The organism is Paraburkholderia aromaticivorans (genome assembly GCF_002278075.1).
GTDB classification, from domain to species: Bacteria; Pseudomonadota; Gammaproteobacteria; order Burkholderiales; family Burkholderiaceae; genus Paraburkholderia; species Paraburkholderia aromaticivorans.
This window is the reverse complement of the sequence record NZ_CP022989.1, coordinates 1,768,852-1,824,128: the sequence shown is the minus strand read 5'-3', so window position 1 is coordinate 1,824,128 and position 55,277 is coordinate 1,768,852. Positions and strand designations below refer to the sequence as shown.

Genomic DNA, 55,277 nt, shown 5'->3' with positions numbered 1-55,277 from the left:
CGACATATAGATGGTGCCGCCCGCCTTCGGCATGCCGAAGGCGAATTGCGTGGCGCGCTTATGATCGATCAGTCTGGCGCGAGAGGTCAGGTACGCGTCGTCGAGCATCTGCGCGGGCGTGACTTCCATTGAACGCGGATCGGCGACGTAGCGGTAGACGTCGGCGAACGCCAGCTTCATCGCTTCGATCTGCAAGTGCTGCGACTCGACGGTGTCGACCGCCAGCTCCTTCACGTCGAATTTTTCGAGGATGCCCAGCGCGATCAGCGCCGCAATGCCCTGCCCGTTCGGCGGAATCTCGTGCACCGTGTAGCCGCGATAGTCCTTGCCGATCGGCTCGACCCAATCCGCGCGGTAGCTGCGCAGGTCGTCAATCGTGAGCGCGCCGCCGCATTCGCGCGAAAAGGCGGCGATCTGTTCGGCGATCTCGCCCTCGTAGTACGCGCGCGGGCCCTGCTCGGCCAGCTTGCGCAGCGTCTTCGCGTGGCCCGGAAAGCGCACCAGCTCACTCACTTCCGGCGCGCGGCCGCGCGGCATGAAGGTTTGCGCGAAGCCCGGCAGGTCCTTCAGTTCAGGCACGGCCGCCGCCCATTTATGGGCGACGATGCTCGCCACCGCATGACCGCGCTCGGCAATCTCGATGGCCGGCTCCATCAGGTCGGCGAACGGCAGCGTGCCGAATTTCTGGTGCAGCGCCTCCCAGCCGGCGATCACGCCCGGCACCGTCACCGCGTCCCAGCCACGCGTGGGCTGCCTGGCGAGACCGTTTTCTTCGCCGTATTTGCGCTTGAAGTAATCGACACTCCATGCGGCGGGCGCGACACCGGACGCGTTCAGTCCATGCAACTTCTTGCCGTCCCACACCAGCGCGAACGCATCGCCACCCAGCCCGCACGAGACCGGCTCGACCACCGTGATGGCGGCCGCCGCCGCGATGGCCGCATCGACGGCATTGCCGCCCTTCCACAGCATGCGCAGCCCGGCTTGCGCCGCGAGAGGATGCGACGTGGAAACGATGTTGCGCGCGAATACGGGCAGGCGCGGCGTCGGATAAGGGTTTTGCCAGTTGAAGCCAGTCATGTCGAACACTCTTGGAAACGCGGCCCGGCGTGGGGAGCGCGGAGCCAGTGGAAACAGGGCGAATACGGTGAACGCCGGTCAAGCGCGAGTCAAACGCCGAGCCTCGGATTGCATCGTGATTCGACCCAAAAAACAAATTCATTTATCAAATGAATAAATGCGCAGACAGCCTGAATGATCCCGAATAGAGCGCGGCACGGTCGTCTCATATCTTATGCATGTCGCACGAGTCGGCGGACAACACCCGCGATGGTCTTACAATACGCTCACCCCACATTCACGCATCACCCGCTTACCGGCCGTGCCTCGCGCGCCCGCGGCGGGCAACGCGGACAAAAATCCCACGAACCGAGACACATGACCCGAGACCCCCGCCTGACTCTCAACGCCCGGCAACAGGAACTGCTGGAGTGGGTGCAACGCGACGGCTTCGTGACCGTGGATGACCTCGCGGCCCACTTCGACGTGACGCCGCAGACGATCCGCCGCGACGTCAACTGGCTCGCCGACATGAATCTGCTACGCCGCTATCACGGCGGCGCGAGTCTGCCGACCAGTTCCGAAAACGTCTCCTACACGGCGCGTCAGCGCATGTTCCATGAAGAGAAACGGCGCATTGCGGCGCTAGTGGCCACTCACATTCCCGACCAGGCTTCGCTCTTCATCAACCTCGGCACCACCACCGAAGAAGTGGCTCGCGCGCTCAATCGACATCGCGGCCTGCGCGTGATCACCAACAACCTGAACGTCGCCAGCATGATGAGCGGCTATCCGGATTGCGAGGTGCTGGTGACGGGCGGCATCGTGAGACCGTGGGACAAAGGGATCGTCGGCGAACTGGCGATCGACTTCATCCGGCAGTTCAAGGTGGACTTCGCGATCATCGGCACCTCGAGCATCGAAACGGACGGCACGCTGCGCGATTTCGACACGCGCGAAGTGCGCGTGGCCGAGGCGATCATCCAGCACGCGCGCACCGTTTTCCTCGCTGCCGACAACTCGAAATTCGGCCGGCCCGCGCTGGTCCGCCAGGGGCATCTCGATCAGATCGACGCGCTGTTTACCGATATGGCGCCGCCCGCCGGGATGATCGAGACGCTCACCGCCGCCAACTGCCAGGTGTATGTCGCCGGGTAGAGCCAGGCGTTCTCCGCCATGTTGCAGCGCACGCAAAACTTCGAGTGAAATCAAGGAACTGACCGCCGCTCCCAACCGCCGCTAAGGCGCGCAATTGTCAAAGGAAAAATTTACTGGGGTCGCTTTGGTGTTTAACGTGCGGTTGACTACACTCCAGTTCCCCGGCGTGCATTGCGCGTTGCGCGTCGCCCGGTTGCGTGAAACTGTCGTATTAGCCGAACCTCCCGCCTGAACCTTTGCGGACTTCACTGGCTTGAGCCAGTCGCCGGCAAGGCCGTCCGCGTTTGCTTGACATGGAGAGAACGATGCTGAGTCCGCATGAATTCGCCACGTTGTTGCTCGTCAAGGACGCTCCCAATCAAGTCGACATGGAGCGAGAAGAACTCGACGCCTTGCTGGAACGCCAGCTCGTGCAACTCGAACGGCTCGCGTCGGGCAACGAACAATGGCGCGTAACCGAAACTGGCGACAGCGCATTGCGGGCCATCAAGCGATTTTCCTAGTTTTGCGGGTCTCACCGGGTTTTACCGCTTCTAACCGTGTGTTCGCCGCCGGGCAGTCGATGTCCGTCGCGGTGATGCACGGATGCGCCGCGCTTCGGTGAGACTGCCTCGATATTCTTCGTGTGAAAAAAGCAGGACGCCGCCCGGCGTCCGCTTTGTTGTGCCCGAATCATTTACGCAGTAAATTGACGCGACGGACTTTCTGCCTTCGCGCATGCCCAAAACGCTCTCCCCCGACGACATCCAGCAATTCCGCGAGGCCATGCGGCGCGTGGCCGAGAATGCGTTCGCCACACGCGGCGCAGAGGGCGTGACGATGCGCGAATTGGCCAGGGAATTGGGGTGTAGCGCGATGACGCCCTATCGCTACTTCCGCGACAAGGACGAGATCCTTGCGATGGTGCGTGCGGCTGCGTTCAACCGCTTCGCCGCGCGCCTCGAAGCGGCAGCCCAAGTCGCGCCGCAAACGGATCACTCGAAGGTGAGCGAAGCCTACGTCGCTTTCGCACTCGACGAACCGCACGCCTACCGCTTGATGTTCGATCTCACCCAGCGCGACAGCGTCTACCCGGAACTCGCCGCCGCGTCACAGCGCGCGTGGCGCATGCTCGGCTCGCATTTCGAGCGGCTCGTCGCCGCCGGCGTTCTGGAAGGCGACCCACAGCTGATCGGCTACGCGTATTGGGCGAGTCTTCATGGCTTTACGATGCTGGCGCTGGCCAACCAGCTGCCGTTGCCGCAGGCGCAACAGCCCGCCGGCCACAATACGCCGACGCGCGAAGCCGTGTTCGCGCAGATTCGCCGCATGTTATGGCGCGGCGCGCAGCCGCAGCGCGGCTAGCGCTTACCACTCGCCACTCCGTTCAGTCACCGGCGATAAACGTCACCGGCACGAAGCCGCGCGTGTCAGGCTCAGCCGTTGCGCAAGGTCGGATCGACGGCCGCGCGCCAACTCAACGCCCTGGCTCGCTGATCGGTGAAGAACGTCACCCACTGATTACGCATTTGCGGATCGGTGCTCGCGCCCTCGCTCGCGTAACGCTGCGCGATCGCCGTCTGGAACGCGCAGAAATCTTCCTTCGACAACTTGCCATGCCGGTTCGCCACGTACGCGTCGAACATGGCCGCGTAGACGCCTTGCGCGTCGTTGCCGTAGTCGACCGTCTGGGCACTGCACATCTGCTGCAACGAAACGAACGACGGGGCGCCCATCGTTCCAGTCAGGCTCGGCGAGCTGACGCACCCTGCGAGAACCGCAGCGGCGCCGATCATCAAAAGTCCACGCATGAATTCACCTCGAAATGGCTGCTGCCGAGAGTATCGTCCGTGGCCGCGCGTTACGCCACTACCCGAACAACCGTTAGACGGACGGCCCAATGATCCGAACTTTACTTTTTCGAATATGTTCATTAAAGTTCGAAAACGAACACTATCGATTCGATAGATTTTCCAAACGACTTTTCAGATCGATTCAGGGGACACAGCAGGTGACGCAAGGCTCAAGATACGATTTGCTCGTCGTGGGCGGCGGGATCAATGGCGCCGGCATCGCTCGCGATGCGGCGGGCCGCGGCCTGTCGGTGCTGCTGTGCGAACAGGACGATCTGGCGGCACATACGTCGTCGGCCAGCACCAAGCTGATTCATGGCGGCCTGCGCTACCTGGAATATCGCGAGTTCGGGCTGGTGCGCAAAGCGCTGCAGGAGCGCGAGACGCTGCTGCGCGCCGCGCCGCACATCATGTGGCCGCTGCGCTTCGTGATGCCGCACATGCCCGATCTGCGCCCGGCCTGGCTGATCCGCGCCGGTCTCTTCCTGTACGACCATCTCGCCAAACGCGAACTGCTGCCCGGCTCGCGCGGCATTGTGATGCGCAACCACCCGGCGGGCGCACCGCTGGTCGATTCGATCAAACGCGGCTTTGTGTACTCGGATGGCTGGGTCAACGACGCGCGTCTGGTCGTACTCAACGCACTGGATGCCAGGGAGCGCGGCGCAAACATCCTCACGCGCACGAAACTGCTGAGCGCCGTGCGCGCGGGCGGCGAATGGCGCGCGCAACTCAAGCGCGACGACGGCACGATTCTCGACGTGCGCGCCGCATCGATTGCGAACGCGGCGGGCCCGTGGGTCGGCGAACTGTTGCAAGGCGCGCTGGGCCGCGCGGCGTCGCACAGCGTGCGGCTCGTCAAAGGCAGCCACATCGTCACACGGCGACTGTTCGAACACGACCACGCGTATATCTTCCAGAATCCGGACAAGCGCATCATCTTCGCGATTCCGTACGAACACGATTACACGCTGATCGGCACGACGGATCTCGAATATCGCGGCGACCCGTCGCAAGTGGCGATCAACGCGGAAGAAACGCAGTACCTGTGCGATTCCATCAATCGCTATTTCAAGCAGAAGATCTCGCCGGCCGACGTGCGTTGGACCTATTCCGGCGTACGTCCGCTGCTCGAGGAAGAAGGCGCGGACAATCCGTCGGCGGTCACGCGCGACTACTCCCTCGAACTCGACGCGCCTGCCGGTGAAGCGCCGTTGCTGTCGGTGTTCGGCGGCAAGATCACCACGTTCCGCAAACTGGCGGAAGAAGCCGTGGACAAACTCGCGCTCGCCCTCCACCACGGCGCGTCTTCATGGACGGCCGGTGCGCCGTTGCCTGGCGGCGATATTCCGGACGCCAACTTCGCGCGCTTTCTGAGCGAATTCAAGCAGCAGCATGCCTGGCTGCCGGCCGATCTGGCGCACCGCCTTGCCCGCGCCTACGGCACACGCGTCAGGCATGTCATCGGCAACGCGCGTTCGGTGGCCGATCTCGGCCGCGCCTTCGCGCCCGGTCTGTACGAAGCGGAACTGACTTACCTGCGCGACACCGAATGGGCGCGCAGCGCGCAAGACGTACTGTGGCGCCGTTCGAAACTCGGCTTGCACGTCGAACCGGGCACGCTCGATTCGATCACGCACGATATCGACACATGGTTTGCCCGCGAACCCGCGCGACAGGGCGCATAGTCAGACCTCGCCACGCAGCGCGCCCACGGCATCTGAACGAAGCGAATCGATTCACCCCTCGGCTGGACCAAGCCGGGACGCACTGTGACTCACTGTTGCAGCCCGCTTAAAACAACAAGCCGTTCCCGTCGCCGGTTACCCGTCCGGCGATTCATAAAACGCATGGAGAAGAGACAATGCAGGATCAGTACATCCTCGCGCTTGACCAAGGCACCACCAGCTCGCGCGCGATGCTGTTCGACCGGCTCGGCAATATCGTGTCGACCGCGCAGAAGGAATTCCAGCAAATCTACCCGCGTCCGGGCTGGGTCGAGCACGACCCGCAGGAAATCTGGTCGACCCAGGCCGGCGTCGCCGCCGAAGCCGTGACGCGCGCCGGCATGAACGGCACCTCGATCGCCGCGATCGGCATCACCAATCAACGCGAGACCACCATCGTGTGGGATCGCGAAACCGGCCACCCGATCTATAACGCGATCGTCTGGCAGGACCGCCGCACCGCCGACTTCTGCGACCAGCTCAAGGAGCAGGGCCTCGAAGAAAAAGTCCGCGCGAAAACCGGCTTGCCGATCGACTCGTACTTCTCGGCCACCAAGATCCGCTGGATTCTCGACAACGTCGAAGGCGCGCGCGAAAAAGCCAGACAGGGACGCCTGGCGTTCGGCACCGTCGACAGCTGGCTGGTGTGGAATTTCACCAAGGGCGGCCTGCACGTCACCGACGTGACCAATGCGTCGCGCACCATGCTGTTCAACATCCACTCGCTGAAGTGGGACGACGAGCTGCTCGAAGCGCTCGACATTCCGCGCAACATGCTGCCGGAAGTGCGGGCTTCGTCGGAAGTGTACGGACCGACCAAGACCACCGTGTTCGCTTCGAAAATTCCGCTCGCGGGCATCGCCGGCGATCAGCATGCCGCGCTCTTCGGCCAGATGTGCACGGAGTCGGGCATGGTGAAGAACACCTACGGCACGGGCTGCTTCCTCGTGATGAACACCGGCGACAAGCCGATCGAATCGAAGAACAATCTCGTCACCACGATTGCCTGGCAGATCGGCGACCAGATCAATTACGCGCTGGAAGGCAGCATCTTCATTGGCGGCGCCGTGGTGCAATGGCTGCGCGACGGCCTCGGCATCATCAAGAACGCCGCTGAAATCGAAACGCTGGCGCGCAGCGTGCCGCATTGCGACGGCGTCTATCTGGTGCCCGCCTTCGCCGGCCTCGGCGCCCCGCACTGGAATGCGCGCGCTCGCGGCACGCTGTTCGGCGTGACACGCGGCACGACTTCGGCGCACATCGCGCGCGCCGCGCTCGATTCGATCGCCTATCAATCGCTCGACGTGTTGAAAGCGATGGAAGCCGACTCCGGCATTCGCATCGGCGAATTGCGGGTGGACGGCGGCGCCTGCGCGAACAATCTGCTGATGCAATTCCAGGCGGACATTCTCGGCGTCGACGCCGTGCGTCCCAAGGTGTCGGAAACGACCGCATTGGGCGCGGCTTATCTGGCCGGTCTCGCGGTGGGTTACTGGAAAGATGTCGACGAGCTGCAAAGCCAGTGGAAGCTGGACCGCCGCTTCACGCCTGCCCTGCCGCACGCCGACGTCAAGGCATGCCTCGACGGCTGGAAGCGCGCGATCCGCGCCGCGAAAGCCTGGGCCGATACGCCCTGAGCGCTTTTCTCGACTCACCGCTATCGACATAAAGAAGCCGCTCATCCCGCGGCTTCCCCGACAACTATATTTCGGATAACCAACGATGCATCCTTACATCGCGGAATTCATCGGCACGGCGCTCGTGGTGCTGCTCGGCGACGGCGCCGTCGCCAACGTGCTGCTCGCGCGCACCAAAGGCAAAGGCGCGGACCTGATCGTGATCGTGATGGGCTGGGCAATGGCCGTGTTCATTGCCGTCTACGTCACCGCGTCGTTCAGCGGCGCTCACCTGAATCCGGTCGTGACCATCAGCCTCGCGTTGGCCGGCAAGTTCGCGTGGGCCAAAGTGCCGGGCTATGTGGCCGCGCAAATGCTCGGCGGCATGGCCGGCGCGCTGCTCGTGTGGATCGCTTATCGCCAGCACTTCGCGAAAGAAGGCGACGCCGACGTGAAGCTCGGCGTGTTCTGCACCGCGCCGGCGATTCGCAGCGTGCCGCATAACCTGCTCACCGAAATGATCGCCACGTTCGTGCTGATTCTCGGCGTGCTGTACCTGGCCTCGCCGCAAGTCGGCCTCGGCGCGCTCGACGCGCTGCCGGTCGGCCTGCTGGTGCTCGGCATTGGCATCTCGCTCGGTGGCCCGACCGGCTATGCGATGAGCCCCGCGCGCGACCTGTCGCCGCGTCTGATGCACGCGCTGCTGCCGATTCCGGGCAAGCGCGATAGCGACTGGCACTATGCGTGGATTCCGGTTTGCGGTCCGCTGTTGGGCGGCGCGGCGGCGGCGTGTCTGTATCTGTATCTGCACGCGCACTGATCTCGCAGCCGATGCGGGATTCATCTCGGCAACACTCACCGCAAGTGAACGTCGAGGACGCGCCCGAGGCTTGACGGAAAGCGGCGGCGCCGCGCAGGCGGCGCCAAAGCACGTATCATGACGCTTTCACTCTCCGCGCATGAGCTTGCGATCGGCTCGCCCATGCGCTCTGCTTTCCGTTTTCAGGCATGATCGACCACCTCATCTGTGACTGCGACGGCGTGCTCGTCGACAGCGAAATCATCGCTGACCGGGTATTGCTCGAAACGCTGAGCGCCGCGTTTCCCGGCCTCGACTTCGAACCCATCGTCAAAACGGCCTTTGGCCAGCAAACGTCTCGCTTTCTCGAAAGCATCGAAAAGTCGTTCGACATCGCGCTTCCCGCGAATTTCTTCGACACCGTCGAACACAACGTCGAACTCGCGCTCGCGGCCTCGCTCAGCCCGATCAACGGCGTGCGCGATGCCTTGCAACGCGTCGCCCTGCCGGCCGCCGTGGTCTCGAACAGCCGCATGACGCGCGTGAATGCGTCGGTGCGGCGCGCGGGTTTGCAGCAGATTTTCGGCGAACGCATTTTCAGCGCGGAACAGGTGGCCCGCCCGAAGCCTTATCCCGACGTATATCTGTTTGCCGCGAACACACTGGGCGTGGACCCGTCACGATGCGTCGTGGTGGAAGACAGCGTGGCGGGTTTGAATGCCGCGCGCGCGGCGGGTATGAAAACGATCGCTTTCGTCGGCGCGAGCCACATTCCCGATGGCTATGCGGACGCGCTGCGCAAGATGGGCATGACACGCATCATGCAGCACATGGATGAATTGCCCGCGCTGGTCGAAGCCGGCGTACGCGGCGAGTTTGGCGACGTGCAGTCGTAACGGTTCGCGGCAATAGGAAAGCCGGCTGTTCAGCCGGCTTTTTTCGTGTCAACGCCAAATGCGAGAGCGCGCCTCATCTTGCGCGCGCACGCCTCGCGCATCAAGCCTCGTCAGCCACGCATTCGCGCGCCTGCGCCAGCGCCTGACGAAACTCCACCAGCTCGGCGATGGTCAGCATCGGCAGATTGTGTTGCGCGGCGAAGCGCTCGACGTCCGCGCCGCGCGTCATCGTACCGTCCGGATTCATCAGTTCGCACAGCACGCCGGCCGGCTTCAGACCCGCGAGAATCGCCAGATCCACCGTGCCTTCGGTGTGGCCGCGCCGCGCGAGCACGCCGCCGGGCTGCGCGCGCAGCGGGAACACATGGCCCGGGCGCACGATGTCGGCGGGCCTCGCCGTGTCGGCAATCGCGGCGCGAATCGTGGTCACGCGATCGAGCGCGGACACGCCGGTGGTCACGCCCTCGCGCGCTTCGATCGAAACCGTGAACGCGGTGCCGTGACGGCTTTCGTTATTGACCGCCATGGGCGGCAGTTCGAGCGCGCGGATTTTTTCGTCGGGCAGGCACAGGCACACGATGCCGCTGCATTCGCGAATCAGCAACGCCATGGTTTCGACGGACAGACGCTCGGCGGAAACGATCAGATCGGCTTCGTTCTCGCGGTCGTGGTCGTCCTGCAGCACGACCGCGCGGCCATCGCGCATGGCTTGCAAGGCGGCGGCGATACGCGGCGGAACGGCTTCGGTGTCGAGCAGGGGAAGATCGAGGAATGCGCTGTCCGCAATCGTCGACGGAGCAGGAAAAGTAGCAAAAGACATAGTTGAAACGCTCATCGCAAAAGTTGGGCGAAAAACGTTTCAGGGCATTGCAAACAGACAAAGACGCGCCGTTGAGCGCTGCGCGGGGCAGCGTTCGCGCAACGCCCGGAAATTGCAGGCGGCGCCACGGAAACGAACATGACTATCTGCACATCTTCTTCCATCCGGACTCTAACCGTCGGCTCTGGCTTCTCACCAGATCTGCTGACCCCGTGTCGGTTTTTCCGGTTCGGAAGACCGCACTATACGGGCGCTCGCGGGCTCACCGGCTCACGCTCTCGCGTTGCCGGCATACCGCCGGTGGGGAATTTCACCCCGCCCTGAAGACGCACTGATTGCCGGATCGACCGGCTGGCAAAGCATACAACAGTCGCGCCGCCCATGCAGCGCAACCCTACTGGTCAGACGGACATCGCGGATTCCGGGCTCACGCGTCGGTGAAGTCCGCGAACATCGCTCAAACCGGCGCGGCCTCGCGGGCCGTTTCGGTGTGCGCGGGCACGTCCCAGCGCGGCGGGGTCTCCGCCTTCAGCGTCACGCGAAACGCGCGCGCTTCCGTATCGCCGGGATTGCGCAGGCTATGCGGCTGGTCGGCATCGAACACGATCGCGTCGCCGGTGGCCAGCAACTGGCGTTGATCGTGCACGCTGACTTCCAGCGTGCCTTCGCTCACCACCAGATTCACCGTTGTGCCCGGCGCGCGGCGTGTGCCGGCTTCGGTGTGCAACGGCGCGATACGCAATTCGTGAAACTCGGCGGCGGTCGGCTCGGCGTCCGGATAAAGCGGCCGGGCCGAATAGCGCCCGTTCGAACTGACGACACGCGAGGAGCGCTCCGCCGGCAAATGCTCGAAGCCGTTGGTGGCGTGACGGCGCAGGAAAGCCGCCACCGACACCTTCAACGCGGCGGCCACCTTGCACAGCACCTTGATGGACGGCACGCTGCGCGCCGACTCGATCTGTGCGAGCATTGCGCGCGAGACGCCGGACGCGCGGGCCAGCGCGTCGAGCGACAGTTGCCGTTCGGCGCGCAAACGGGCGAGATTCACGCCGACCAGATGTTCCAGTGCATCGAAGGGTTCTGCGGCACGCGGCGACGCATCGGTGTCAGCCGTGGGATCGCGAACCAGCGCAAGCGGGGAATGCATGATTGCCTCCAGAAGCGCCGCCGGACGGCGGGCAAGCGGTTAGTGCAAGCACGATAGCATTGCGTCCCGCCGCGCCCAACGAAGTTATCTTCACACTGTTATCAGCATTGCGGAGGACGTTTTCCGCAATGCTTGTGCGAAATATTCATAAGGGCGTCCGCACGGCCGGCTCGCCGGCCAGCCCATCTTCACGCGCTCTGAGCCACGCTCGATGCCGGCGCATCCATACGTGCCGCGAACCATGTGAGCAGCAACGCCGCCACGCTGACCGCGGCCGCGACCCACGGCAGGGTATCGAGCGCATGGCCGTGATTGATCACGAGACCGCCGAGCCACGCGCCGCCCGCATTGCCGACGTTGAACGCGCCGATGTTCAAGGTCGAAGCCAGATTCGGCGCGGCCGCCGCCTTTTCGACCACGCGCATCTGCAAAGGCGGCACCGTCGCGAAGGCCGCGATGCCCCACACGAAAATGGTGATCGCCGCCGCCACTTGCGAGTGACTGGTGCGCGCGAAGATCGCCATCACCACCGCGAGCGCGACCAGAATGCCCATCAGCGACGGCATCAATGCGCGGTCCGCCAGCTTGCCGCCCACCGTATTGCCGATCGTCAGGCCCACGCCGAACAGCACCAGGATCAGCGTGACGCCGCGCGGCGAGAAGCCGCTCACCTGTTCGAGAATCGGCGCGATATAGGTGAACACGACGAACACGCCGCCGAAGCCGAGCACCGTCATCGCGAGCGCGGTCCAGACTTGCGGGTCCTTCAACACGCGCACTTCATGTCCGAGACCGACCGGGCCGGCGTCGTGACGATTCGGCAGCAGCGCCGTTATGCCCGCGAGCGACAGCGCACCGAACCCGCTGACGATCCAGAACGCCGCGCGCCAGCCGAACTCCTGGCCGATGAACGTGCCGAACGGCACGCCCAGCACGTTCGCCAGCGTGAGGCCGGTGAACATCAGCGCAATCGCGCTCGCACGCTTTTCCGCGGGCACGAGCGAGGCCGCAACCACCGCGCCGATGCCGAAGAACGAACCATGCGCGAACGAGGTCACCACCCGGGCGATCATGAGCACCGAATAGCTCGACGCGATCGCGCACAGCGTATTGCCGACGACGAACACGCCCATGAGCAACTGCAACGCCAGCTTGCGCGGCATCTTGCTGGTCACCACAGCGAGCAGCGGCGCGCCGACCGCGACGCCGAGCGCGTAGCCGCTCACCAGCAAGCCGGCCGACGGAATCGACACGGCCAGATCGTGCGCGACCTCGGGCAGCAAGCCCATGATGACGAACTCGGTCGTGCCGATCGCGAATGCGCTGATTGCCAGCGCGAGTAATGGAAGGGGCATTTCGCTTCTACTCCAGCATTGAGGGTTGAACGAGGTGCAGCGCCGTCACGAATTCGACGACGACGCCCGGCGCGAGCGCGACGAACAGTTGCGCCTGAGCCTCCTGCGGGCCCATCGCCGGCACGCGCGCGGCCTGATAGTCGGCACCGTGCGCGTGCAGGCGGCCAAGCAGCGCCTGCCACTCGGCGGCGCTCTCCATCCGGAACGCGATGTGATCGATGCGCGGCGCCGTCCTGCCGGCCGCCGCGGGCGCCGTCGCGTCGATCAGATGAATCAGCGGGCGGCCGTTCGCGTACAGCCGATTCTGTTGAAAAAGTCGGCGGCGATGCGGAATGTTGGGTATCCTGGAAGACATCAAACGACGGGAGCGAATCGTCATGATGGGTCGACTGGATAGCGGACAGGACAAGCTCTTCTACTCGTTCAACCTCGATAACCACGTCCCGCAATCGCACCTGTTGAGAGGCATCGATCGCTTCCTTGATCTGCGAGATCTGCGCCGACACCTCGCGCCGTTCTACAGCCCGATGGGTCGGCCATCGATTGACCCGGAGCTCATGATTCGCATGTTGATCGTGGGTTACTGCTTTGGCATCCGGTCCGAGCGACGTCTATGCGAAGAGGTGCATCTGAACCTCGCATACCGGTGGTTCTGCCGCCTGGGTCTGGAAGACGCCGTACCGGAACACTCGACGTTCTCAAAGAACCGTCACGGTCGCTTTCGCGATAGCGACCTGTTGCGCCACGTATTCGAATCTGTGCTGAGTCGTTGCATGGCCGAGGGCCTCGTCAAGGGCGAGGGATTCGCCATTGACGCAAGCATCATCAAGGCGGACGCGAGTCCTGCTCGCGGAGTGCCGGGAACCGAGCCTATCGACTGGGGACGTGCCGACGGCCAGAGCCGCGCTGTGCGGGAATATCTTGAGGCACTGGAGCAAGCCAATCCGGTGGCCGCAGATACGTCCGAGCCAGCATCGTCTTCGGCACCTCCAAAGAAGATATCCCTGACTGATCCTGCTGCACGATGGACGGCCGCTCCGGGCGGTCCTGCGTTCTTTGCCTACTCGACGAATTACCTGATCGATCTGCAGGCAGGGATCATTGTGGATGTTGAAGCGACGCCGGCGAACCGGTCACAAGAGGTCGAATCAACCAGGACAATGATCGATCGTGTTCAACACCAACGGGACCTGAAGCCTCGCCGACTGGTAGGTGACACCGCATACGGCACAGCAGCACTGCTTGGCTGGATGGTTGAAGAGAAACAAATTGAGCCGCACGTTTCAGTCTGGGATAAAACAGAGCGCAAGGACAATACATTCTCTCGTAGCGAATTCATCTGGGATGAAGAGGCCAACGAGTATCGATGTCCTGCAGGGAACGCGCTGCGCTGCGACTGGCGTCCACTGAAGAATCCACGCACGCACATCACGAAAGCCGACACTATCGTGTATCGATCGAGCGAAAAGAACTGCAACCGATGTTCGATTAAGAATCAATGCTGCCCGAATATGTCGTTTCGCAAAATCACGCGCAGCATCCATGAAGCCGCCCGCGATGAGGCTCGACGCATCGCGGCAACCCCCGAATACAAACAGTCGCGCCGGCAGCGAAAGAAGGTGGAAATGCTCTTCGCTCACCTCAAGCGCATTCTCAAACTTGATCGCTTGCGACTGCGTGGTCCAAGCGGTGCCCATGATGAGTTTCTGATGGCAGCAACTGCGCAAAATCTGCGAAGAATGGCCAAGTGGCTCACGCCTGAAGGTAAGCAGGCAAACCAGGCAGCTACATGACGAGAAACGGGGGGCGTCGCACGTTGCAAGACCGCCGCCTCGCTGAACTCCCCAACTCGAAACTTACTGCCGAAGCCCGGGACCCAAACCAAAACACGACTTTTTCAACAGAATCAGCCAATAGCCGTTAATCGAGAACCGCGGACGCGCGCCCTCGGTCAGTCCGGCGACATCGACGAAAAAACGTCGGGCGGAATCGAGGTCGGCGGTGACGATCGTCGCGTGATCGAGTTGCATGGCGTGGGCGGCATCAGGAATTCGATGCTGGCATTGTCGAGGACACGCGTCGATTTGATAATTGGCGTAGCATTTGAAGCATTATCAAATCTGCTTTGAAAGACTCGGCCATGGACAACCTCGGTGACATCCGCCTGTTCGTTGAAGCGGCGCAGCAAGGCAGCCTCTCGGCGGCGGGCCGCAAAATGGGCCTGACGCCGGCCGCCGCCAGCGCGCGCCTCGCCAAGCTGGAAGCCGGCCTCAAAGCGCGGCTGTTCGAGCGCACCACCCGTCAGCTCAGGCTCACCGACGAGGGCCGCCTGTACCTGAATTGTTGCCGTCAGGCGCTGCAATCGCTCGACGACGCCGAAGCCGCCCTGCAAGCCGGCCAGGGCGTCGTGCGCGGCAAGGTGCGGGTGTCGGCGACCTCGGACTTCGGCCGCAATCTGCTGATGCACTGGCTCGACGAATTCAACGCGCTCTATCCTGAGGTGACCTTCGCGCTGACGCTCTCGGACTCGCTGTCGAATCTGGTGCAGGAGGATATCGATCTGGCAATCCGCTTCGGCGTGCCGCAGGACAGCTCGCTGGTGGCCCGCAAGCTGGCGCCGAACCGGCGCGTGCTGTGCGCGTCGCCGGATTACATCGCGCGTAAGGGCGAGCCGAAGGATCCGCACGACCTGGCGAATTTCGACTGCATCGTGCTCGGCACCGCCTCCGGGCCGGTGAACGAGTGGCGCTTCACGCGCGGCGACGAGGTGCAGCACTACACCGTGCCGTTCGAAACCGCCCGCGAGACCAACGACGGCGCGGTCGCCCGCGAATGGGCGCTGCGCGGTTACGGCATCGTGATCAAGTCGATGTGGGACGTGGAAGCGGACCTGCGCGCCGACGGCCTGAAAATCCTGCTGCCGCAATGGCGTTATCCGGATGCGCCACTGCACGCGCTCTACCATCGCAACCGCTTCATGGCGCCGCGCGTGCGCGTATTGCTGGATTTCCTGAGTGAGCGTTTCGCGCGCGTGTCGGACGAACTGGAAGGGCTGCTGGGCCTGCCGCCGCAGCCGCCGGGCGGCAAGGCGGCGGCGGAAAGCGCATCGCGCGAAGGGCTATAATATTGAGCTACGCTGCAAACGTGCCCGAAACCCGCCCGGTAATGGCCAAAAGCGCGGCCAAAAGCGTGGCCAAACCGTCGCCACACGGCCCGCTCGCACGTTTCGCCCCTCTTCACCTTTAAACGACGCCCCCAGGTTAACCACTGCGACCGGCGAAATTCGATGACCAAGAAAGTTTATGTAAAGACCTTTGGCTGCCAGATGAACGAGTACGACTCCGACAAGATGGTCGACGTACTCGGCGCGGCTGAAGGACTCGTCAAGACCGACACGCCGGAAGACGCGGACGTCATTCTGTTCAATACGTGCTCGGTGCGCGAAAAGGCCCAGGAAAAAGTTTTCTCCGACCTCGGCCGCGTGCGCGAACTGAAAGAAGCGAATCCGAATCTGATTATCGGCGTGGGCGGCTGCGTGGCGAGCCAGGAAGGCGCGACGATCGTTGCGCGCGCACCCTATGTCGATCTGGTGTTCGGCCCGCAAACGCTGCACCGTCTGCCGCAAATGATCGACAAGCGCCGCGAAAGCGGCCGCGCGCAAGTGGACATCTCGTTCCCGGAAATCGAAAAATTCGATCACCTGCCGCCTGCGCGTGTGGACGGACCGAGCGCGTTCGTGTCGATCATGGAAGGCTGCAGCAAGTACTGCAGCTACTGCGTCGTGCCGTACACGCGCGGCGAAGAAGTGTCGCGCCCGCTCGACGACGTGCTGACCGAAATCGCCGGTCTCGCCGATCAGGGCGTGCGTGAAGTCACGCTGCTCGGCCAGAACGTGAACGCTTACCGCGCCGGTCTCACGCTCGATTCGTCGGAAATCGCCGACTTCGCCACGCTGATCGAATACGTCGCGGATATTCCCGGTATTGAACGGATTCGCTACACCACGTCGCATCCGAAAGAATTCACGCAGCGCCTGATCGACACCTACGCGAAGGTGCCGAAGCTCGTCAGCCACCTGCATCTGCCGGTGCAGCACGGCTCGGACCGCATTCTGATGGCCATGAAGCGCGGCTACACGGTGCTCGAATACAAGTCGGTGATCCGCAAGCTGCGCGCGATCCGCCCCGACCTGTCGCTCTCCACCGATATGATCGTCGGCTTCCCCGGTGAGACGGAAGAAGACTTCGACAAGATGATGGCGCTCGTGCACGAGATGAAGTACGACACCAGCTTCTCGTTCATCTACAGCCCGCGCCCCGGCACGCCGGCCGCGAATCTGCACGACGACACGCCGCGTGAGGTGAAGCTCAAGCGTCTGCAGCATTTGCAGGCCACCATCGAGGAAAACGTGCAGCGCATTAGCGATTCGATGGTCGGCAAGATCGAGCGCATTCTGGTCGAGCGCCCGGCGCGCAAGGACCCGAACGAACTCGCGGGCCGCACCGAGAACAACCGGGTGGTGAATTTCCCGGCGCCGGTCGCGTCGCACGCACGGCTGATCGGCCAGATGGTGGACGTGAAAATCGTCAAAGCGTACCCACATTCGCTACGTGGCGAGCTCGTGCTGGTGCATGACGACGCACCGGCCACGACCCACTGAGCGACGCCAACCCGCGACGCAAATCCGCGAAGCAACCCGCGTATCGAAACCGACAGGATCGAACCACCGCCTTGAAGACCACTCAGCAGCATCTGGAATTCACCGCACCGCGTGAAGACAACGCGCGGCTCGCCAACCTCTGCGGCCCGCTCGACGAAAATCTGCGCCAGATCGAGCAGGCGCTCGACGTGACGCTGCAACGCCGTGGCCACCGCATTACGATTCGTGGACGCGGCGCGAAACTCGCGCTCACCGCGCTCGAAAAGTTCTACGACAACTCACAGAAGCCGCTGTCGGTCGACGACATCCAGCTTGCGCTCGTTGAAGTCCGTCAGCCCGCGCGGCATCGCGCGAACGGCAACGGACACGGCACGGAAGCGATAGACCCGCGTTTCCCGGGCAATCCGGATCATCCGTTCGACCAGCCCGCCGACGCCGTGGACGACGACGTCGAAGAACTCGGCCCGAAGCTGTACACGCGGCGCGCGGATCTGCGCGGCCGCACGCCGGCGCAGCGCGAGTATCTGAAGCAGATCATCTCGCACGACGTGACCTTCGGCATCGGCCCGGCCGGCACCGGCAAGACCTATCTGGCGGTGGCCTGCGCGGTGGACGCGCTGGAGCGCGATCAGGTCAAACGCATCGTGCTGACGCGTCCGGCTGTGGAAGCGGGCGAGCGCCTCGGCTTCCTGCCGGGCGATCTGGCGCAAAAGGTCGATCCGTATCTGCGTCCTTTGTACGACGCGCTGTACGATCTGCTCGGCTTCGACAAGACCGCCAAGATGTTCGAGCGGCAGATGATCGAAATCGCGCCGCTCGCGTACATGCGCGGCCGCACGCTGAACCACGCGTTCATCATCCTCGACGAGGCGCAGAACACCACGCCCGAACAGATGAAGATGTTCCTCACGCGGATCGGCTTCGGCTCGAAGGCGGTGGTCACCGGCGACACGACCCAGGTCGACTTGCCGCGCGGCCACAAGAGCGGGCTGATCGAAGCGCAGCAGGTGCTGGCCGACGTGCGCGGCATCGCGCTCACGCGCTTTACGAGCGCTGACGTGGTGCGGCATCCGCTGGTCGCGCGAATTGTGGAGGCGTACGATGCGCATTCGCAGAAAACCGCCAGTCCGGCGGATTCACGCTAAGCGCCCGCAGCCGCAACCAACGTAAAAGACGCAACACGACGAAACCGCATGAGCCGCGCCCCGAAACTGACGTTGAATCTGCAATTCCCCGCCGCCAAGGCCTGGCCGGAACACAAGGCGCTGCTTTCGCGCGCCACCGTGGCCGGCTGGATCAAGGCGGCGCTCTTCGCGGACGGTGAATTGACGGTGCGGTTCGTCGATGCCGAAGAAGGCCGCACGCTGAACCGCACCTATCGCGGCAAGGATTATTCGACCAACGTGCTGACCTTTGCCTACGCCGAATCCGAAGACGATCCGGTGACGGGCGACCTGATCCTGTGCTGCCCGGTGGTCGAAAAAGAAGCCGCCGAGCAGGGCAAGCCGCTCGTCGCGCACTACGCGCATCTGCTCGTGCACGGCACACTCCACGCCCAGGGCTACGACCACGAAGTCGAGGAAGAAGCCGAGGAAATGGAAGCGATCGAAACGGAAATCCTCGCCAAGCTCGGGTTTCCCGATCCGTACCAGTAGGCGGCGATCGCAGCCGAGCCGCTAACGTCCACCCCGTTCAAAACCCATCGTGAGCACCTCATCCCCTGAAGCAGACACCCGAACGCCCTGCCCGGACTACCCACCGGTGCTCGGCGAATCGCGGCTGCTGACGGACGAGGAATTGCGCGCATCGCTCGACTGCACGCTGCGCGACTGGGACCGCCAGAGCGATCTCTGGCTGTTCGGCTATGGGTCGCTGATCTGGAACCCCGGCCTGCCCACCGTCGAAGCAACCCGATCGCGAGTTCACGGCTACCATCGTGGCCTCTATCTATGGTCGCGCGTGAATCGCGGCACGCCCGAGCAGCCCGGCCTCGTGCTCGCGCTCGATCGCGGCGGTTCGTGCACCGGCATCGCGTTCCGGCTCGCGGCCGAAGGCTCGATGCCGCATCTCGAAGCGCTCTGGCGCCGCGAAATGGCCATGGGCTCGTACCGGCCGGCGTGGCTGCCGTGCGTGCTCGCCGACGGCCGCCGCGTCGACGCGCTGGCGTTCGTGATGCGCCGCGACGTGCCGAGCTACACCGGCAAGTTGCACGACGATGTCGTCAAAACCGTGTTCGGCTGTGCCAGCGGGCGCTACGGCACCACGCTCGATTACGTCAGCCGCACCGTGCATGCGCTGCGTGAAAGCGGCATGCCGGACCGCGCGCTCGAAGCGCTGCTCGAACGGTGCCGCGAGGAAAGCCGCGAAGCGGGCCTGAAGGCGGGCCGGAAAGTGGGCGCGAAGGAGAACGTCAAAGCGGACGTCAAAACGGACCTCAAGAGCGGCCAGGAATAATCGTCACGAACGGCGCTTTTTTTCCTGGAAACGCTTTTCCGCGCGTTATCAGTTAGGATTGACCCACGCCCGCCTCTCACGGCGACGCCGTTTCACCCCAGCTTCACTCATCGCCCAGCCCGGCAGGACACGGTCCTGCCATGTGCCTGGTGTATCCTTAATGCTCTGCAACAGCGCGCCCAGTCTTGCCGGGCGCACTACCATGAACGACACGTATCCCAGTCGACGCCATACCGACAAACCGCAGGAAAAGCGCTCGCTGCTCGAGCGTCTGACCGACTTCATCTCGCCCGAGCCCGACTCGCGCGCCGAACTTCTGGAAATTCTGCAGGACGCGCACGAGCGCAACCTGATCGACGCCGACTCGCTGTCGATGATCGAAGGCGTATTCCAGGTGTCCGAACTCAGCGCGCGCGACATCATGGTGCCGCGTGCGCAAATGGACGCGATCAACATCGCGGACAATCCCGCCGAATTCATTCCTTACGTGCTGGAAAAAGCGCACTCGCGCTATCCGGTCTTCGAGGGCAACCGCGACAACATCATCGGCGTGCTGCTCGCCAAAGACCTGCTGCGCTACTACGCCGAAGAAGAGTTCGACGTGCGCGGCATGCTGCGCCCCGCCGTGTTCATTCCCGAGTCGAAGCGTCTGAACGTGCTGCTGCACGACTTCCGCGTGAATCGCAACCACCTCGCGGTGGTGGTCGACGAATACGGCGGCGTGGCCGGCCTGATCACGATCGAAGACGTGCTGGAACAGATCGTCGGCGATATTGAAGACGAATACGATTTCGACGAGGAAAGCGGCAATATCATCGCCTCGCCGGACGGACGCTTCCGCGTGCGCGCGCTGACCGAAATCGAACAGTTCAACGAGGCCTTCGGCACCCACTACCCGGACGACGAAGTCGACACGATCGGCGGACTCGTCACGCATCACTTCGGACGGGTGCCGCATCGCGGCGAAAAAGTCCGCCTCGACGATCTGATCTTCGAGATTCTGCGCGGCGACGCCCGCCAGATTCATATGCTGCTGGTGCGCCGCGATCCGCTCGCCGGCCAGCGCGAGCGCGAAGCGCAGCACGTGCAGACCTGATCCGGCTCCGGCCGGTTCTCGCTGCACTTCTCCGACTCGCTGTTCAAGCCGCTCTTCAACCCGCTGTTCAACCTTTCACGCCGACCGCGCAACAATGGCCGACCCGATCACTTCCCGTTCGCGCCGAGGCGTGAGCGCTTCTGCCGCCGAGCCAGTTCGCGGCCGCACGCTGCCCCGCTGGCATTACCTCGTCGCGCTCGCCGCGGGCGCGGCCAATACGCTTTCGTTCGCGCCGACGCCGCACGGCGGCTGGCTCGAACTCGCGATCTTCGCGCTGTTCTTCGCCTGGCTCACGCGCACCACCGGCTGGAAAAGCGCGGCGCTGACGGGCGGCGCGTTCGGCTTCGGCAATTTCCTGACCGGCGTGTGGTGGCTCTACGTCAGCATGCATTTCTACGGCGGCATGGCGGCGCCTCTCGCCGGCGCGGCCGTGGTGCTGTTCTCGCTCTATCTGGCGGTTTATCCGGCGCTGGCGGCCGGTGTCTGGTCGTTCTGCGCCGGTCACGCGCGCAATGGCGCGGCCGCCGACGACACGCCGTTCTCGCCGACCTGGCATGGCGCGCTGGCGTTCGCGAGCGCGTGGGCGATCGGCGAATGGTTGCGCGGCACGGTGTTTACGGGCTTTCCGTGGCTCGCGAGCGGTTACGCCCAGGTGGACGGTCCGTTCGCCGGCTTCGCGCCGGTGGCGGGCGTGTACGGCGTCGGCTGGATGCTCGCGCTGGTGGCCGCGCTGATCGTGCAGGCGCTGCTGCCGCTTCTGCCTTCGCGCAAGCCGGGCGGAACCGGCGACGCCAGCCGCAATGCCGCGAAACCGGGCGCCGCGCGCGTCGCCGTGCCGGCCGCAATCGCTGTGGCGCTGATCGCAGCCGGTCTGCTGCTGCCGCTCGTCCAATGGACCGTGCCGGCCAACGCGCCGCTGACCGTGCGCCTGCTGCAAGGCAACGTCAAACAGGAAATGAAGTTCGAGGAATCCGGCATGCGCGCCGCGATCGACCAGTATCAGCAAATGATCACCTCGAAGCCGGCCGATCTGATCGTCACGCCGGAAACCGCCATTCCGGTGCTCGCGCAGCAATTGCCGGCGCCCTTCGCCTCGGCGGTGCGCAATTTTGCGGACACCACGGGCAGCGCGATTCTGTTCGGCGCGATCGGCGGCACGATCACGCCGGAAGGCCAGGTGATCGACTACACGAACAGCCTGTTCGGCGTCACCCCCGGCACGCGCGACGTGTACCGCTACGACAAGCACCACCTCGTGCCGTTCGGCGAATTCGTGCCGTGGGGATTCCGCTGGTTCGTCAACCTGATGAGCATTCCGCTCGGCGACTTCTTCCGTGGCGCGCCGGTGCAGAAGCCGTTCATGGTCCACAACCAGCCGGTCGCGGTCGACATCTGTTACGAGGACATTTTCGGCGAAGAGATTGCGCGGACCATTCGCGATAGCGATACGCCCGCCGGCGTGCTGGTCAATTCGACCAACCTGGCCTGGTTCGGCGACACGATCGCGCTCGACCAGCATCTGCAGATCGCGCGCATGCGTTCGCTGGAAACCGGCCGCCCGATGCTGCGCGCCACCAACACCGGCATGACCGCCGCGATCGATGCCGACGGCAAGGTGCTCGGCCGCCTGCAGCCTTACACGATCGGTTCGCTCGACCTGACGGTGCAAGGCACTGCGGGCAGCACGCCCTATGTCACGAGCGGCAACAACACCGTGCTGGCGGTTTCATTGCTGTTACTGGCGTTCGGCTTTGCGTTCGGGCCGGGTATCACGCGGCGGCGGAACGATAAACAAAACGGCGGTCAGCCAAACGCCAGGCAATAAGGCGCCCGCTCAGTTGACGGGCACCGTGTCGATGAACGACTGGCGCAGCGAGAGCTTCTGGAAGTGTTTATCCAGATTCGGATACGGTTCGCGCCAGTTCAGCTCGGGCATGCGGAAATCCAGATAACCCAGCGCGCAGCCCACCGCGATGTCGGCGAGCGTGTAGTGATTGCCCGCGCACCACGTCTTGCTGCCCAATCCCTGCGCCATCGCGATCAGCGCTTCGTCGATCTTGCGCTGCTGGCGTGCGACCCACGCGTCCACACGCTGCTCCGGCGCGCGCTGCGTGCCTTCGAGGCGAATCAGCACCGCCGCGTCGAGCAAGCCGTCGGCGAGCGCTTCCCAGCAGCGCACCTCGACACGCTCACGCCCCGACTGGGGGATCAGCTTGCCGACCGGGGAGAGCGTATCCACGTATTCGCAGATGACCCGCGAGTCGAACACGGCTTCGCCGTCTTCCATCACGAGGCACGGCACCTTGCCGAGCGGATTGAACGTGTGAATCCTGGTGTCCGGCGCCCAGACATTCTCGGGCACTAGTTCGTAGTCGATTTTCTTGTCGGCCAGCACAATGCGCGCTTTACGCACAAAGGGGCTGGCGAGCGAACCGATGAGTTTCATCATTACCATCTGCCTTTTCCTGAATCCGGCGAAAGTATAAGTGGTTGCTGGCTTTAGCGAGCATTCACGCGCGTCGCAGCGGCGCTTGGCGAGCCGCATGCAGACTCGCTGTGGGCGGATTGCAACAGCGCCGCCAACGCCTTCGCGTCCACTTGCGCCAGTATCCCGCGCAAAATAACTCCGTGCATGGGCGCTACAATCGCACGATGAACCAGCCGACCGAACCCTCCATCGCCATCGACGTCTACCGCACGCGCCGTGAGCGCGTACTCGCCGCGCTTCGGGCGGCGGGCGGCGGCGTCGCCATTGTCCCCACCGCGCCCGAGGCGCTGCGCAACCGCGACGCCGATTATCCCTATCGGCACGACAGCTACTTCTACTACCTGACCGGCTTCACCGAACCCGAGGCGTTACTGGTGCTCGACGCCAGCGCCGCGCCCGGCGGGCCGGCCTCCGTGCTGTTCTGCCGCGAGAAGAATGTCGAGCGCGAGACGTGGGAAGGTTTCCGCTTCGGCCCGGACGGCGCGCGCGCGGCTTTCGGTGTCGACGCGGCGTTCGCCATCGGCGAAGTGGATGCGCAACTGCCGCGTCTGCTCGCCGACAAGCCAGCGCTGCATTACGCGCTCGGCACCTCGCCGCAACTGGATGAACAGGTGCGCGGCTGGCTCGACGCCGTGCGGGCGCAAGCTCGCGGCGGCGTCGCCGCGCCGGCTGCCGCGCACGATCTAATCCCGCTGCTCGACGACATGCGGCTCGTCAAGGACGACCACGAACTCGCCATCATGCGCCGCGCCGGACAGATTTCGGCCGCCGCGCATCGTCGCGCGATGGCCGCGTGCCATCCCGGCGTGCGCGAGTATGAACTCGAAGCCGAACTGCTCTATACGTTCCGCAAATTCGGCGCGCAGGCGCCGGCTTACACGTCGATCGTCGCGGCGGGCGCGAACGCCTGCGTGCTGCATTACCCGGCGGGCAACGCGATTGCCCAGGACGGCGACCTGATCCTGATCGACGCGGCCTGCGAACTCGACGGCTACGCGTCCGACATCACCCGCACCTTTCCCGCCAGCGGCCGCTTCACGCCGGCGCAGCGCGAGCTGTACGACATCGTGCTGGCCGCGCAGCAGGCCGCCGTCGACGCCACCCGCGCCGGCGCCACCTTCGACGATCCGCACCAGGCGGCCGTGCGCGTACTGTCGCAGGGCTTGCTCGACACCGGCATCATCGCGCGCGCAAAATTCGCCTCGGTCGACGACGTGATCGCCGAACGCGCCTACGCGCCGTTCTATATGCACCGCACCGGGCACTGGCTCGGCATGGACGTGCACGATGTCGGCGACTATCGCGAACGCCGCGCGCCGCGCGACGAGGCAGGCGCGCTGCCGTGGCGCACGCTGCAGGCTTCGATGACGCTCACCATCGAGCCGGGCCTCTACATCCGGCCGGCCGAAGGCGTGCCCGAGCGCTACTGGAACATCGGCATCCGCATCGAGGACGACGCCATCGTCACGCCGAGCGGCTGCGAGCTGATCACGCGCGACGTGCCCGTCGCCGCCGACGAGATCGAGGCGCTGATGCAGGAAGCCCGCGCGGCTCACGAAACAAGGAAGTCATAAGGAAGTAACCCGGAATGAACGACGTTTCCCAGTCGACGGTGATCCTGAAGCCCGCCGCGGCCGGCCACCCCTTCGATTTCGACGTGACGATCGTCGGCGCCGGTCCGGTCGGGCTGGCGCTGGCCGGCTGGCTGGCGCGCCGCAGCGCGACGCGCTCGCTGAAGATCGCGCTCGTCGACGCCCGCGAGCCGGAAGATTCGATCGCCGACCCGCGCGCCATCGCCGTGTCGCACGGCAGCCGGATGATCCTGGAGCCGCTGCGCTGGCCCGCGGACGCCACCGCGATCCAGCGTATCCACGTCTCGCAGCGCGGCCATTTCGGCCGCACGCTGATCGACCACAGCGAGCACGGTTTGCCGGCGCTCGGCTACGTGCTGCGCTACGGCTCGATCGTCCACGGTCTCGCCGAGGCGGTGCACGCCACCTCCGTACACTGGTTCCGCTCCACCTCGGCCGGCGCGCCGACGCAGGAACTCGACGGCGTCACGCTGCCGATCGAAACCGCGGGCGTCACGCGTCAGTTGCACACGCGCATTCTGGTGAATGCGGAAGGCGGCCTGTTCGGCGACCAGACGCCGGGTAAAGGCGCGGCTAAACGCGCCAGCAAGGGGGCCAGCGTGAATGTGGCCGAGCGACAGCCCAGCCGCCACGCGGACGACGGCACTCGCGACAATCGAGCCGCCACACGGCGCGCTGGCCGAGCCGCGGTCGAACCTGGCTCGCGGGACTACGGCCAGACTGCACTCGTCGGCACGGTGACCGTGTCCGCGCCGCAGCCGCACGTCGCGTGGGAACGCTTCACCTCGCAAGGTCCGATCGCGTTGCTGCCGATGGGCGGCGTGCGCGGCGCCGACTACGCTCTGGTCTGGTGCTGCGCGCCCGAGGAAGCCGCGCGCCGCGCGCAGCTCTCCGACGAAGCCATCCTCAGTGAACTCGGCGCCGCCTTCGGCGACCGCATGGGCCGCTTCACGCACATCAAGGGGCGCGCGTCGTTCCCGCTGGGGCTGAACGCGGTGGAAACGCTCGTCGACGGTCACATCGTGGCGATCGGTAATGCGGCGCAGACGCTGCACCCGGTGGCGGGCCAAGGCCTAAACTTGGGCCTGCGCGACGCGCACTCGCTCGCCGACGCCCTCTCCGCGGAAGGCCCGACGCCGCTCGCGCTAGCCACTTTCGCGCAACGCCGCGCGCTCGACCGGCGCATGACGATCGGTGCCACCGACACGCTCGCGCGCCTCTTCACCGTCGACTTCGCGCCGCTCGCGATCATGCGCGGCCTCGCCCTCACCGCGCTCGAATTCCTGCCGCCTGTGAAAACCGCGCTGGCACGGCAAATGATGTTCGGACAACGCCGCTAGGCGCGCCGCACGGCCTCCAAGCTTCGCTTGCAAGAGGCCGCGCGGGCGGCGCCGGTTCTATGAATCGGCGTACTTTCATAGAAGATTTAATGAGTTACGAGAGACACATGTCGGGTGCCGGCTATCCGTTAACGCTAAAATAGCGGTTTTCCCTCGCATTTCGCGAGTGCTCCGATTGACAGAAACTGAGCAATCGGCCGCGCGCGCGTTCACCGCGTTCCACGTTATGCCCACTCTCGGCTCCCACAATCTGCGTAATAACCTGTTCGTCGCGCCTATGGCAGGCGTGACCGACCGGCCGTTCCGGCAGCTGTGCAAGCGGCTGGGCGCGGGCTACGCAGTGTCGGAAATGGTCGCCTCGAACGCGCAGTTGTGGAAAAGCGAGAAGACCATGCGCCGCGCCAATCACGCAGGCGAGGTCGAGCCGATCGCCGTGCAGATCGCCGGCGCCGATCCGGCCATGATGGCCGAAGCGGCCCGCTACAACGTAGCGAACGGCGCGCAGATCATCGACATCAACATGGGCTGCCCGGCCAAGAAGGTGTGCAACGTGGCGGCGGGCTCGGCCCTGTTGCAGAACGAGCCGCTGGTACAGCGCATTGTCGAGGCGGTGGTCGGCGCGGTGGGCGTCGGGCCCGACGCGGTGCCCGTCACGCTCAAGATCCGCACGGGCTGGGATCGCGCGAACAAGAATGCGCTGAATGTCGCGCGTCTGGCCGAAGCGGCCGGTATTTCGATGCTGACCGTGCATGGCCGCACACGCGCCGACCTGTATCACGGCGAGGCCGAATACGAAACCATCGCCGCGGTGAAGGCGGCGGTGCGCATTCCGGTGGTCGCCAACGGCGACATTACGTCGCCGCAAAAAGCACGCGAGGTGTTGGCCGCCACCGGCGCCGACGCCATCATGATCGGCCGCGCCGCGCAGGGGCGCCCGTGGCTGTTTCGCGAGATCGAGCATTTCCTGCAAACGGGCGAATTGCTGCCGCCGCCGCGCATCGACGAAATCCAGCAGGTGATGAACGAGCATCTCGAAGATCACTACGCTTTCTACGGCGAATTTACGGGTGTGCGCACTGCGCGCAAGCACATCGGCTGGTACACTCGCGGCCTTTCTGGCGCCAACGTGTTCCGGCATCGCATGAATACGCTGGATACCACGCGCGAACAACTCCTCGCCGTCAACGAGTTCTTCGACGCACAAAAGGCGATCTCCGACCGCCTCGTCTACGTCGACGAAACGCTCAACACGGGCGAGGACCCAACCGACCGACTAGCAGCATGAGCAAGAACAATATCGAACAATCAGTCCGCGACAGCCTGGGGATGTATTTCCAGGATCTCGACGGCTCCAATCCGCACGACGTCTACGATATGGTGATTTCCTGCGTAGAAAAACCCCTGCTCGAAGTGGTGCTCGAGCAGGCCGGCGGCAATCAGTCGCTGGCCGCCGAGTATCTCGGCATCAACCGCAATACGCTGCGCAAGAAGCTGCAACAACACGGTTTGTTGTAGCGCGTTGTAGTTTCTCGCGCCCTGCCACGTTTCCCTTCGGCTTTTCGTCTTCATCATGATCAAGCAAGCGCTCATCTCCGTTTCCGACAAGTCCGGCATCGTCGACTTCGCCAAATCGCTGTCGGACCTCGGCGTCAAGATCCTGTCGACTGGCGGCACCGCGAAACTGCTCGCGGACGCGGGTCTCTCCGTCACCGAAGTCGCCGATTACACCGGCTTCCCGGAAATGCTGGACGGGCGCGTGAAAACGCTGCATCCGAAGGTGCACGGCGGCATTCTGGCGCGCCGCGACCTGCCGGAACACATGGCGGCGCTTGAAAAGCACGAGATTCCGACCATCGACCTGCTGGTCGTGAATCTGTACCCGTTCGTGCAGACCGTGTCGAAAGAGGAATGCTCGCTGGAAGACGCGATCGAGAACATCGACATTGGCGGCCCGACCATGCTGCGTTCGGCCGCGAAGAACCATCGCGACGTGACGGTGGTGGTCGATCCGGCCGACTACGCGGTCGTGCTCGACGAGATGCGCGCGAACAGCAACGCCGTGTCGTACAAGACGAACTTCCGCCTCGCCACCAAGGTGTTCGCGCACACCGCGCAATACGACGGCGCGATCACGAACTACCTGACGAGCCTGACCGACGAGTTGCAACATTCGTCGCGCAACGCTTACCCGGCCACGTTCAACCTCGCGTTCAACAAGGTGCAGGACCTGCGCTACGGCGAAAACCCGCACCAGAGCGCGGCGTTCTACCGCGACCTGTCGGTGCCGGCCGGCGCCCTGGCGAACTACAACCAGTTGCAGGGCAAGGAACTGTCGTACAACAACATTGCGGATTCCGACGCAGCGTGGGAATGCGTGAAGACCTTCGACGTGCCGGCGTGCGTGATCGTCAAGCATGCGAATCCGTGCGGCGTGGCAGTCGGCGCAAACGCCAACGAGGCTTACGCGAAGGCGTTCCAGACCGATCCGACCTCCGCGTTCGGCGGCATCATCGCCTTTAACCGCGAAGTGGATGAGGCGGCGGCGCAAGCCGTGGCCAAGCAGTTCGTCGAAGTGCTGATTGCCCCGTCGTTCAGCGCCGAAGCGCGCCAGGTGTTCGCGGCAAAGCAGAACGTGCGTCTGCTCGAAATCGCGCTGGGCGAAGGCCATAACGCGTTCGATCTGAAGCGCGTGGGCGGCGGCCTGCTGGTGCAGTCGCTCGATTCGAAGAACGTGCAGCCGCGCGAATTGCGCGTGGTCACGAAGCGTCATCCGACGCCGAAGGAAATGGACGATCTGCTGTTTGCATGGCGCGTGGCGAAGTACGTGAAGTCGAACGCCATCGTGTTCTGCGGCAATGGCATGACGCTCGGCGTTGGCGCGGGCCAGATGAGCCGCGTGGACTCGGCGCGCATCGCCAGCATCAAGGCGCAGAACGCCGGTTTGACGCTGGCCGGTTCGGCCGTGGCGTCGGACGCGTTCTTCCCGTTCCGCGACGGCCTCGACGTGGTGGTGGCGGCAGGCGCGACCTGCGTGATCCAACCGGGCGGCTCGATGCGCGACGACGAAGTGGTCAGCGCGGCGGATGAGCACAACATCGCGATGGTGCTGACGGGTGTGCGTCACTTCCGGCATTGATTCGGCTTTCGCCGGCGGCGCGTGTTTTCTCGTGAAACCGGGTAGCTGGTGAGGTTCAAGCTTTAGAGAAACGGCCCGGCGGGATTTTCCGTCGGGCCGTTTTCTTTCGTGCCGCGCTTGTGGCGTGCCTGGATGTGCTTGTGCCACGTTTGTCACCGGCTCGTGCCGCGTTTGCGGCGCATTTGTGCCGCGCTTCTACCGCCCCTCACGCGCCGCTCAGTCGTCCGTTTCCTTTCTCGCGTAACCTCCGCTCACCTCCGCGTGCCGGCTGATGTAAGTGCTGAGCCCTTGCCCGCGCCGCGCCAGACGCTTGAGCGCGGCAAGGTGCCATTCACCGACGCTGGCCTCGGTGTACCAATACACCACCCCATGCCTGAAGCGGACCGCGACAAAGTCGTCGCCAAGTTCATACGCCTCGACGCCCGAGTCGCCGCTGAGATTCCGATAGCGCTCCATGTGCGAATGCCTCCCTGCATGCCGGCTTACACCACACCCAGCAGTTTTTATTCCGCTGACAACGTCCTGCGCCGACCGCCGCGTGGCACGTGTGTTGTAGTATCGCAAGCACCTGGTTTTTACCGCATGCGCGGCACCTCATGAGAATTCTCGGCATCGACCCCGGCCTGCGCGTGACCGGCTTCGGCGTGATCGACCAAAGCGGCCACACGCTCAGCTATGTCGCGAGCGGCGTCATCAAAACCGCCGACGCCGATCTGCCGTCGCGTCTCGGCACCATCTTCGAAGGCATTTCCACGTTGATCCGCCAGCATGCGCCGGACCAGTCGGCAATCGAAAAAGTGTTCGTCAACGTCAACCCGCAATCCACCTTGCTGCTCGGCCAGGCGCGCGGCGCGGCTATCTGCGGACTGGTCGCGGGCGGCGTGCCGGTGGCCGAATACACCGCTCTGCAGTTGAAGCAGGCCGTGGTAGGTTACGGCCGCGCAACCAAGGAACAGATGCAGCAGATGGTGGTGCGCCTGCTCAATCTGTCCGGCGTGCCCGGCACCGACGCCGCCGACGCGCTCGGCATGGCGATCTGCCACGCGCACGGCGGCACGACGCTGAGCACGTTGGGCGGCATCGCGCCTTCGCTGGCGAAGAAGGGGTTGCGCGTGAGGCGTGGACGTCTGGTCGGATAAAGGCCGACGCAACGCCGCGCGAATCAACCGCCATTTCGCATGACTCGCGGACCACTCGCCGCTCACCCGCTGCGCTACACTCGCCCTTTCTCTCGAGATTGAATCCGCCATGATCGGTCGCATTGCCGGCGTTCTGCTGGAAAAAAACCCGCCGCATCTGCTCGTCGACTGCAACGGCGTCGGTTACGAAGTCGACGTGCCGATGAGCACGTTCTACAACCTGCCTTCGGCCGGCGAACGCATCGTGTTGCTCACGCAGATGATCGTGCGCGAAGACGCCCACCTGCTGTACGGCTTCGGCACCGCCGAGGAACGTTCGACCTTCCGCGAACTGCTGAAAATCTCCGGCATAGGCGCGCGCATGGCGTTGGCGGTGCTGTCGGGCATGAGCGTTCACGAACTCGCGCAGACCGTCACGATGCAGGATGCGGCGCGCCTGACGCGTGTGCCGGGCATCGGCAAGAAAACGGCGGAGCGGCTGCTCCTCGAACTGAAGGGCAAGATCGGCGCGGACCTGGGCGCGATGGCGGGCGCGGCGTCGGCATCCGACCACGCCTCCGATATCCTGAACGCACTGCTCGCATTGGGTTACTCCGAAAAAGAAGCGCTGGCCGCCGTCAAAAACGTGCCGGCCGGCACCGGTGTTTCCGAAGGCATCAAGCTGGCGTTGAAGGCGCTGTCCAAGGGTTGACGCTCGTCCCTCGTGTTCGACATGCAGCCGATGGGTGAAGCTTCGCACGCGGCTGCGAGCCGCGCACCCTGGCCATTCGGCCGAGTTTCGCGGCGGGCGGCTCGCGGTACAATGACCGCATGATCGAAACCGACAAACTCGCCGCCGAGCGCATCATCGCGGCCACGCCCGTCTCGCCGAACGAAGAAGCGTTCGAGCGCGCGTTGCGCCCGCGCCAGCTCGAAGAATATGTCGGGCAGGAAAAAGTCCGCGGCCAGCTGGAAATCTTTATCGAGGCCGCCAAACGCCGCTCCGAATCGCTCGACCACGTCTTGCTGTTCGGGCCGCCGGGCCTCGGCAAAACCACGCTCGCGCACATCATCGCGCGGGAAATGGGCGTCAATCTGCGGCAAACGTCAGGGCCGGTGCTCGAACGCGCCGGCGACCTCGCCGCGTTGCTCACCAATCTCGAAGCCAACGACGTGCTGTTTATCGACGAAATCCACCGGCTCTCGCCGGTCGTCGAAGAAATTCTGTATCCGGCGTTGGAGGATTATCAGATCGACATCATGATCGGCGAAGGACCGGCCGCGCGCAGCGTGAAGCTGGACCTGCAGCCGTTCACGCTGGTCGGCGCGACCACCCGCGCGGGCATGCTGACCAACCCGCTGCGCGACCGCTTCGGCATCGTGGCGCGGCTCGAGTTTTATAACGCCGAGGAACTGGCGCGCATCGTCACGCGTTCGGCGTCGCTGCTCAATGCGCAGATCCATCCAGACGGCGCATTCGAGATCGCCAAACGTGCGCGCGGCACACCGCGGATCGCGAACCGCCTGCTGCGGCGCGTGCGCGACTTCGCCGAGGTGAAGGCCGACGGCAATATCACCGCGCAGGTGGCCGACGCCGCGCTCAAGATGCTCGACGTGGACGCGGTCGGCTTCGACCTGATGGACCGCAAGCTGCTCGAAGCGATCTTGCACAAGTTCGACGGCGGCCCGGTCGGCGTCGACAACCTGGCGGCCGCTATCGGCGAAGAGCGCGACACGATTGAAGACGTGCTCGAGCCGTATCTGATCCAGCAGGGCTTCCTGCAGCGCACGCCGCGCGGCCGCGTCGCCACGCTGCTCACGTACCGGCATTTCGGCCTCGCCGCGCCCGACTCGTCGAGCGCCCTGCCCAGCCTGTGGGATTCGGCCGCGACCTGAGCCGATACGCGTAGCGCGAGACCAATTCAGGATGTCCGACCAAACCAGACAGGCCAACTCATCCAGCGGTATCTCGCAGTTGCTCGCCCGCAAACTCCGCTCGAAGCTGGCCGCCGGCGTCACGCATCTGACAAGCGGCAGCGGCCCAACCCTCGACTACTCGTCGCCGGCGGGCGACCCGGGCCTGTTCGGTCCCGACTCGGTCTGCTGGAAGGTCCACGCCGATTTCACGTCGATGATGACAGGTGGCATCAGCGCCCTTCTGCTCCAGGCACTGCACCCGCTGGCGCTCGCCGGCGTGTGGGACCATTCGACGTTTCGCACCGACATTCTCGGCCGTCTGCGCCGTACCGCGACTTTCATTTCCGGCACGACGTACGGCAACCAGCACGACGCGCTGGCGCTGATCGAACGCGTGAAGCGCATTCATCTCGGCGTCAGCGGCGTTGCGCCGGACGGCCGGCCGTATCGCGCGAGCGAGCCTGCACTGCTGACGTGGGTGCATGTCGCCGAAGTGTCGAGCTTCATGACTGCGTACTTGCGCTATGTGAATCCGCTGCTGCCCGTTGCCGCGCAAGATCAGTACTTCGCGGAAACCGCGCGCATCGCTGAAATGCTCGGCGCGTCGCACGTACCTCGCTCGCGAGCCGGGATCGACGCTTACTTGCTGGCGATGCGGCCTGAGCTTGTCGCGAGCGAACGCACGCGTGAAGTGGTGAGAATTTTGATGAGCACGCCCGCGCCGAGTGCCTCGATGCGACCAGCCGGAGTGTTGATGCTCAACGCCGGCGTCGATCTTCTGCCCGATTGGGCCCAGGCAATGTTGGACTTGCAGCGTTACGCGGCGCTTCGCCGTGTGGTGGCGAGGCCCGGTGTGCGTCTGGTCGCGCCGGTGATCCGCTGGGCGCTGGTGAATGGCATATCGAAGCGGGCGTGCCGCCGGGTGGCAGCGGGCGGCCGCGAGCCGGAATAACGCAGCCGGACGCGGCTCGCCCGAGCGAACACTATCTGAGTCAGCCGCCCGCGCAAACTCACGCGGCCCAACCGGCGCGCGCCGATCAACGTCCTTGCTGCGCCGTCTTCTTGAAACTATCGTCCTCGCTCGGCGCATCGAGATGCGCGACATCTGCCCACGCCACGATCGTCGCCTTGCCATTGTCGAAATCCACCGTGTTCACGCTCGTGTTCAGCAGCGGGTAGTCACGCGGCGCATCGAGCGGCAGACCGCAGGCGAAGCGCCGCACGCAGTCGAGTACGCCGCCGTGCGCGACGCAGGCAATCCGCCCGCCGGGATGCGCGGCGACCAACGGTTCGATCGCGTGCAGCACGCGATGGTAGAGCGCGCGTTGCGACTCACCGTCCGGCGGGGAGAAACCCGGATCGCGAGTTTGCCAGTGCGCGTATTCGTCGGGAAAGCGTAGCGCGATCTCGTCGCTGTCATGGCCCTGGAAGGCACCGTATGAACGCTCGCGCAGACCTTCGCGCAATTGCAGCGGCAAGCCGAGTGCGTCGGCAACCGGTTGGGCAGTTTGCTGCGCGCGTTGCAGGTCGCTCGAATAGATCGCGTCGAGCCGTGCACCCCGCTGCGCCTCATCAGCCAGGCGGCGCGCAAGTCGTTGCGCCTGCGCGAAGCCTGTCGTGGCGAGCGGAATGTCGATGTGACCTTGAATGCGCTTGATGCGGTTCCAGTCGGTCTCGCCATGCCGGATGAACAGAATCTGCGTAGTCATGGGATGAAAGTGGGCGTCTTTGGCCGGTTATGCCGAGCCGCTATTGTCGCAAAAAGCGGCTGGAGGGTCGGGAGGTGGTGCGCGCCGTAGCGCGCATGCGGGAACGACTGCTGAAAATCAGGCGTTCGTCTGCAGCCAGAACGTGACCGGCCCGTCGTTGACGAGCGACACCTGCATGTCGGCGCCGAATTCGCCGGTCTCGACGATTGGATGTTTCGCCCGCGCCGCGGCGACAAAATAATCGAAGAGGCGCTTGCCTTCTTCCGGCGGCGCGGCCGGCGTAAAGCTCGGGCGCAGGCCGCTGTTGGTGTCCGCGGCCAGCGTGAACTGCGACACGAGCAGCAAGCCGCCCGCGCGCCCGGCGCCGTCGAGATTTTGCACGGAGAGATTCATCTTGCCGGCCGCGTCGCTGAAGACGCGATAGCCGAGCACCTTGGCGAGCAGCCGGTCGGCCGCCGCCTCGGTATCGCCGCGTTCGGCGCAGACGAGCGCGAGCAGACCCGCCTCGATCGCGCCGGTGACACGGTCGGCCACGCGCACTTCCGCGCGCCGCACGCGTTGAATCAGCGCGATCATCGGCTCGACTCCGGAAGCGATGCTCGGCTCATCAGGCCGTCAACGTGACGCGTGCAAAACGGCGCTTGCCGACCTGCACCACGTATTCGCCGGCTTCGACCTTCAAGCCCTTGTCGGACACGGTCGCGCCATCGATCTTCACGCCGCCCTGCTCGATGTTGCGCAGCGCCTCGCTAGTGGACGGCACGAGATTGGCCTGCTTGAGCAACTGGCCGATCGCGAGTGGCGCGCCCGCGAGCGTCACCGACGGGATATCGTCCGGCACGCCGCCCTTCGCGCGATGGTTGAAGTCTTCGAGCGCGCGTTCGGCGTCGGCTTGCGAGTGGAAGCGCGCCACGATCTCCTGACCGAGCAATACCTTGAAATCGCGCGGATTGCGGCCTGCTTCGGTTTCCTTCTTGAAGCCGGCGATTTCTTCCATCGGACGGAACGACAGCAGTTCGAAGTAACGCCACATCAGCACGTCGGAAATGCTCATCAGCTTGCCGAACATGTCGGTCGGCTTTTCGCTGATGCCGATGTAGTTGTTCTTCGACTTCGACATCTTCTCGACGCCGTCCAGCCCTTCGAGCAGCGGCATGGTCAGAATGCACTGCTGTTCCTGGCCGTACTGCTTCTGCAACTCACGGCCGACCAGCAGATTGAACTTCTGGTCCGTGCCGCCGAGTTCGAGGTCCGCATTCAGGGCGACCGAGTCGTAGCCTTGCATCAGCGGGTACAGGAACTCGTGGATCGAGATCGGCACGCCGCCCTGAAAACGCTTGGTGAAGTCTTCGCGTTCGAGAATCCGCGCCACCGTGTAGCGCGACGCGAGCTTGATCATGCCGTCGGCGCCGAGCGGCATCGACCATTCGCTGTTGTAGCGGATCTCGGTCTTGTCGCGGTCGAGCACGAGCGCGGCCTGATCGAAATACGTCTTGGCGTTCGATTCGATCTGCTCGCGCGTGAGCGGCGGACGCGTGGCGTTGCGGCCCGACGGATCGCCGATCAGCGACGTGAAATCGCCGATCAGGAAGATCACGGTGTGGCCGAGATCCTGCAACTGGCGCATCTTGTTCAACACGACCGTGTGGCCGATGTGGATGTCCGGCGCGGTCGGATCGAGCCCGAGCTTGATACGCAGCGGCTTGCCCGTCGCCGCACTCTTCGCGAGTTTTTGCGCGAATTCGTCTTCGATCAGCAGTTCGTCGACACCGCGCCTGGTGACGGCGAGCGCGTGACGGACTTCGTCGGTGATCGGGAAGGCGGAAGCGGGGTTGGGCTTGGTGGACTCGGTGCTCATGCTGGAAACGTGAAGTCGCGAAAAAAGGAGATTGTCCCATAGATGCGCGCCGCCGCGCCCATTGACGCTGCCGCATGCGGGCCGGCGACGCACGATTTCGGCGTAAGGCGGCATGCCGCCGGCATTGCCGCGCTTTATATTCGACCGCGCTTCGCCCGATAATCTGCTACAACGGATCGCAACGAACCATCGAGAGGAGCAGCAACGTGGCGCAAGACCCCACAGACGGCGTCTACTTTGGATTGATGTCCGGCACCAGCATGGATGGCGTGGATGGCGTGGCCGTCCGGTTCGCACAAGGGAAGCCGCCGGTGGTGCTGGCCGAGGCGTTTGTCGGCTTTGCCGCGGGCCTGCGCGAGGCGCTGTTCGCGCTCCAGCAACCCGGAGACAACGAGATCGAGCGTGAGGCGCTGGCCGCCAACGCGCTCGCCACGCGTTACGCGGTGTGCTGCCACGAACTGCTGCACGGCTGCCGCGTACCCGCCGCGGAGGTGCGGGCGATCGGGGTACACGGGCAAACGGTGCGGCATCGGCCGGAAAAGGGCTATACGCGGCAGATCAACAACCCGGCGCTGCTCGCCGAAATGATGCATATCGACGTGATCGCTGATTTCCGCAGCCGCGATGTGGCGGCCGGCGGCCAGGGCGCGCCACTCGTGCCGGCTTTTCACGCCACCGTGTTCGGCGCAAAAAACGAGACGCGGGTGGTCTGCAATCTTGGCGGCATCAGTAATATCACGATCCTGAACGCGACCGGCAGCGTGCGTGGCTTCGACTGCGGGCCGGCCAACGCGCTTCTGGACGAATGGGCGCAGCGCCATCTCGGCAAACCGTTCGACGAAAACGGTCATTTCGCGGCCAGCGGCCAGGTGGATCGCAGGCTGCTGAACGCGTTGCTGGACGAGCCGTTTTTCAGCCAGCAGCCGCCCAAAAGCACCGGCCGCGACCTCTTCAATGCGCAATGGCTCGACGCGAAGCTGCAGCCGTTCGCCGCGCTCGCCCCCGCCGACGTGCAAGCGACGCTGGTTGCGCTCACCGCGGTGACAGTCGCGCGCGAAATCGAGCGCCATGCCTCGGATGCCAGAGCGGTCTACGTGTGCGGCGGCGGCGCGCGCAATCCGGAGATTCTGCGGGCCTTGCAGCAGGCGCTGGAGGACAGCGGTGTCAGCGGCGTCCCCGTCATGACGACCGACGCGCTCGGCGTGCCACCGAGCCAGGTCGAGCCATTGGCGTTCGCGTGGCTCGCGATGCGTTGCGTAGCGCGTCGCCCGGGCAATCTGGCGGCAGTAACGGGTGCCTCCGCCGACCGCGTGCTCGGAGCGATCTATCCGCGCTGAGCGCGCCGCCGCCCGAGGCCGCGCGGGGTCGCGCGGGGTCGCGCGGGGTCGTATGCAGCGCGGGCAATAAAAAAAGGGGCCGAAGCCCCGTTTTTTTTACATTCTGCCGCTCAACTGGCCGTCAAACCGAGAACGATGAACCACAACCACAGGTGGTCGTAGCGTTCGGGTTCTTGATGACGAACTGCGCGCCGTTGATATCGTCCTTATAGTCGATCTCAGCACCCACCAGATACTGGTAGCTCATCGAATCGATTAGCAGCTGAACGCCGCTCTTGTTCATGACGGTGTCGTCTTCGTTGACGGCTTCGTCGAACGTGAAACCGTACTGAAAGCCGGAGCAGCCGCCGCCCTGCACGAAAACGCGCAGTTTGAGGTCCGCATTGCCTTCTTCTTCGATCAGTTGCTTGACCTTGTCAGCCGCTGCGTCGGTAAAAACGAAGGGGGCGGGCATCTCGGTCACGGGTGTGTCGGTGACTGCGTTCATTCGAACTCTCCAAAAAGCTTCTAACCGCTATTGTAGGGCTGATCTCGATATCGTGCCGAAGCCCACAAAGTCAATGGGTTCTTACAGAAAATCAACGGCTGCCACGCTTTGCCGCCGCCAGCCCCATAGGGCGGGGTAAATCGCCACTTGGGCGACGAGTTCGTTGCCGCAATTGCCGCTCCAGCAGCGAGCCGCGAACCCATGAAAAAAAGCCGCCTTCGCGAAAGCGTTGGCGGCTTTTGCAGCGGACCGGCCCGAAAGCCGGTTCGCACCCGAGGCGATTAACGCTTCGAGAATTGCTTCCGGCGACGTGCCTTGTGGAAACCGACCTTCTTACGTTCGACTTCACGAGCGTCACGCGTCACGAAGCCTGCGTTCGACAGTTGCGGCTTCAGCGTTGCGTCATAGTCCATCAGCGCGCGGGTGATGCCGTGGCGAACCGCACCGGCTTGACCCGTTTCACCGCCACCCGTCACGTTGACCTTGATGTCGAACGTAGCAGCGTGGTTCGTGAGTTCCAGCGGCTGACGCACGATCATCAGCGACGTTTCGCGCGAGAAGTAATCGGCGATAGGCTTGCCGTTCACAACGATGTCGCCCTTGCCAGCCTTGATGAAGACGCGTGCGACGGCGCTCTTGCGGCGGCCCGTGCCGTAATTCCAGTTACCGATCATGTGGGCTCCCCTTAGATCTCGAGCGCTTTCGGCTGTTGTGCCGAATGCGGATGCGTTGCGTCAGCGTAGACCTTCAGCTTCTTGATCATCGCGTAGCCGAGCGGGCCCTTCGGCAGCATGCCTTTGACCGCTTTCTCGAGCGCGCGGCCCGGGAAGCGTTCCTGCATCTTGCCGAATGTCGTTTCATAGATACCGCCCGGGTAGCCCGAGTGGCGGTAGTACTTCTTGTCAGTAGCCTTGTTGCCCGTGACGCGCAACTTACCCGCGTTGATAACGATGATGAAATCACCGGTGTCGACGTGCGGAGTGAATTCAGGCTTGTGCTTGCCGCGAAGACGGTGTGCCACTTCGCTGGCGACACGCCCGAGAACCTTATCCGTCGCGTCAATCACGTACCATTCACGCGTAACCTCATGGGCTTTTGCGGAAAACGTCTTCATGATCGATCCAAAAAAATTGCTGCGCCCAATGTGTTTTTTCCTGCTTGTAGTGTGCGCATCGAGGCGCGTGCAGGCTCTCCCTGGTTCTTCCTCCGCGGGCGCGGATGCGGAAAAGCCCTGAATTATAAAGGAATTTGCTACGGCAAGTCAAAACGTACGGGAGTTGGCGCCCGATTGCCGGCGATCCGCCCGCCGGCGAGCCCGTTTAAGCGCCCTTTCACGCCACCGCTCGCTTGTCAGAATGCGAAACGGCCTGGGCAAAACGCGGAAGAAGTCAGGCATAACGCGGCGCGAGCGCAGCGCAGGCGAAAAAAAACCCGAACTAGCCGTTCGGGTTTAATCCACCAAAGGAGGAGGTGGAGGAGACAGGTCGAATTATATGAGCCCACCTGGTGCGACGCAAGAACATTTGCAATGCGAAATTCGATTTCACAATGCGGCAATCGCCATCTTCGCTCCAACAGTTACGAATTTTCTTTCTAATCAATCACTAAGACGCCGAAGCTCCGACGGTTTGCCAGACATCTTCTAGAGTAAAACCCCTAAACCCGCCAGGGCATTCCCGAATCGGCGGAACATGCCGCAGCGCAACACACAAGCCGTCATAACGCATAATTTGTGACAAAAGTCGCCTCGGGCGGATGCCGAGACGCCGGGCTACAATGCCGTCTCGATATAGCGAAGCGCGGTGGAGCACACAGCATGGAATGCAAAGTGAGTTGGATGGGGCAAGACGGAATGGCGTTTGCAGCCGAGACGGGCAGCGGCCATCTGGTGGCAATGGACGGCGCGCCTGAAGGCGGTGGCCGCAATCTCGCGCCGCGTCCGATGGAAATGGTTTTGCTCGGCACGGGCGGCTGCACCGCCTACGACGTCGTGATGATCCTGAAGAAGAGCCGTCAGGAAATCGCCGGTTGTTCGGTGACGCTGAAGGCCGAACGCGCCAGCGAAGATCCGAAAGTGTTCACGAAGATTCACTTCCACTTCACCGTGACGGGCAAGAACCTGAACCCGGCCACCGTGGAACGTGCGATCAACCTATCGCACGACAAGTACTGCTCGGCGTCGATCATGATCGCGAAGACCGCTGAGTTGACGCATTCGTTCGACATCGTCGCGAGCTAACGCGGATCTGCGGCGGCGTCGCGGGCCGAAACGCCCTCCCGCCGGAACCGGCGCACAAAAGAAAATGCCGACGCCCTTTTGGGCGCCGGCATCTTTTGTTGGGTGGCAAAGCAGGCCGATAAGCCGGATTCTGTGCACGCGCCACGTCCGAAGACGCGGCACGCGTGGCAGCCATTCCTCTAGGCGCGCCATTACTGACGCGCTCAAGCTTCCTACCCGCAGACGTGACGGGGGCCCCGTCCTGCATCTCGAAGATGCTAGCCTGCCTACTTGGAATTGCTCCGGGTGGAGGTTACCGTGCCGGTCTGCCTTGCAGCAGCCGCGGTGCGCTCTTACCGCACCGTTTCACCCTTACCTGATCCCGGCTTGCGCCGGGCCATCGGCGGTTTGCTTTCTGTTGCCCTGTTCCGCGTGTTGCCACGGATGGCCGTTAGCCATCACCCTGCCCTGTGGAGTCCGGACTTTCCTCGCCCTCTTTGGCATGAAGCCGCGGAGGCCGCGACTGCCTGGCCTGCTTTGCTGCGGCGGATTTTAACACCTGCGAGGGCCGCGAGCCGGTCCAACGGCCGAAATAGCCGAACGACCGACGAATCCCGCGACAGACTTCAGCGTGCTCAACGCGCGCGCCGCCCCGCGCGAAATACGGAAGCGTCGTCGTAAAACGCCGGCGCTTCGTTCTCCGGCCACCAGCCCGGAACGCCCAGCACCGGAAGCGGCGCGAACATGCGGCTCGACAGCGTGTCGGTGTTCAGCAGCGCCTCGGCGACGGACTCGTCCAGCCACGCGTCCCGCCGCGTCGCGTTCCACTCGAAGTAACCATCCGGCACTTCGACGATCCACGCATGCCCCGTGCAGGCCTTGAACGGCGTCATCAACTTTTCCAGCAACGCATGGCCGAAGCAGCGCACTTCGCAGCTCGCCCCCCATGCATCGCGCCGGGCCACCAGCAGCGTCTGCCAGTCGAACCCACGTAATGCCGCGCTTAACGCGGGATCCGCGCTCGCGAACAGCAGCGCGTTCTCGTCGAATAGCGTTAGCGTATCGCGCACGCCGCCGCGGGTCGGTCCGACGCCCAATGTGTCGATGGCCGCCGACTGGCGCGCGTTCAGCGCCGCTTTGATGCGTGGAAAGGCGAACCACATCGACGCATTGAAGAAGTCGTGCAGGTTATGGCGCGTCGGCACGCAGCCGGTGGACGCGATGTGCGCCTCGTACGCCGCGCCTGGCGGCAGATCGTCCTGCGCGATGAATGCGAGGCGCTCGCCACGGCCCGTGCTCTGACGCATTTCGCGGGCGTCGGCGTTCATTTCGGCGAGCAGCGCCTCGTAGCCCGTCAGCGCGGCCTGTTGCCAGCGCCTGCCGCGGCCGGCGAACGGCGCGAACCACGGCTTCGACCAATCGATTGCGGCGAAGCCCGACGGCTGCGCCTCACACGCCGGCATCTAGCGCCGCCTCAAACCAGACGCCAGCCGATCGACTCACCGCCGCGCAGCGGCACGACCGGCGTATCGCCGACCGGCAGTTCAGCTGGCAGCGTCCATTCCTCGCGGCGCAGCGTGACCTTCTCCGCGCTGCGCGGCAGACCGTAGAAATCCGCGCCGAAGAAGCTCGCAAAGCCTTCGAGCTTGTCCAGCGCGTTGGCTTTGTCGAACGCTTCCGTGTAGAGCTCCAACGCGTGCAACGCCGTGTAGCAACCGGCGCAGCCGCAAGCGTGCTCTTTCAGCCCCTTCGGATGCGGCGCGCTGTCCGTGCCGAGGAAGAAGCGCGGATTGCCCGACGTTGCCGCCTCGACCAGCGCCACGCGATGCGTTTCCCGCTTCAACACCGGCAAGCAGTAGTAATGCGGGCGAATGCCGCCCTGGAAGATTGCGTTGCGGTTGTACAGCAGATGGTGCGCGGTGATCGTCGCGCCCAGCAGCCCCGGCGCCACGCCGGCTTCGCGGATATAGTCGACCGCGTCTTTGGTGGTGATGTGCTCGAACACCACCTTCAGCGCCGGAAACGCGCGGCGCAGCGGCGTCATGACCCGGTCGATGAACACTTTCTCGCGGTCGAACAGATCGATCGAGGCATCCGTCACTTCGCCGTGCACCAGCAGCGGCATGCCCAGTTCCTGCATCACTTCGAGCGTTTTGGCGCACTTCATGATGTCGGTGACGCCCGCGTCCGAGTTAGTGGTCGCGCCCGCGGGATACAGCTTCACGCCATGCACGAAGCCGCTTTCGCGCGCCCGGCGAATTTCGTCCGGCGGCGTGTTGTCGGTCAGGTACAGCGTCATCAGCGGTTCGAACTTCGCACCTTCCGGAATCGCGGCGACGATGCGCTCGCGATAAGCCCGCGCCATCGCCGTGGTCGTGACCGGCGGCTTCAGGTTCGGCATGATGATCGCACGGCCGAACTGGCGCGCGGTGTCCGGCAGCACGGCCGCCAGCATCGCGCCGTCGCGGACGTGCAGGTGCCAGTCGTCCGGGCGGGCGAGCGTGATGGAGTCGAGGGAAGCGTTGGGAGCGGTCATGGCGAATAGGGGGCGAGATTCAGCGACAAAAGCCAATCTATGCGGTCAAACCGCAGCGTTGCGGCATAAACACACGTCAATTTTGCTATTTGGCGCTTCTGGCTCGGTGATATGCTTGGAAAATCATCATTGTAACGGCTCGCCCCGTTCACAGGCTTACCCGCAACATGTGCCAACTCCTCGGAATGAACTGCGCCGCGCCAACGGACGTCACGTTCTCGTTCACCGGCTTTGCGGCGCGCGGCGGCGTCACCGATCACCATGCCGACGGCTGGGGCATCGCCTTCTTTGAAGACAAAGCCTGCCGCCTGTTCATCGACCATCAATCGTCGGCCACTTCGCCGATCGCCGAGATGGTCAAGCGCTACCCGATCAAATCGAAGAACACCATTGCGCATATCCGCAAGGCGACGCAGGGGCACATCCTGCTGGAAAACTGCCATCCGTTCATGCGCGAATTGTGGGGACGCCACTGGATCTTCGCGCACAACGGCGACCTCAAGGATTATTCGCCGGTCCTGTCCGGCGTGTACCAGCCGGTCGGCACCACCGACAGCGAGCTCGCCTTCTGCGCGCTGCTCGAAGGCTTGCGCAAGGCGTTTCCCGGCGCGCAGCAGCCGCCGCTCGACGAACTGTTCGCCACGCTCGAAACGCTCACACGCGAAATCACGCAGTTTGGCGTGTTCAATTTCCTGATGTCGAACGGCCAGGCGTTGTTCGCGCATTGCTCCACGCATCTGCACTACATCGTGCGGCGCTGGCCGTTTTCGACCGCGCATCTCGTCGACGCGGACGTGTCGATCGATTTCGCCAAATACACGACGCCCGAAGACCGCGTCGCGGTGATCGCCACCAAGCCGCTGACCGACAACGAAGTCTGGACCGCATTCGAACCGGGCGACCTGATGATGTTCCAGCACGGCGAGGTGATCGGCCGCGTCAACGTGCCGGTGCCGGCTTCGGTGCTGGAAAAGCTGCGCAATCCCGCTTTGGATGCGTCGGCGTCGGCCAGCACGATCGCGGCTTCGACCGAAGCGCCGCCCGAGAGGGACGCCGAAGTGGACCTCGAAGCAGCGGACGACGCCGCCGCGTTCGAATCCTGAGCGTTTAAAGACCTAAGCCCGCCCGCATTCGCTCGAGCCAGAATTGCCAGGAACAGAAAAGCCGCTCTTTCGGAGCGGCTTTCTTTTGCCTGTGCCGTCGTACCGCGCCGCCCGGGCGGCGCGGATTCAACCCACACTCAGTGCAGGATCTTGGCCAAAAAGTCCTTGGCGCGATCCGACTTCGGATTGGCGAAGAAGTCTTCCTTGCGGTCGTCTTCCACGATCAAACCCTTGTCCATGAAGATCACGCGGTGCGCGACCTTCTTCGCGAAGCCCATTTCGTGCGTGACGCACATCATGGTCATGCCTTCCTGCGCGAGTTCAACCATCACGTCGAGCACTTCGTTGATCATTTCCGGATCGAGCGCCGAGGTCGGCTCGTCGAACAGCATGGCGATGGGGTCCATCGACAACGCGCGCGCAATCGCCACACGCTGTTGCTGACCGCCCGACAACTGGCCCGGGAATTTGTCCGCATGCGCGCGCAAACCGACGCGATCGAGCAGCTTCAGCCCTTTCGCCGTGGCCTCGTCTTTCGAGCGGCCGAGCACCTTTACCTGGGCGAGCGTGAGGTTCTGCACGATCGACAGATGCGGAAACAGTTCGAAGTGCTGGAACACCATGCCGACCTTGGAACGCAGCTTCGACAGATTGGTCTTCTTGTCGGTGAGCGACTGACCGTTGATGATGATCTCGCCCTTCTGGAACGGCTCGAGGCCGTTGACGGTTTTGATCAGCGTGGACTTGCCCGAACCCGACGGCCCGCACACCACCACCACTTCACCTTTTTTGACTTCCGTCGTGCAGTCGGTCAGCACCTGAAACTGACCGTACCACTTCGAAACATTCTTGATAGAGATCATCTTGCGACCTTTTTCTGAAGACCTTTGACGAGGCTCGACGCGACCACACAGATCACGAAATAACACGCGCCCGCGAACAGTACCATCTCGACATTCGTACCGTCACGGTCGCCAATATTCGTAGCGGTGCGGAAGAAGTCGGCGAGGCTGATCACGTAGACGAGCGACGTATCCTGAAACAGCACGATACCCTGCGTGAGCAGCAGCGGCACCATGGCGCGGAATGCCTGCGGCAGCACGATCAGGCGCATGGCCTGCGCGTAGTTCATGCCGAGCGCGAACGCCGCGTTGACCTGTCCGCGCGGCACGGCCTGAATGCCGGCGCGGATGATCTCCGAATAGTACGCCGCCTCGAACAGCGAGAACGCGACCATGGCCGACGCGAGGCGAATGTCGATATCCGCCGACAACCCGAGCACGTTTTGCAGCACCTGCGGCACGATCAGGAAGAACCACAGCAGCACCATCACCAGCGGGATCGAACGGAAGATCGTCACGTAGCCCTTCGCGAACCACTCGAAGGGTTTGAACGACGACAACCGCAACATGGCGAGCACGGTGCCCCAGACGATGCCGAACACGATCGCGATCAGCGTGATCTTGAAGGTGACGACGGCGCCGGTCCACAGCGTAGGCCATGCGCCCGCAATACCGCTCCAGTCGAAATGGTGCATTACTTGCCTCCGATATAGCCGGGCAACCGGGTTTTGGCTTCGACCCAGCGCATCAGTTGCATCACGACCAGATTGATCAGCATGTACGCCAGCGTGACCGCGATAAACGACTCATACGTCTGCGACGTGTAGTCGACCAGTTGGCGTGCCTGCGCGGACAGATCGAGCAGACCGATCGTCGACGCGACCGCCGAGTTCTTGAAGATATTCAGAAACTCGGACGTGAGCGGCGGCACGATGATCCGGTACGCGACCGGCAGCAGCACGTAGCGATACGTCTGCCATTGCGTGAAGCCCATTGCCAGACCCGCGGCGCGCTGGCCGCGCGGCAGCGCGTTGATACCCGAGCGCACCTGCTCGCACACGCGCGCAGCAGTGAAAAGCCCGAGACAGATGATCGACGACGAAAAGAACTGCGCGCTCGGCGGCAGTTGCTTGAACCAGTTGCCCATCGAAACCGGCAGCAACTCCGGTATCACCAGATACCAGATGAAGAACTGCACGATCAGCGGAATGTTTCGGAAAATCGCGACATAGACCGTGCCGATTCCCGACGCCCATCTGTTCGGAACCGTGCGCAGCACGCCGAACAACGACCCGACGATCAGCGCGATCACCCATGCCGACAGCGACACGGTAATCGTCACCCAGAAGCCCGACAACAACCAGCCCAGATAGGTGGTCGGCTCGCCGGTGGAGACCGGACTCAGCAAAATGCCCCAGTTCCAGTGATATGACATGACCAAGACTCCAGCAAAAAGAAACGGAAGAAGCGCGTGGCCCCTTCCGTTTCGTTCAGCGTTTCAAAAAAACAGCTAAGGTTTAATCGATTGCCTTGTCATTCGGGCTCTTGTAGAGCGCCTTGATGTCGTCGCTTTCCGGGAAGTTCAGGTTCAGGCCCTTCGGCGGAATCGGCGTTTCGAACCACTTCTTGTAGATCTGATCGGCTTCGCCCGAGGTTTCGACCTTCGCGATCGCTTCGTCGACCACCTTCTTGAATTCCGGATCGTTCTTGCGAATCATGCAGCCGTACGCTTCATGCGATTGCGGCGCGCCGACGATCACGAAATCGCCCGGATTGTTCGACTTCGCGCGTTCGCCGGCGAGCAGCGCGTCGTCCATCATGAAGGCAGCGGCGCGGCCCGTGGACAGCGTCAGGAACGACTCGCCGTGGTCCTTCGCGCTGATGATGTTCATGCCCATGCTCTTGTCCTGGTTCATCTTGCGAAGCAGGCGCTCGGAGGTGGTGCCGGCGGTCGTGACGACCGTCTTGCCCTTCAGGTCGGCCCAGTCCTTGATGCCGGAGTCTTTCTTGGTCATGAGGCGCGTGCCGATCACGAAGATCGTGTTCGAGAAGGCGACCTGCTGCTGACGTTCAGCATTGTTGGTGGTCGAGCCGCATTCCATGTCGACGGTGCCGTTCTGCACCAGCGGAATACGGTTTTGCGACGTGACCGGCGTGAGCTTCACCTTCAGGTTCGGCATGTTCAGCTTCTGCTTCACCGCCTCCACCACTTTCAGGGCGAATTCCTGCGAGTAGCCGATAACGTTCTGCTTGTCGTCGTAATACGAAAACGGGATCGACGATTCGCGATGACCCAGCGAAATCACGCCCGTGTCCTTGATCTTCTTCAGCGTACCGGCGTCTTGCGCGTGCGCGCCAACCGTAAACAGTCCGAGAGTCGCGAGCAGCAGCGCAGCTTTTTTAACCTTCATTTTTGATCTCCTTGGCAAGAACCGGCGCCAGTTTAGCAAAGTAATTATTCTGAAAGTATCGCTATAAACCATGTTGTTGCGTGGCCGCCGCTAACGCTTCGCGGCGCTTCGGCCGGTCGGTCAACCTTTCCGCCTATGCGAAGGCGGGCGGCATCGTATCGATGCCGCCCGCCGGGCCAGACACGCCGTCTTGTGGACCGCGTTGAAGCGAGGATGAGCGGCGGACCCGTGCGATAGCGGAGCCGCCGTTTGACACGGAAAAATCAGGGATACAGGCCGCGCAGTTCGCGCGCTTCCAGAATCCGCTTACACGCGACGATAAACGCCGCGGTCCGCACGGACACCTTTTGCTCGCTCGAAACCTGCCACACCGCAGCGAACGCTTCGCGCATCACACGCTCCAGACGCTGGTTGATCTCGTCTTCCGTCCAGAAGAAGCTCGAGAAGTCCTGCACCCATTCGAAGTACGACACGGTCACGCCGCCGGCATTGGCCACCACGTCCGGAATCACGAGGATGCCGCGATCGTGCAGGATGTCGTCCGCCGCCGTGGTGGTCGGGCCGTTGGCGCCTTCCACGACGATCTTCGTCTTGATCTTCGCCGCGTTCTTTTCGGTGATCTGATTTTCCAGCGCGGCCGGGATCAGAATGTCCGATTCGGCGGTCCAGAATTCTTCGTTCGACACGGCGTCCGCTTCCGGGAAACCGCCCACGCCGCCGTGCTTGGCCACGTAGTCGAGCAGTGCGACCGCGTCGATACCCGTCGATTTGTACAGCGAGCCAGTGTGATCCTGCACCGCGACCAGTTTCGAACCCGCTTCCTGGAACAGACGCGCCGCGATCCCGCCCACGTTGCCGAAGCCCTGCACCGCGATGCGCGCGCCTTCGATGTCCACACCGATACGGCGTGCGGCTTCCGAGGCCACCACGAACACGCCGCGGCCGGTCGCCTCGCGGCGGCCGAGCGAGCCGCCCAGCGTGATCGGCTTGCCCGTCACGACGCCGGTGGCCGTTTGGCCCTGGTTCATCGAGTACGTGTCCATCATCCACGCCATGATCTGCTCGTTCGTGTTCACGTCCGGCGCGGGAATGTCGGTATTCGGTCCGATGATGATGCCGATTTCGCTGGTGTAGCGGCGCGTCACGCGCTCGAGCTCGCCGCGCGACAAGGTGCGCGGATCGACACGGATGCCGCCTTTGGCGCCGCCGTACGGCACGTTCACCGCAGCATTCTTCACCGACATCCACGCCGACAAGGCCATCACTTCCGACAACGTCACGTCCTGGTGGTAACGCACGCCGCCCTTGCCCGGACCGCGCGACACGTTGTGCTGCACGCGATAGCCTTCGAAGTGGGCGACCGTGCCGTTATCGAGTTCGATAGGCACGTCGACGATCAGAATGCGCTTCGGGCGCTTCAGGGTTTCGAGCCAGCGGGACAGGGAGCCGAGGTACGGCGCGACGCGATCGACCTGGCGCAGGTAGTTGCCCCACGGGCCGAGATCGTCTTTATTCAGGTAGGAAGGAACCGACTGCAACGTTGCTGCGGATTGTGCGAGTTGTGCTGCCTGTTGCTGGGATGACATGAACGCTCCGGCGTTGATCGAATGACAGCATTGTCGAAAAACGCCGTTTTGAAATCCAATGCCGTTTCCTTATCCGATTATGTTTTTTTTGCATAACCATCAAGAAGCCGTTATTTCATGTCGTAACGGGGCAGGATTTCAGGCCGCACCCTGCGTCAGTTCGTCCGCCACCACGTCCCACAATTGACGCACGAGTATCTGTCGCGCATCGTCGCTCTTCGCCGCGAGCTTGTCGCGATACAGGCGAATTTCCATGGTCAGCGTGAGCTGGCCCTCGGGTGTGCCGCGGGAGGCGCGGTCGAGACGGATCAGCTTGCCGTCGGCGACCGCGTCTTCCACCGCGCTGTGCGGCAGGAAAGCGATGCCGTGGCCGGCCAGCGCCATCGCCTTGAGTCCTTCGGCCATGTCGGTTTCATAGAGCCGGTCGAGATACAGACGCTCCGGCGCGTTGGCCAGGATCACTTCGGTCATGCGGCCCAGATAGGCGTTCGGCGTATAGGACAGATACGGCGTGGGCGCCTCCGCGGTGCCCGGCAGTGTATGACGCGGCCGGCCGGCGCGGCCGGGGGCCGAGAACGGACTGATCGGCTCGATGCCGAGCGTCAGCATGTCGTAGCGGCCTGGATCGAGCGCGACCGGATGGCTCGGATGGTGATAGCCCATCATCAGATCGCAGCCGCCTTCCACCAGCGACAGCGCCGCATCGTGCACGTTCAACGCGCGCAGGCGGGTGTGGATCGGGCCCATCTGCGCCTCGATACGCTGCAGCCAGCGCGGAAAGTAAGTCAGCGACAGCGTGTGCGGGACCGCGAACTCGATGGTCGCCTGCGGCGTCGCCGTATGGCCGCGCAGCAGCGCACGGGCCTCGTGGAACTGCGACAGCATCGCGAGCGCCTGTTCGTTGAACACCTGGCCGGCCGCCGTCAGCCGTGTCGGGTAAACCGAACGGTCGATCAGTTCCGTGCCGAGCCACGCTTCGAGCGCCTGAATCCGCCGCGAGAATGCCGGCTGCGTCACGTGCCGCAACTCGGCGGAACGGCTGAAACTACGTGTTTCCGCCAGCGAAACGAAGTCTTCGAGCCATTTCAGTTCCATACGGGCCTGCCACCAGCGGAGGGAAAGTCAGCATTCTAGTTGCTGTCGCGAAGCGGACCGTTGCGACGCAGCGCGATCCGGGCATGCCCGCCCGCAAAATCGGATTACGCCGATAGGCCATGGCGCGGTCAGTCTATATCTTGCCTCGGGCGATGCGAGGCACCGCGATCGGACGCGGCAATCACAGCGCCTTGAACGACGCCGCCGCGAGCAAGACCGCCGGGCACCGTTTCGAACCGCAGCACGCCGCAGCCACGCAACGCCACTATCAACAACGCCCCTTCCCGCCATGTCGCCACTCGTTTCCATCATCACGCCGACGGCCCATCGCGAAGCGCTGCTGCCGGCCATCGCACGCTGCGTCCTGAGCCAGCAGGTCGAGTGGGAATGGCTGGTGCTCGACGACAGCCCCGAGCCGAGCGCCTGCATGCGGGCACTGGCATCGCAAGACGAACGCATTCGCTATTTTCATTCGCCCGTGCGCATGTCGATCGGCGCGAAGCGCAACCATCTGCTCGGAGAGGCGCGCGGCTCCGTGATCGCGCATTTCGACGACGATGACCACTACGCCCCGCATTACCTCGCGCACATGATCGGAACGATGCAGGACAACGGGGCGGACCTCATCAAGCTGTCGGGTTTTTTCATGTATGCGCCGCACACGCGATTCTTCGGCTACATGGACCTGAACGCGAAGGTGGGGCTTCACTATGAGTTGAGCGGCCGCTCGGTCAGCCACATCGAATTCCACGAGAAGATGCAGATCGGCGCGGACTTCATCCTGTTCTACGGTTTCTCATATGTGTACGACGCAGCGCTCGCCGCCGTGTCGGCCTTCGACGACATCGATCTCTACGAGGACGAGCGCTTTATTCGCCGCGTGGTCGACGCCGGGCGCAAGGTCATCGCGGTGGATGACCCGCGCGCCAGTTGCCTGCATCTGGTCCATCCCGCTTCGACCTCCCGGTGCTTTTCGCGCTATTCGATGCCGTCGTTCATTCTCCCCACGCTGTTTCCCGGCTACCAGGGCTACCCGGCCTAAGCGCCGCGGGCCTGCCACGGGAAATCGGGGCTGTCGGCGTCCGGTGGTAAAATTCGCGTTTTCCCGCAGTTTGTTCCGCGTTTTCACCCTTGCGCTTTGCCCTCACCCGGCCCCCATCATGTCCGACACTCGCCCCGACACCCTGTTCGCGCTGAACGCGCTCTCCCCGCTCGACGGCCGTTATGCCTCGAAAACCGAAGCCTTGCGCGACTGGCTCTCGGAAGCCGCGTTCATGCGCAATCGCGTGACGGTCGAAATCCATTGGCTGATTGCGCTCTCGCACGCCGGTTTCGCCGAAGTGCCGCGTTTCTCCGCAGCCTCCGAACAATTCCTGCTGCAACTGGCCGAGCGCTTCACCGCGCACGACGCCGCGCGCATCAAGGACATCGAGCGCGTGACGAACCACGACGTGAAAGCCGTCGAGTACTGGCTGAAGGAATCGGTCAAGGGTCAGGAAGAACTGGAACGCGCGAGCGAGTTCATCCACTTCGCCTGTACGTCGGAAGACATCAACAACACCTCGCACGGGCTGATGCTGGCGGGCGCCCGTGAACACGTGATCCTGCCGGCGTTGCGTTCGGTGCATCAGCGCCTCGTGGCGCTGGCGCACGCGCACGCCGATCAGGCGATGCTGTCGCGCACGCACGGCCAGCCGGCCAGCCCGACCACGCTCGGCAAGGAAATCGCCAACGTGGCCGCGCGCCTGGAACGCGCGATCGACCGCATCGCGAAGGTCGAACTGCTCGGCAAGATGAACGGCGCGGTCGGCAACTTCAACGCGCACCTGTCCGCGTATCCGGAGTTCGACTGGGAAGCGTTCTCGCGCGAAGTGGTCGAGCAACGCCTGAAGCTCACGTTCAATCCGTACACCATCCAGATCGAACCGCACGACTACATGGCGGAGCTGTTCGACGCCGTGTCGCGCGCCAACACGATCCTGCTGGATCTGGACCGCGACGTGTGGGGCTATATCTCGGTCGGTTACTTCAAGCAACGCACGAAGGCCGGTGAAATCGGTTCGTCCACGATGCCGCACAAGGTCAACCCGATCGACTTCGAAAACTCCGAAGGCAACCTGGGCCTGGCGAATGCCACGCTGCGCCATCTCGCCGACAAGCTGCCGGTGTCGCGCTGGCAGCGCGATCTGACCGACTCGACGGTGCTGCGCAATATCGGCGTCGCGTTCGGTTATTCGCTGCTTGCGTACGACTCGCTGATCCGCGGCCTCGATAAGCTCGAAGTGAATGCGCAGCGTCTGCACGAAGACCTGGACAACTGCTGGGAAGTGCTGGCTGAGCCGGTGCAAACGGTAATGCGCCGCTACGGCATCGAAAACCCGTACGAACAGCTGAAGGAACTGACGCGCGGCAAGGGCATCACGCGCGAAGCACTGCAAACGTTCGTCAGCGGTCTGGCGATTCCGCAGGACGCGAAAGATCGTTTGCTCACCATGACGCCGGCTTCGTACATCGGCAAGGCCGCTGAACTGGCAAAACGGATCGCCTGATCCGCTTCAACCGCTTCACACCTCGTTAGGCGACGCATAAAAAAACCGCTCCATCGGAGCGGTTTTTTTCATCTGCAGCAACCAGCCCAACTCACTTCCGCGCTTCGACCTGGACCAACACGCTCTCGACGATCTCTTCCGGCGACAGTTCGATGCTCACTGTGATCGCCTCATCGGCGCCCGGTTCTTCGAGCGTATCGAGCTGGCTTTGCAGCAGCGACGGGTCGAAGAAATGGCCCGTGCGCGTGGTCAAACGCTCCTCCAGCACTTCACGCGAACCCTTGAGGTAGACGAAGCACACGTCCTTGTCGCCGTCGCGGAGAATGTCGCGATACGAGCGTTTCAGCGACGAGCACGTGAACACCGCCGTCTCGCCTGCTCTCTGCTTTTCCTCGATCGCGGCGCGGATCGTGTTCAGCCACGGCCAACGGTCTTCGTCCGTCAGCGGAATGCCGTGGTGCATCTTCTCTTTGTTGGCGGCGCTGTGAAACGCGTCGCCGTCGGTGAACGCGCAGTGCAGGCGCTCCGCCAGCATTTCGCCAATTCTCGTCTTGCCGGCGCCCGACACGCCCATTGCGATCAAAATCATCAGAAACTCCTTACACGACCGTCGCGAGTGCGAAGGTCAAACCCAAGCCCATCAGCGAGATGATGGTTTCGAGCAGCGACCATGTCTTGAAGGTTTGCCCCACCGTCATCCCGAAGTATTCCTTGATCAGCCAGAAGCCGCCGTCGTTCACGTGCGAAAAGATCAGCGAACCCGAACCCGTGGCCAGCACCAGCAGTTCCGGCTCGACATGCACGCCGCTAGCCGAAGCGATCGGGGCAACGATGCCGCACGCCGTGGTCATCGCGACGGTCGCCGAACCCGTGGCCAGACGAATCAAGGCGGCCACCAGCCAGCCGAACAACAGCGGCGACAGATGCATGGCGGTTGCCACATTGACGATTTCCTTCGAAATGCCGCTATCCATCAGCACGCGCCCAAAACCGCCCCCCGCGCCGACGATCAGCGTAATGCCCGCGATCGGCGCGAGACAGTCGCCGCAGAACTTCTGGATCTGCTCACGATTGAAACCGCGGCTCGCACCGAAGGTCCAGAAGCTCACCAGCACCGCGATCAGCAGCGCGACGTCCGAGTTGCCGACAAAGCGCAGCAAATCGTTCGGCAAGGTTTTCGGCGTGGAGATCAGATCGGCCCAGCTTCCCACCAGCATCAGGATCACCGGCAGCAGGATCGTGAGCAGCGTGACGCCGAAGCTCGGCAGTTCGCGCTTCGGCGCGGCGTTTTTGGCTGCCTCATCGTGACCGAGAAATTGCGCGGCGAGCGCGTTGTCTTTCGGCAGCTTGATATAGCGGCTGATCAGCAACGCGAACAGCGGGCCGGCGACGATCGCAGTCGGCACCCCGACGATCAGCCCATAGGCGATGGTTCTGCCGATATCCGCGTGATACGCCTGCACCGCGAGCATCGCGGCCGGATGCGGCGGAAGCAGCCCGTGCACGACGGACAGGCCCGCCACCATCGGCAAGCCGACCAGCAGCAGCGACTTGTTGGTGCGCTTGGCGACGTTGAACGCGATCGGAATCAACAGCACGAAACCGACTTCGAAGAACACCGGCAAGCCGACGATGATCGCCACGATCATCATCGCCCAGTGGATGTTCTTCTCGCCGAAGAAGTTGATCAACGTGGTGGCGATGCGCTCGGCGCCGCCGGATTCGGCCATCATCTTGCCGAGCATGGTGCCCAGACCGACCACGACGGCGATGTGCCCGAGCGTATTGCCGTTACCCGTTTCGAACGACTTGACGATGGTCGCCATCGGCATGCCGGACGCGAGACCCAGCAGCAGCGACACGATAATCAGAACGAGGAACGGGTAAACCTTGTAGCGCGTGATCAGCAGGATCAGCAATGCGATGGCGATCACCGCGAAGACTAGCAGCGTGCTGCCGTGGACAGCTTCCATGAAGCTCCTCCTTTGCGTTATTGATTCTGAGTACGGAACGACGGCCGGCACCTTGTCTCACGGCGACCTGCGCGGCGCCTTGAAACCGGGCTGACCGCGCGGACGCTGAATTCTACTGTGTGTTGCCTGACAACGGGCAGCGCTTGCGTGCACATGTCGAAAAGGAGCCTCGCCGCGACAGCTCAAGTGGCTGCATCGACGAGGCTCCTTCGCATGTGCCCCGATAACGGCTTAAAGTGCGCGCCGTTTCAACTCAGTGGGCGGGCGCGGCCAACTGGCTCGCGGCGCGCGCCAGACGCGTGACCTCTTCCCAATTGTGCGCAGCGAGCGCCGCTTTCGGCGTGAGCCACGAACCGCCGACGCACACGACGTTCGGCAGCGACAGGAAAGTCGAAGCCGACTCGGCCGTGATACCACCGGTCGGGCAGAATTTCAGATTCGGAAACGGGCCGTAAAAAGCTTGCAGCATCGGCACGCCGCCCGCCTGCTGGGCCGGGAAAAACTTCACGATCTCGTAGCCGAGTTCGAGCGCCGTGATGATGTCGGTCGGCGTCATCACGCCCGGCAGCAGCGGCAAGCCCGCGTCCTGTGCGGCCTTGTGCATGTCTCTGGTCAGGCCCGGCGAGACGCCGAACTGCGCGCCCGCCTTTTTAGCCTGAGCGCAGTGCTCGGGTTTCGTGATCGTGCCGACGCCGACCACGATGTCTTCCGCCAGTTGGCTCGCGCGTTCAATCGCTTCCAGCCCGGCCGCCGTGCGCAAGGTGATTTCCAGCACCTTCACGCCGCCCGCATGCAGCGCCCGCGACACCTGTTCACCCTGTTCGACCGAGTCGAACGCGAGCACCGGAATCACCGGGCCGAGGCGCACGATATCGCTTACTGTTTTCGACGTCATAGTCAGACTCCTTGTTCTGCAGCGCTTAGCTGGCTTGAGTGGTGCTTGTGTGTTTTGCCGTGTGAGCTTTGGCCGCTTCGCCGTGATGCGCCGAACGCTCGCCCACCATCGCGCCGAATACCGACGCACCCTGCTCCGCCGGCGCCGCCGCCGCGCGGAACACACCGAACAGTTCGCGGCCGAAGCCGACTTCGTTTTCCGCCTGATGCAGCGGCTGGGCGTTCGGCCGCGCGGCCCATTGCGCCGCGTCGATCTCGATGTCGAGCACGCCGGCTTCGGCATCGATCACCAGCATGTCGCCCGTGCGCACCTTGCCGATCGGCCCTTGCAGCAACGCTTCCGGCGACAGGTGAATCACCGCCGGCACCTTGCCCGACGCGCCGGACATACGGCCGTCGGTCACCAGCGCGACGTGGAAACCTTGATCCTGCAACACACCGAGCAGCGGCGTCAAACGATGCAGCTCAG

At 63.6% G+C, this 55,277-nt stretch carries 55 protein-coding genes, 1 other RNA gene, 1 pseudogene and 1 riboswitch (2 of these 58 only partly in view); of the genes and pseudogenes, 29 read left to right on the top strand and 28 right to left on the bottom strand.

What is annotated here, in order from left to right:
- Nucleotides 1-1,080, bottom strand: partial view of a gamma-glutamyltransferase gene (ggt, locus tag CJU94_RS08385; protein WP_095418290.1) — the 5' portion only. 558 nt of this gene lie to the left of the window's left edge; the window shows 1,080 of its 1,638 coding nt (coding positions 1-1,080); it begins with the start codon at nt 1,078-1,080; its stop codon lies beyond the left edge, outside the window.
- A 357-nt stretch (nt 1,081-1,437) separates the two neighbouring features.
- Here ggt and CJU94_RS08380 point away from each other — a divergent pair, with 357 nt between their 5' ends.
- The 3 genes from CJU94_RS08380 to CJU94_RS08370 all read left to right on the top strand — a co-directional run bounded on the left by CJU94_RS08380 (nt 1,438) and on the right by CJU94_RS08370 (nt 3,561).
- Nucleotides 1,438-2,217 carry a DeoR/GlpR family DNA-binding transcription regulator gene (locus CJU94_RS08380; protein ID WP_095418289.1) on the top strand — a complete coding sequence of 260 codons (780 nt, stop codon included), beginning with the start codon at nt 1,438-1,440 and terminating at the stop codon, nt 2,215-2,217.
- Between the two features lie 305 nt (nt 2,218-2,522).
- On the top strand, nt 2,523-2,720 hold the full coding sequence (locus CJU94_RS08375) for a hypothetical protein (RefSeq protein WP_054034465.1): 198 nt from the start codon (nt 2,523-2,525) through the stop codon (nt 2,718-2,720).
- Nucleotides 2,721-2,934: 214 nt separating this feature from the next.
- A complete protein-coding gene (locus tag CJU94_RS08370) occupies nt 2,935-3,561 on the top strand; it encodes a TetR/AcrR family transcriptional regulator (RefSeq protein WP_095418288.1) in 627 nt (208 codons plus the stop codon).
- A gap of 71 nt (nt 3,562-3,632) precedes the next feature.
- Here the strand turns inward: CJU94_RS08370 and CJU94_RS08365 are convergent, their stop codons facing one another.
- Nucleotides 3,633-4,007, bottom strand: coding sequence for a hypothetical protein (locus tag CJU94_RS08365; protein ID WP_095418287.1), 375 nt, complete (start codon nt 4,005-4,007; stop codon nt 3,633-3,635).
- 200 nt (nt 4,008-4,207) lie between these two features.
- Between CJU94_RS08365 and glpD the strand changes: the two genes are divergently transcribed.
- The 4 genes from glpD (at nt 4,208) to CJU94_RS08345 (ending at nt 9,087) form a co-directional block, all read left to right on the top strand.
- On the top strand, nt 4,208-5,737 hold the full coding sequence (glpD, locus tag CJU94_RS08360) for a glycerol-3-phosphate dehydrogenase (RefSeq protein WP_095418286.1): 1,530 nt from the start codon (nt 4,208-4,210) through the stop codon (nt 5,735-5,737).
- Between the two features lie 176 nt (nt 5,738-5,913).
- Complete coding sequence (glpK, locus tag CJU94_RS08355) at nt 5,914-7,413, top strand: glycerol kinase GlpK (RefSeq protein WP_095418285.1); 1,500 nt, start codon at nt 5,914-5,916, stop codon at nt 7,411-7,413.
- Nucleotides 7,414-7,498: 85 nt separating this feature from the next.
- Nucleotides 7,499-8,212, top strand: a complete 714-nt coding sequence (locus CJU94_RS08350; protein WP_095418284.1) for an MIP/aquaporin family protein — start codon at nt 7,499-7,501, stop codon at nt 8,210-8,212.
- Nucleotides 8,213-8,400: 188 nt separating this feature from the next.
- The gene (locus tag CJU94_RS08345) at nt 8,401-9,087 is read left to right on the top strand and encodes an HAD family hydrolase (protein WP_095418283.1); all 687 of its coding nucleotides are present in this window, start codon (nt 8,401-8,403) and stop codon (nt 9,085-9,087) included.
- A gap of 100 nt (nt 9,088-9,187) precedes the next feature.
- Here CJU94_RS08345 and ribB read toward each other — a convergent pair whose 3' ends face one another.
- The 4 genes from ribB to CJU94_RS08325 form a co-directional block, all read right to left on the bottom strand.
- Complete coding sequence (ribB, locus tag CJU94_RS08340; protein WP_095418282.1) at nt 9,188-9,907, bottom strand: 3,4-dihydroxy-2-butanone-4-phosphate synthase; 720 nt, start codon at nt 9,905-9,907, stop codon at nt 9,188-9,190.
- Between the two features lie 148 nt (nt 9,908-10,055).
- Nucleotides 10,056-10,239: riboswitch (FMN riboswitch) on the bottom strand.
- 125 nt (nt 10,240-10,364) lie between these two features.
- On the bottom strand, nt 10,365-11,054 hold the full coding sequence (locus tag CJU94_RS08335) for a helix-turn-helix domain-containing protein (protein ID WP_095418281.1): 690 nt from the start codon (nt 11,052-11,054) through the stop codon (nt 10,365-10,367).
- Nucleotides 11,055-11,242: 188 nt separating this feature from the next.
- Nucleotides 11,243-12,409, bottom strand: coding sequence for an MFS transporter (locus CJU94_RS08330; protein WP_095418280.1), 1,167 nt, complete (start codon nt 12,407-12,409; stop codon nt 11,243-11,245).
- 7 nt (nt 12,410-12,416) lie between these two features.
- Nucleotides 12,417-12,764 carry a VOC family protein gene (locus CJU94_RS08325; RefSeq protein WP_244220948.1) on the bottom strand — a complete coding sequence of 116 codons (348 nt, stop codon included), beginning with the start codon at nt 12,762-12,764 and terminating at the stop codon, nt 12,417-12,419.
- Nucleotides 12,765-12,786: 22 nt separating this feature from the next.
- On the opposite strand from CJU94_RS08325, the gene CJU94_RS08320 reads away from it, so the two are divergent.
- Nucleotides 12,787-14,202 (top strand): transposase, encoded by a 1,416-nt coding sequence (locus CJU94_RS08320; RefSeq protein WP_095418279.1) that lies wholly within the window; start codon nt 12,787-12,789, stop codon nt 14,200-14,202.
- Nucleotides 14,203-14,316: 114 nt separating this feature from the next.
- On the opposite strand, the pseudogene CJU94_RS08315 reads toward CJU94_RS08320, so the two are convergent.
- Nucleotides 14,317-14,439: pseudogene (locus CJU94_RS08315) on the bottom strand (VOC family protein); the annotation flags it as partial.
- A gap of 110 nt (nt 14,440-14,549) precedes the next feature.
- Between CJU94_RS08315 and CJU94_RS08310 the strand changes: the two are divergent.
- From CJU94_RS08310 to lnt, 7 genes are all read left to right on the top strand, one after another.
- Nucleotides 14,550-15,533 carry a LysR family transcriptional regulator gene (locus tag CJU94_RS08310; protein WP_095418278.1) on the top strand — a complete coding sequence of 328 codons (984 nt, stop codon included), beginning with the start codon at nt 14,550-14,552 and terminating at the stop codon, nt 15,531-15,533.
- Between the two features lie 162 nt (nt 15,534-15,695).
- Nucleotides 15,696-17,069 (top strand): tRNA (N6-isopentenyl adenosine(37)-C2)-methylthiotransferase MiaB, encoded by a 1,374-nt coding sequence (miaB, locus tag CJU94_RS08305; protein WP_095418277.1) that lies wholly within the window; start codon nt 15,696-15,698, stop codon nt 17,067-17,069.
- A 71-nt stretch (nt 17,070-17,140) separates the two neighbouring features.
- A complete protein-coding gene (locus CJU94_RS08300; protein WP_095418276.1) occupies nt 17,141-18,214 on the top strand; it encodes a PhoH family protein in 1,074 nt (357 codons plus the stop codon).
- A gap of 48 nt (nt 18,215-18,262) precedes the next feature.
- Nucleotides 18,263-18,724 carry an rRNA maturation RNase YbeY gene (gene ybeY, locus CJU94_RS08295; protein WP_095418275.1) on the top strand — a complete coding sequence of 154 codons (462 nt, stop codon included), beginning with the start codon at nt 18,263-18,265 and terminating at the stop codon, nt 18,722-18,724.
- Between the two features lie 49 nt (nt 18,725-18,773).
- A complete protein-coding gene (locus CJU94_RS08290) occupies nt 18,774-19,523 on the top strand; it encodes a gamma-glutamylcyclotransferase (RefSeq protein WP_095418274.1) in 750 nt (249 codons plus the stop codon).
- Nucleotides 19,524-19,725: 202 nt separating this feature from the next.
- The gene (locus tag CJU94_RS08285) at nt 19,726-20,619 is read left to right on the top strand and encodes an HlyC/CorC family transporter (RefSeq protein WP_095418273.1); all 894 of its coding nucleotides are present in this window, start codon (nt 19,726-19,728) and stop codon (nt 20,617-20,619) included.
- Nucleotides 20,620-20,713: 94 nt separating this feature from the next.
- Nucleotides 20,714-22,444, top strand: a complete 1,731-nt coding sequence (gene lnt / locus CJU94_RS08280) for an apolipoprotein N-acyltransferase (protein WP_095418272.1) — start codon at nt 20,714-20,716, stop codon at nt 22,442-22,444.
- 9 nt (nt 22,445-22,453) lie between these two features.
- Here lnt and CJU94_RS08275 read toward each other — a convergent pair whose 3' ends face one another.
- Nucleotides 22,454-23,068, bottom strand: a complete 615-nt coding sequence (locus CJU94_RS08275; protein ID WP_208645353.1) for a glutathione S-transferase C-terminal domain-containing protein — start codon at nt 23,066-23,068, stop codon at nt 22,454-22,456.
- Nucleotides 23,069-23,271: 203 nt separating this feature from the next.
- Between CJU94_RS08275 and CJU94_RS08270 the strand changes: the two genes are divergently transcribed.
- The 5 genes from CJU94_RS08270 to purH all read left to right on the top strand — a co-directional run bounded on the left by CJU94_RS08270 (nt 23,272) and on the right by purH (nt 29,175).
- Complete coding sequence (locus tag CJU94_RS08270; protein ID WP_095420261.1) at nt 23,272-24,681, top strand: aminopeptidase P N-terminal domain-containing protein; 1,410 nt, start codon at nt 23,272-23,274, stop codon at nt 24,679-24,681.
- 14 nt (nt 24,682-24,695) lie between these two features.
- Entirely contained in the window at nt 24,696-26,039 is a 1,344-nt protein-coding gene (locus CJU94_RS08265; protein WP_095418270.1) for a UbiH/UbiF/VisC/COQ6 family ubiquinone biosynthesis hydroxylase, read from the top strand.
- 226 nt (nt 26,040-26,265) lie between these two features.
- On the top strand, nt 26,266-27,324 hold the full coding sequence (dusB, locus tag CJU94_RS08260; RefSeq protein ID WP_095418269.1) for a tRNA dihydrouridine synthase DusB: 1,059 nt from the start codon (nt 26,266-26,268) through the stop codon (nt 27,322-27,324).
- A complete protein-coding gene (locus CJU94_RS08255) occupies nt 27,321-27,554 on the top strand; it encodes a Fis family transcriptional regulator (protein ID WP_007180440.1) in 234 nt (77 codons plus the stop codon). The genes dusB and CJU94_RS08255 overlap by 4 nt, the downstream gene beginning before the upstream one ends.
- A 55-nt stretch (nt 27,555-27,609) precedes the next feature.
- On the top strand, nt 27,610-29,175 hold the full coding sequence (gene purH, locus CJU94_RS08250) for a bifunctional phosphoribosylaminoimidazolecarboxamide formyltransferase/IMP cyclohydrolase (RefSeq protein ID WP_095418268.1): 1,566 nt from the start codon (nt 27,610-27,612) through the stop codon (nt 29,173-29,175).
- 216 nt (nt 29,176-29,391) lie between these two features.
- On the opposite strand, the gene CJU94_RS08245 is transcribed toward purH, so the two are convergent.
- Nucleotides 29,392-29,631 carry a hypothetical protein gene (locus CJU94_RS08245; protein WP_095418267.1) on the bottom strand — a complete coding sequence of 80 codons (240 nt, stop codon included), beginning with the start codon at nt 29,629-29,631 and terminating at the stop codon, nt 29,392-29,394.
- A 140-nt stretch (nt 29,632-29,771) separates the two neighbouring features.
- Between CJU94_RS08245 and ruvC the strand changes: the two genes are divergently transcribed.
- The 4 genes from ruvC (at nt 29,772) to CJU94_RS08225 (ending at nt 33,162) form a co-directional block, all read left to right on the top strand.
- Nucleotides 29,772-30,314, top strand: coding sequence for a crossover junction endodeoxyribonuclease RuvC (ruvC, locus tag CJU94_RS08240; RefSeq protein ID WP_095418266.1), 543 nt, complete (start codon nt 29,772-29,774; stop codon nt 30,312-30,314).
- A gap of 109 nt (nt 30,315-30,423) precedes the next feature.
- Nucleotides 30,424-31,005 carry a Holliday junction branch migration protein RuvA gene (gene ruvA, locus CJU94_RS08235; RefSeq protein WP_091799214.1) on the top strand — a complete coding sequence of 194 codons (582 nt, stop codon included), beginning with the start codon at nt 30,424-30,426 and terminating at the stop codon, nt 31,003-31,005.
- Nucleotides 31,006-31,124: 119 nt separating this feature from the next.
- Complete coding sequence (ruvB, locus tag CJU94_RS08230) at nt 31,125-32,189, top strand: Holliday junction branch migration DNA helicase RuvB (protein WP_095418265.1); 1,065 nt, start codon at nt 31,125-31,127, stop codon at nt 32,187-32,189.
- 31 nt (nt 32,190-32,220) lie between these two features.
- Nucleotides 32,221-33,162 carry an oxygenase MpaB family protein gene (locus tag CJU94_RS08225; protein WP_095418264.1) on the top strand — a complete coding sequence of 314 codons (942 nt, stop codon included), beginning with the start codon at nt 32,221-32,223 and terminating at the stop codon, nt 33,160-33,162.
- 85 nt (nt 33,163-33,247) lie between these two features.
- Here CJU94_RS08225 and CJU94_RS08220 read toward each other — a convergent pair whose 3' ends face one another.
- The 3 genes from CJU94_RS08220 to tyrS all read right to left on the bottom strand — a co-directional run bounded on the left by CJU94_RS08220 (nt 33,248) and on the right by tyrS (nt 35,777).
- Nucleotides 33,248-33,919: a histidine phosphatase family protein gene (locus CJU94_RS08220; protein ID WP_095418263.1), complete on the bottom strand. Its 672-nt coding sequence runs from the start codon at nt 33,917-33,919 to the stop codon at nt 33,248-33,250.
- A gap of 117 nt (nt 33,920-34,036) precedes the next feature.
- Complete coding sequence (gene dtd / locus CJU94_RS08215) at nt 34,037-34,495, bottom strand: D-aminoacyl-tRNA deacylase (RefSeq protein ID WP_095418262.1); 459 nt, start codon at nt 34,493-34,495, stop codon at nt 34,037-34,039.
- Between the two features lie 31 nt (nt 34,496-34,526).
- On the bottom strand, nt 34,527-35,777 hold the full coding sequence (gene tyrS / locus CJU94_RS08210) for a tyrosine--tRNA ligase (RefSeq protein ID WP_095420260.1): 1,251 nt from the start codon (nt 35,775-35,777) through the stop codon (nt 34,527-34,529).
- Nucleotides 35,778-35,983: 206 nt separating this feature from the next.
- On the opposite strand from tyrS, the gene CJU94_RS08205 reads away from it, so the two are divergent.
- The gene (locus CJU94_RS08205) at nt 35,984-37,114 is read left to right on the top strand and encodes an anhydro-N-acetylmuramic acid kinase (RefSeq protein ID WP_095418261.1); all 1,131 of its coding nucleotides are present in this window, start codon (nt 35,984-35,986) and stop codon (nt 37,112-37,114) included.
- A gap of 121 nt (nt 37,115-37,235) precedes the next feature.
- Here the strand turns inward: CJU94_RS08205 and erpA are convergent, their stop codons facing one another.
- The 3 genes from erpA to rplM form a co-directional block, all read right to left on the bottom strand.
- Nucleotides 37,236-37,601, bottom strand: coding sequence for an iron-sulfur cluster insertion protein ErpA (erpA, locus tag CJU94_RS08200; RefSeq protein ID WP_007180424.1), 366 nt, complete (start codon nt 37,599-37,601; stop codon nt 37,236-37,238).
- Between the two features lie 281 nt (nt 37,602-37,882).
- Nucleotides 37,883-38,275: a 30S ribosomal protein S9 gene (gene rpsI / locus CJU94_RS08195; protein WP_095418260.1), complete on the bottom strand. Its 393-nt coding sequence runs from the start codon at nt 38,273-38,275 to the stop codon at nt 37,883-37,885.
- An 11-nt stretch (nt 38,276-38,286) separates the two neighbouring features.
- The gene (gene rplM, locus CJU94_RS08190) at nt 38,287-38,715 is read right to left on the bottom strand and encodes a 50S ribosomal protein L13 (protein ID WP_095418259.1); all 429 of its coding nucleotides are present in this window, start codon (nt 38,713-38,715) and stop codon (nt 38,287-38,289) included.
- 702 nt (nt 38,716-39,417) lie between these two features.
- On the opposite strand from rplM, the gene CJU94_RS08185 reads away from it, so the two are divergent.
- Entirely contained in the window at nt 39,418-39,840 is a 423-nt protein-coding gene (locus CJU94_RS08185; protein ID WP_008919632.1) for an OsmC family protein, read from the top strand.
- A gap of 103 nt (nt 39,841-39,943) precedes the next feature.
- On the opposite strand, the gene rnpB is transcribed toward CJU94_RS08185, so the two are convergent.
- From rnpB to pyrC, 3 genes are all read right to left on the bottom strand, one after another.
- Nucleotides 39,944-40,358: RNase P RNA component class A (rnpB, locus tag CJU94_RS08180), an RNA gene on the bottom strand.
- 96 nt (nt 40,359-40,454) lie between these two features.
- Nucleotides 40,455-41,282: a DUF3025 domain-containing protein gene (locus tag CJU94_RS08175; RefSeq protein WP_095418258.1), complete on the bottom strand. Its 828-nt coding sequence runs from the start codon at nt 41,280-41,282 to the stop codon at nt 40,455-40,457.
- An 11-nt stretch (nt 41,283-41,293) separates the two neighbouring features.
- Nucleotides 41,294-42,355 carry a dihydroorotase gene (gene pyrC / locus CJU94_RS08170; RefSeq protein WP_095418257.1) on the bottom strand — a complete coding sequence of 354 codons (1,062 nt, stop codon included), beginning with the start codon at nt 42,353-42,355 and terminating at the stop codon, nt 41,294-41,296.
- 167 nt (nt 42,356-42,522) lie between these two features.
- Between pyrC and CJU94_RS08165 the strand changes: the two genes are divergently transcribed.
- Nucleotides 42,523-43,458: a class II glutamine amidotransferase gene (locus tag CJU94_RS08165; RefSeq protein WP_095418256.1), complete on the top strand. Its 936-nt coding sequence runs from the start codon at nt 42,523-42,525 to the stop codon at nt 43,456-43,458.
- 137 nt (nt 43,459-43,595) lie between these two features.
- Here the strand turns inward: CJU94_RS08165 and CJU94_RS08160 are convergent, their stop codons facing one another.
- From CJU94_RS08160 to CJU94_RS08135, 6 genes are all read right to left on the bottom strand, one after another.
- Nucleotides 43,596-44,321: an amino acid ABC transporter ATP-binding protein gene (locus tag CJU94_RS08160; protein ID WP_007180417.1), complete on the bottom strand. Its 726-nt coding sequence runs from the start codon at nt 44,319-44,321 to the stop codon at nt 43,596-43,598.
- Nucleotides 44,318-44,995 (bottom strand): glutamate/aspartate ABC transporter permease GltK, encoded by a 678-nt coding sequence (gene gltK / locus CJU94_RS08155; protein ID WP_095418255.1) that lies wholly within the window; start codon nt 44,993-44,995, stop codon nt 44,318-44,320. Before gltK ends, CJU94_RS08160 begins: the two co-directional genes overlap by 4 nt.
- Complete coding sequence (locus CJU94_RS08150) at nt 44,995-45,735, bottom strand: amino acid ABC transporter permease (protein WP_095418254.1); 741 nt, start codon at nt 45,733-45,735, stop codon at nt 44,995-44,997. The genes gltK and CJU94_RS08150 overlap by 1 nt, the downstream gene beginning before the upstream one ends.
- 82 nt (nt 45,736-45,817) lie before the next feature.
- Nucleotides 45,818-46,711, bottom strand: coding sequence for a glutamate/aspartate ABC transporter substrate-binding protein (locus tag CJU94_RS08145; RefSeq protein WP_095418253.1), 894 nt, complete (start codon nt 46,709-46,711; stop codon nt 45,818-45,820).
- 263 nt (nt 46,712-46,974) lie between these two features.
- A complete protein-coding gene (locus tag CJU94_RS08140) occupies nt 46,975-48,297 on the bottom strand; it encodes a Glu/Leu/Phe/Val family dehydrogenase (protein ID WP_095418252.1) in 1,323 nt (440 codons plus the stop codon).
- A gap of 138 nt (nt 48,298-48,435) precedes the next feature.
- Nucleotides 48,436-49,392 carry a LysR family transcriptional regulator gene (locus CJU94_RS08135; protein WP_095418251.1) on the bottom strand — a complete coding sequence of 319 codons (957 nt, stop codon included), beginning with the start codon at nt 49,390-49,392 and terminating at the stop codon, nt 48,436-48,438.
- Between the two features lie 289 nt (nt 49,393-49,681).
- Between CJU94_RS08135 and CJU94_RS08130 the strand changes: the two genes are divergently transcribed.
- Complete coding sequence (locus CJU94_RS08130) at nt 49,682-50,434, top strand: glycosyltransferase family 2 protein (RefSeq protein WP_095418250.1); 753 nt, start codon at nt 49,682-49,684, stop codon at nt 50,432-50,434.
- A 118-nt stretch (nt 50,435-50,552) separates the two neighbouring features.
- A complete protein-coding gene (purB, locus tag CJU94_RS08125) occupies nt 50,553-51,941 on the top strand; it encodes an adenylosuccinate lyase (protein WP_095418249.1) in 1,389 nt (462 codons plus the stop codon).
- 91 nt (nt 51,942-52,032) lie between these two features.
- Here purB and CJU94_RS08120 read toward each other — a convergent pair whose 3' ends face one another.
- The 4 genes from CJU94_RS08120 to edd all read right to left on the bottom strand — a co-directional run.
- Nucleotides 52,033-52,530: a gluconokinase gene (locus CJU94_RS08120; RefSeq protein ID WP_095418248.1), complete on the bottom strand. Its 498-nt coding sequence runs from the start codon at nt 52,528-52,530 to the stop codon at nt 52,033-52,035.
- A 10-nt stretch (nt 52,531-52,540) separates the two neighbouring features.
- A complete protein-coding gene (locus tag CJU94_RS08115; RefSeq protein ID WP_095418247.1) occupies nt 52,541-53,914 on the bottom strand; it encodes a GntP family permease in 1,374 nt (457 codons plus the stop codon).
- A 253-nt stretch (nt 53,915-54,167) separates the two neighbouring features.
- The gene (eda, locus tag CJU94_RS08110) at nt 54,168-54,809 is read right to left on the bottom strand and encodes a bifunctional 4-hydroxy-2-oxoglutarate aldolase/2-dehydro-3-deoxy-phosphogluconate aldolase (protein ID WP_095418246.1); all 642 of its coding nucleotides are present in this window, start codon (nt 54,807-54,809) and stop codon (nt 54,168-54,170) included.
- A gap of 25 nt (nt 54,810-54,834) precedes the next feature.
- A protein-coding gene (edd, locus tag CJU94_RS08105; protein ID WP_095418245.1) for a phosphogluconate dehydratase crosses the window boundary here: on the bottom strand, nt 54,835-55,277 show its 3' end. Its footprint extends 1,462 nt past the window's final position; 443 of the gene's 1,905 nt are visible here — the last part of the coding sequence; its start codon lies off the right edge, out of view; it ends in the stop codon at nt 54,835-54,837.

Bases quoted from the DNA above. Each gene is read 5' to 3' on its own strand.
- CJU94_RS08380 (WP_095418289.1), top strand. From the start codon at position 1,438: ATGACCCGAGACCCCCGCCTGACTCTCAACGCCCGGCAACAGGAACTG.
- CJU94_RS08375 (WP_054034465.1), top strand. From the start codon at position 2,523: ATGCTGAGTCCGCATGAATTCGCCACGTTGTTGCTCGTCAAGGACGCT.
- CJU94_RS08370 (WP_095418288.1), top strand. From the start codon at position 2,935: ATGCCCAAAACGCTCTCCCCCGACGACATCCAGCAATTCCGCGAGGCC.
- CJU94_RS08365 (WP_095418287.1), bottom strand. From the start codon at position 4,007: ATGCGTGGACTTTTGATGATCGGCGCCGCTGCGGTTCTCGCAGGGTGC.
- glpK (WP_095418285.1), top strand. From the start codon at position 5,914: ATGCAGGATCAGTACATCCTCGCGCTTGACCAAGGCACCACCAGCTCG.
- CJU94_RS08350 (WP_095418284.1), top strand. From the start codon at position 7,499: ATGCATCCTTACATCGCGGAATTCATCGGCACGGCGCTCGTGGTGCTG.
- CJU94_RS08345 (WP_095418283.1), top strand. From the start codon at position 8,401: ATGATCGACCACCTCATCTGTGACTGCGACGGCGTGCTCGTCGACAGC.
- ribB (WP_095418282.1), bottom strand. From the start codon at position 9,907: ATGTCTTTTGCTACTTTTCCTGCTCCGTCGACGATTGCGGACAGCGCA.
- CJU94_RS08335 (WP_095418281.1), bottom strand. From the start codon at position 11,054: ATGCATTCCCCGCTTGCGCTGGTTCGCGATCCCACGGCTGACACCGAT.
- CJU94_RS08330 (WP_095418280.1), bottom strand. From the start codon at position 12,409: ATGCCCCTTCCATTACTCGCGCTGGCAATCAGCGCATTCGCGATCGGC.
- CJU94_RS08325 (WP_244220948.1), bottom strand. From the start codon at position 12,764: ATGTCTTCCAGGATACCCAACATTCCGCATCGCCGCCGACTTTTTCAA.
- CJU94_RS08320 (WP_095418279.1), top strand. From the start codon at position 12,787: ATGATGGGTCGACTGGATAGCGGACAGGACAAGCTCTTCTACTCGTTC.
- CJU94_RS08310 (WP_095418278.1), top strand. From the start codon at position 14,550: ATGGACAACCTCGGTGACATCCGCCTGTTCGTTGAAGCGGCGCAGCAA.
- miaB (WP_095418277.1), top strand. From the start codon at position 15,696: ATGACCAAGAAAGTTTATGTAAAGACCTTTGGCTGCCAGATGAACGAG.
- ybeY (WP_095418275.1), top strand. From the start codon at position 18,263: ATGAGCCGCGCCCCGAAACTGACGTTGAATCTGCAATTCCCCGCCGCC.
- CJU94_RS08285 (WP_095418273.1), top strand. From the start codon at position 19,726: ATGAACGACACGTATCCCAGTCGACGCCATACCGACAAACCGCAGGAA.
- lnt (WP_095418272.1), top strand. From the start codon at position 20,714: ATGGCCGACCCGATCACTTCCCGTTCGCGCCGAGGCGTGAGCGCTTCT.
- CJU94_RS08275 (WP_208645353.1), bottom strand. From the start codon at position 23,068: ATGATGAAACTCATCGGTTCGCTCGCCAGCCCCTTTGTGCGTAAAGCG.
- CJU94_RS08270 (WP_095420261.1), top strand. From the start codon at position 23,272: ATGAACCAGCCGACCGAACCCTCCATCGCCATCGACGTCTACCGCACG.
- CJU94_RS08265 (WP_095418270.1), top strand. From the start codon at position 24,696: ATGAACGACGTTTCCCAGTCGACGGTGATCCTGAAGCCCGCCGCGGCC.
- dusB (WP_095418269.1), top strand. From the start codon at position 26,266: ATGCCCACTCTCGGCTCCCACAATCTGCGTAATAACCTGTTCGTCGCG.
- CJU94_RS08255 (WP_007180440.1), top strand. From the start codon at position 27,321: ATGAGCAAGAACAATATCGAACAATCAGTCCGCGACAGCCTGGGGATG.
- purH (WP_095418268.1), top strand. From the start codon at position 27,610: ATGATCAAGCAAGCGCTCATCTCCGTTTCCGACAAGTCCGGCATCGTC.
- CJU94_RS08245 (WP_095418267.1), bottom strand. From the start codon at position 29,631: ATGGAGCGCTATCGGAATCTCAGCGGCGACTCGGGCGTCGAGGCGTAT.
- ruvC (WP_095418266.1), top strand. From the start codon at position 29,772: ATGAGAATTCTCGGCATCGACCCCGGCCTGCGCGTGACCGGCTTCGGC.
- ruvA (WP_091799214.1), top strand. From the start codon at position 30,424: ATGATCGGTCGCATTGCCGGCGTTCTGCTGGAAAAAAACCCGCCGCAT.
- ruvB (WP_095418265.1), top strand. From the start codon at position 31,125: ATGATCGAAACCGACAAACTCGCCGCCGAGCGCATCATCGCGGCCACG.
- CJU94_RS08225 (WP_095418264.1), top strand. From the start codon at position 32,221: ATGTCCGACCAAACCAGACAGGCCAACTCATCCAGCGGTATCTCGCAG.
- CJU94_RS08220 (WP_095418263.1), bottom strand. From the start codon at position 33,919: ATGACTACGCAGATTCTGTTCATCCGGCATGGCGAGACCGACTGGAAC.
- dtd (WP_095418262.1), bottom strand. From the start codon at position 34,495: ATGATCGCGCTGATTCAACGCGTGCGGCGCGCGGAAGTGCGCGTGGCC.
- tyrS (WP_095420260.1), bottom strand. From the start codon at position 35,777: ATGAGCACCGAGTCCACCAAGCCCAACCCCGCTTCCGCCTTCCCGATC.
- erpA (WP_007180424.1), bottom strand. From the start codon at position 37,601: ATGAACGCAGTCACCGACACACCCGTGACCGAGATGCCCGCCCCCTTC.
- rpsI (WP_095418260.1), bottom strand. From the start codon at position 38,275: ATGATCGGTAACTGGAATTACGGCACGGGCCGCCGCAAGAGCGCCGTC.
- rplM (WP_095418259.1), bottom strand. From the start codon at position 38,715: ATGAAGACGTTTTCCGCAAAAGCCCATGAGGTTACGCGTGAATGGTAC.
- CJU94_RS08185 (WP_008919632.1), top strand. From the start codon at position 39,418: ATGGAATGCAAAGTGAGTTGGATGGGGCAAGACGGAATGGCGTTTGCA.
- CJU94_RS08175 (WP_095418258.1), bottom strand. From the start codon at position 41,282: ATGCCGGCGTGTGAGGCGCAGCCGTCGGGCTTCGCCGCAATCGATTGG.
- pyrC (WP_095418257.1), bottom strand. From the start codon at position 42,355: ATGACCGCTCCCAACGCTTCCCTCGACTCCATCACGCTCGCCCGCCCG.
- CJU94_RS08165 (WP_095418256.1), top strand. From the start codon at position 42,523: ATGTGCCAACTCCTCGGAATGAACTGCGCCGCGCCAACGGACGTCACG.
- CJU94_RS08160 (WP_007180417.1), bottom strand. From the start codon at position 44,321: ATGATCTCTATCAAGAATGTTTCGAAGTGGTACGGTCAGTTTCAGGTG.
- gltK (WP_095418255.1), bottom strand. From the start codon at position 44,995: ATGCACCATTTCGACTGGAGCGGTATTGCGGGCGCATGGCCTACGCTG.
- CJU94_RS08150 (WP_095418254.1), bottom strand. From the start codon at position 45,735: ATGTCATATCACTGGAACTGGGGCATTTTGCTGAGTCCGGTCTCCACC.
- CJU94_RS08145 (WP_095418253.1), bottom strand. From the start codon at position 46,711: ATGAAGGTTAAAAAAGCTGCGCTGCTGCTCGCGACTCTCGGACTGTTT.
- CJU94_RS08140 (WP_095418252.1), bottom strand. From the start codon at position 48,297: ATGTCATCCCAGCAACAGGCAGCACAACTCGCACAATCCGCAGCAACG.
- CJU94_RS08135 (WP_095418251.1), bottom strand. From the start codon at position 49,392: ATGGAACTGAAATGGCTCGAAGACTTCGTTTCGCTGGCGGAAACACGT.
- CJU94_RS08130 (WP_095418250.1), top strand. From the start codon at position 49,682: ATGTCGCCACTCGTTTCCATCATCACGCCGACGGCCCATCGCGAAGCG.
- purB (WP_095418249.1), top strand. From the start codon at position 50,553: ATGTCCGACACTCGCCCCGACACCCTGTTCGCGCTGAACGCGCTCTCC.
- CJU94_RS08120 (WP_095418248.1), bottom strand. From the start codon at position 52,530: ATGATTTTGATCGCAATGGGCGTGTCGGGCGCCGGCAAGACGAGAATT.
- CJU94_RS08115 (WP_095418247.1), bottom strand. From the start codon at position 53,914: ATGGAAGCTGTCCACGGCAGCACGCTGCTAGTCTTCGCGGTGATCGCC.
- eda (WP_095418246.1), bottom strand. From the start codon at position 54,809: ATGACGTCGAAAACAGTAAGCGATATCGTGCGCCTCGGCCCGGTGATT.